Below are 57671 nucleotides of genomic sequence, written 5' to 3'. Positions count from 1 at the left end.
CTCGCCGCCTCGCGACACGGTACGCAGCGCAGCGCGCAACGCGGCTTCGGCACCGGCCCGCGCGGCGCGAATCGTGTCGAATTCGCGACGCTGGCGATCGAGATCGGCCTGCGCGGCGAACACCGTGTCGCGCTTCGCAAGCCAGTCGCCCATCGCCGCCAGCGGCATGCCGGGCACCGCGGCCGTCGTCGCAAGCGCGGCCCATGCGTCGCGATGCGCGGCGAGCTCACGTTCGCGCTCTTCCAGCGCGGCCTGCCTGCGCGTCACGCCCGCACACGCGGATTCGACCTGCTGACGCAGCGACTGCAACGTCGCCGCTGCCTGCGTCGCACCCAGCTGCGCGTCGACGAGTTCGTCCGCAAGGCGAATCGCATCGTCGAGCGCGGGCGCGCCCGTTCCGAGATCGATCGCGCCGCTGCGGATATCGCCCCATGCGCCGTCGCGCCGCGCACGCGCTGCCAGCACGTCGGCGGTCGTGACGACCTTGTGGTTCTCCGCGAAGTGCTTCTCCTGCAGTTCGAGCCGCTCGAGCTCTTCGAGCGCGCCGTCCCGTGCGTCGCGTGCGGCAGCGGCCGCGCTCGCGCGTTCGCTGTCTTCCTTCAGCAGCGCGCCGAGCCGTGCCACCGACGGCACGTCGAGCGCGCGCAGCGTGTCGACCGGCATGCGCCACCGGCCGAGCGCATCGAGTGCGCCGGACAGTGTGCGTTCCGCAGCAGCGATTTCCTGTTCGAGCGCCTGCTCGCGCTGGCCGCTGTTGCGAAAGCCCTGCGCATCGGCCAACGCCGCGCGCAGCGTTTCCGGCACATCGACGGTCGACAGGCGCGCCTGTTGTTCCTGCACCTGTGCAAGCTCGCGCGTGCGTTCGTCGAGCGATTCGCGCGCGCCGGCCAGCGCCTGGTGCAGCGCGCCGTGTTCGCGCAACAGGTTGGCCACGGTCTTCAGCGACAGCGCCGTCGGCAGCGACGCTCGCAGCGACGCTTCGTCCGTCGGCCAGTCGAGCTGGGCGGCCGCGGCGAACGCGGCGGACAGGTGCCGCTCGACGTCCGCACCCAACAGCAGCAGATCCTGCGCGTGATTCATGCACGCGCCGCGCAGCCGATCGAGCGCTTCGATGTCGGCTTCGAGCGCCAGCGTGTCAGTGTCGGCGTCGATCGCATCGCGCGCCTGCCGTTTCGCGAGCAGGTCGGCACGCCGTTCCTCGAGCACCTTCTGTTCGGCCGCGAGATCACCCTGCGCCTTCAACAGATCCGCATACGCGGTGGGCGGCAACTCGACGACCGCGCCCAGTTCCGCGAGCGCCGCGTCCTTGACCGTCAGCTCCTTGAGGTACGGCGCCAGCCGTCGCACGCGCTCGAGCTTCGAGCGCAGCGCTTCGAGCCGGCGCTGTTCCGCGCGCGCCTGCTCGATCTGCTGTTCGACCGCTTCGCGCGCATCCTTGCGTTCGACCCAGTCGCGCGTGCGCACCTGAACCGTCTTCAGTTCGGTCACGGCTTCGTTGAACGACGTTTCGGCGAGCGCAAACGCGCTGCCGCTGCGACGCGGCGCCCACAGCTCGACCGCACGCGCATCGAGCTCCTCGCGCACCGGCCCGAGACTGCCGACCCCGGCGGCCGATTCGAACAGCACCTGGCCGAGCTTGTCGGATGCGTCGAGAATGCTCCGGCCGCCATCGACCAGACGCCCGTGATCGAGCCCGAACATCTGCTCGAAGAATTCGCGCGTGGCGCCGTCGAGAACGGCGGCCAGGTAATCGTCGGGCAACTTGTCGTCGGCGGGCGTGCGCAGCGGACTGCGCCCGCGGGCGCGGTGGAACGCGAGTTCGCCCGTGCCGCTCTCCAGCACGCCGCCGATCCGCAGTTCCGGTGTGCTGTGCAGGAAATCGAGCGGCGTCTGCAGCTTCATCCCGAACAGCAGCTCCGACACGGCCGTGCGGATCGTCGACTTGCCGGCCTCGTTCGGCCCCACGATCACATGGAAATCCTCGCCGGCCGACGGAAAACGCAGCGTCTCGTCGGTGAACTTGCCGTACTTGATCAGATCGAGCTGGTTGATCCGCATCGCTTACTCCCCCCTCGCCAGCCGCGCAAGCAACGCGGGCCCGACCTGCTCGACGAGCGCCGTGAGCTCGCCCGCGCGTGCCATCGCCAACAACGGCACCTCTTCCTTCACGTCGCTGCGCACCTTGCCGACGAACGGCTTCAGGTCGCGTTCGAGCAACTCGAGGAAATCCGGATCGCGCGCGGCATCGGCCAGGATCTGCTTCAGGTCCTCGAGCGCTTCGAGCTGCTCGCTTTCGCCCGGCTGATGATCGGCCGCGGACGTCGCGAGCCGGACCTTCTCGAGCCACAGCCGCTCGTTGCCGATGATGCCGATCTGGTTCAGCACCTCCGCGCGCAACTGCGGCGCGCGGCCGAAAAAGAGGCCGTGGGCAGGCGTACGCCCCGCGACCGTCACGCGCACCGCGCGCGGCACATGGCCGTCGACGGTCAGCAGCGCTTCCAGCGACTGGCCGATCTTTCTCGACAGGTCGGCGACGGTCAGGCAATCGGACGCGTCGACCGACACGGCTTCCCAGCGCAGCACGTCGAGATACAGACGCTCCACCTGCGTGCGGCCTTGCTCGACCGTCACGAGCACCGCGCCGCGGCGGCCCGTCTCGCGGATATGGCGCCCCTGCAGGTTGCCGGGAAACACCACGGTGGACGGCCCCGACCATTGCTGGAATTCGTGCACGTGGCCGAGCGCCCAGTAGTCGTAGCCTTTCGCATGGAGTTCGGCCAGCGTGCACGGCGCATAGTTCGCGTGCGCCGCATAGCCTTCGAGCGCCGTATGCAGCACGCCGATGTTGTAGTAACCGGGCACCGGATCCGGATAGCCGATCGCGAGATTGTCGACGACGGCCTTGTCCTTGAAGCTCTGCCCGTGCAGCGCGACTTCGAATTCAGGCAGCCTGTGGGTTTCCGCCTTGCGGTGGCCGAATACGATGACGTTGTCGGGCAGCGTCAGCTTCTTCGTCATCTCGCTTTCGGCATCGTGGTTGCCGCCGAGGACGAACGCACGGATGCCGGCCTTGCGCAGGCGCCCCATCTGCTGGCCAAAGAAGATGCCCGTGTTGTGATCCTTCCAGTCGCCGTCGTACAGGTCGCCGGCGATCACGAGGAATGCAACCTCCTCTTCGATCGCACGATCCACGAGTTGCCGCAGCGCCTCGCGCGACGCGTTGCGCAACTGCGCGGCCGGCGCGTCGGGATACGCGCTCAGGCCGTGCAACGGGCTGTCAAGGTGTATGTCTGCCGCGTGGATGAACTTCACGAAGATTCCTCTGTTTCATGACGATAAAGCCGGCAATCGCCGCGCGATGCCGTGAGCCAGGCCATCAGTCGCAATCCTGGTAGCCGCCGGGTTCGCCGCAACGGATACAGCGGAATATATACGCGGTCGGTGAACCGCCCTTGTCGAGTGCGGCAAGGAAATGCTCCCACTCCGCGCCCTCGTCGAGTCCGGTCGATTCCCGAATCGACGCGACTGCCTGCGGGCCGAGCGCGCGCAGTTCTCCCGCACCCGCACGGCCGACAAACTGCGCGGCATCGTCGCAATGCGTCCACCACCGCTCCTGCTGCCAACCCTGAAAGCCCGGCGTGCGACAAGCGATTTCGCTGACGACCGCGTCGGGCACTTCGTCCCATTCGCCGCCGCCGATGCCGTACGTGTCGGTGAAGGCGGCGCCGAGCCGCGCGTGCGCCGAACCGTCGGCGATGCACCATGGGCAGATGCAATTCTCATACTTGTCGACCGCATGCACGGGCCGGCGTATACGTAACCACGTGCATCGCCGCAACACACGCAGCGCGCGTCCGAGCGGATCACACTGCCCGTTGCCGGCGGGTCGGGATGGTACCTGAAAGCGGGTAACGACATGACGCTCTCCGTGGATCCGGAAGGGAGGGAAGCACGCGATGCGATTTCGAATCGCCATCGTGCCACGGGATGACCGCGTTACCGCGGTACCTCGGCCTCGACAAACGTGCCGTTCACGAAACGATAAACGCGATGCAGCGCACCGCCATGCGCGACATATTCCCACCGGATGTCGATGGCGGCCGGATCGTCGTGCCACGCGATCGCCAGATAAGGCGATTGAGTTCCACCGTCGGTTTCGAGAGAAACGGAATCGAGACAGCTTTGGACCGGCAGCGAGAAACGTGGCACCGCACGGGTGCCGCGCAGTTCCAGCACGTAAAGCGCCCCTTCTTCGCCCGCGCCGCAATATCCGGTCGGACGGCTGCTCGAAGAGCGATTGACGACGACCAGCAGATAGTCGTTGCCGTCGATCCGCTTCGAACGGCCCGACGGAAACGCAACGCTCGATGCCTCTGCCAATGCACGACGCAGCGCGGCCGGCACGATCAGTGCCGATTTCGTGTGGCGGGCCGCATCGACCTCGAACAACCTCGGGCTCGCCCATTCGATCTCGTGACCGTTGGCGAGCCGCACCGATTCTGGCGCCGGCGTTTCGGCGAATGCAACGGCGGCATTCGAGGCCAGCAGCGCCAGCGCCGCGAGCTTCAACGCAATCGACGATCCCGTCGAGCCGATCCATGCTCGCAAGAATCGCGCAGGATCGTCGCGAGGTCCGTCGCATGCGCCGGCATACCGCTCGGGCCGCGGCGACCCAGGATCGCCGCGCGTGCATCGTTCGCCGCGACGCGCGCGGCCGATCCACGACGCAACGTCACTCGCCACGCGGCACCGGCGGCGGAGCATAGCCGTTGTCATTGCCGGGGAACGGATTCGCGTTGCGGCGCAGTGCTTCCTCTTCATTCTCCTTCTGCGCGAACAGCGCGACGCCGATCACGCCGACGTTCGCCGAATCGCCGTACTTCGAGTTCGCGACGTAGCTGTCGGGCACCGCCGCGAAGCGGAACGCGGCGACTTCGTCGCGGCTCTTGCGGAAGCCCTCGATCGTCAGCGTGCGGCCCGGATACAGCACGTAACCGCCATTCGTGTAGCTGCCCGGCCGCCCCGACAGCACGTCGAGCCCGTCGACGGTCGACACGACTTCGAACGTACGGCGCCCCTGGTTGCGCAGCACGATCATGTAGCGCGAACCTTCGACGCCCGCCATGTGCCAGCGGCCATTGCTGCGCGCGAGACGCAGCGGTGCACCCCTTTCGTCCGTAAACGACAGCGCGATGTCGCCGTTGGCGAGCGCGACGCGGGTCGGCAACCGGCGAACCTGGGACGCAGGCGGATGTCCGGGCAGCGCATCGTTGTAATAGACCGACGCGAGATCCGTCGGCTTCGCCGGATCCGCGCGTTCGAAATCGACCTGGCGGGTTTCGGATCGCACCGACTCGCCCCATGCAGTGCCGAGCCCGCGGCGTTCGCTGGCATCCGGTGCGGCGGCGGACGCGCCGGTGCTGGCGGACGGCGGAGGCGGCGCTGCGCAGGCGGCCAGCCAGAGCACGCAGGCGAGCGCGAGAAGACGGAACAGGATGGTCATGACGTGAGGCCTCGGAATGTTATCGGGCCGCGCCGGACTGGCCGGAACGGCATTTTGGTGTCGTCTGTCGTCACGATGTCGATCGGACATGCTGGCCCGTGTCGGCCGGCACCGCGATCCCGGCGGCCCGGCGACCGGGAGCCCCGCTATTTAAGCATGGCGGGCGGGCAATGGGCAGGGGGCGCGCACGCCGCCCGTTGCGGGCACGTGCCGGCGGCCCCAGGCAAAGGCACGCATACGTGTCGCGTCGCCGGATCGGTGGCGAACGTCGACGCATCCCCGTATCGAGGATGCGTTGAACGGCGCGCCGAGCGCGCCAATAGAAAAGCCCGGCCCGCATCGAAGCGGGCCGGGCCTTGACGGGAAGCGTGACGCTTACAGCGCGCCGCCTTGCGCGGACGCCGAACCCTTCACACCGACCGATGCGCCGCCCTGCACCGCGTTCGTCGCACCTTCGAGCGCCTCACCGGCCTTCGCCTTCGCGCCGCCGGCAACGTCGCCTGCCGTCGACACCGCGCCTTGCGCGTGGCTCTTCGCCTTGCCCGCGACATGCTTCACGTGAGATTTCGTCGAGTGGACGGCCGATGCGGCGGCATCCTTCGCCGTGCCCGCTGCCGAACCGACCGCATGCGTCGCACCGCCCACCGCGTTGCCGGCCGCCGAGCCCACGTCGCCGACCGTCTTGCCGACGCCGTTCAGCGCACCGCCGACGACGTTGCCCGCGCCCGAACCCGAGCCTGCCGCGTTCGCGCCGGCGCCGGCCTGCACACCCACGCCACCGCCGAGCAGCGGCGTCTGAACCTGCGCGCCGACACCCGCGGAACCCTGGGCGCCGGTTTGCGCCGTCTGTGCGAACACAGCCGAAGTCGCCACTGCCGTCAGTGCAGCACCCACCAGAATCGTACGGATCTTGTTCATGGTCATTCTCCCCAAAGACGTTGTTGCTGCGGGCCGCCTTCGTGCGGCTTGTCGCATGCCTCACCGCGACGTGCGGCAGGTGGAGCTAATGTAGCGGCGCGAACGCGCAAAACGATTGATTTGCGGGGACTGTTACTTCGGTTGCAAATGCTGACGATTGATTCACACAGTTTGACAATCGGAGGATTGCAACGGGATCGGGACGGTGTAGTCCGACGGACGGGGAGAGTCTAGAGGCGTGTCGCGCGGTGCATTCCGCGACGGAGACAAGGCCGATCGCCGCGGATCGGAACCAGACAGGCGAAACGGCCGGAAGCGACCGTAAACGGCTAGCAGGGAAACCGGCCGCTTCTATAAGCATTCCAAAGGACGCTCGTCGGCCAGCCGTCGGTACGGCCTGACAACCGGCTTCTCGCGATCAGCTCGATGTCGTCGGACACGCACGCCGCCACGCCGGCATGCCCCGATGCGCCGAACGCGAGCTTGAACGCCTTTTCCCTCAGCGCATCCACGGCCGGCCGGTCGAGCGCTGCGCCCGGATCGCCGTCGATTTCGTCGAACGACGCCATCCACTGCGCATCGAACGGCTCGGCATCGCGACTGTCCAGCGCGCGGTCGCAATCCAGGTCGGCGAGGAAATCGAAAAAGCCCGGCGCCGACAGGATGGCGTCCATTTCAAGCAGATGCGCATGCATCATTGCGGCTCCTTCACGATGCACGGCCCCGATCGCCCGTCGGCCAATACGGGCAGATCGGAACCGCACGCGTACCGCCCGATTATGGCCGGAACGTATTGCCGAGCACGACGCCTTCACGCCGCGGATCGGTGCCGCCCTGCAACGCGGGCGACTGGCCGACCGTCACGCGCATCACCGTGTTGACGCCGCTCGCCTGCGCGGACGTCGACACCTTGTGCCCGAGCGCGAGCAGCCCCGTGATCAGCGGATCGTTCGCCCCGTTGTTCGCCGTATTGACGTTCGGATGCTCGCCGCCGATCGTGGTCGTCGGGCTGTTGCTTGCGCCGAAGTCGACGAGCCCGGCGGACTGCTGCGCATCGAGACCCCAGTCGAGCGCGCCGACGAGCGTCTTGACCACGTATTGCGGAATCGTGCCGCCGCCCGGCGAACCGGTCGCCATCACGAAGTCACCGCGCGAACCGTCCGCGGCCTGACCGAACACGATCGTCGGCGCCATCGAGCTGCGCGGCCGCTTGCCCGGCTGCAGGCGGTTGGCCACCGGATTGCCCGAACTGTCGACCGGGTTCGCGGAAAAATCGGTCAACTGGTTGTTCAGCAGGAAGCCGTTGGTCATGTGGAACGAGCCCATGCTCGACTCGACCGTGGTCGTCGCGCTCAGCACGTTGCCGTCGCCGTCGACGATCGTGAACTGGTTCGTGCCGTGCTCGATCAACGTCGTGTCGACCCCGAGCGGTACCGCACCGAGATCGCCCGGCTTCGCGGTACCCATGCTCTTGGCCGGGTCGATCAGCGCCGCGCGCGATTTCAGGTAAGGCTTGTTCAGCAGCGTATTCCACGTGCCGCCCGGCAGCGGCACGAAATCCGTATCGGCCACGTATTTGTCGCGGTCGGCATACGCGAGCCGCTCGGCCTCGGTGATCAGGTGCACGCCCGCGACGGTCGGCTTGCCGCCTTCGAGATCGATCGCCGTCGGCTTCAGCGACTTCAGGTCATAGTTCTCGAGAATGCCGAGTGCCGACGCGACCGCGATGCCGCCCGACGACGGCGGCGGCATCCCGCACACCCAGTAGCTGCGATAGGTCGTGCACACCGGGTCGCGGCGCTTCGCCTGGTAGGCGGCCAGATCCGCGACAGTCGTCTTGCCCGGCGTGAGCGTCGAGCCATCAGCGCCCTTCGTCGTGGCGATCTTCGCGACGATGTCCTGTGCGATCTGCCCCGTGTACAGCGCGTTCGCACCCGACTGCGCCATCAGCGTCAGCGTGCGCGCATACGCCGGATTCTTCAGCACGGTGCCGAGTGTCTTCGGCGAACCGTCGGCGTTCAGGAAATACGCGGCGGCCTCGGGGTCGCGCTTCAGGTTCGCGGCGTTCGCCGCGATCGCGTCGGCGAGCCGGCCACCGATCGGGAAGCCGTTGGTCGCGAGCGTGATCGCATCGCCGAACAGGTTCTGCCACGGCAGCCGGCCGTGATCCTGCTGCAGCGCCTCGATGAGCCTCGGCACACCGATCGTGCCGATCGAGCGGCCGCTCGCACGCGCATTCGGCAGCGGCGCGGAGTGGTCGGTCGCATCGTCGACATAGCGCAGGTAGTTCTCCGTCGCGGCGGCCGGCGCGGTTTCCCGGCCGTCATACGCCTGCAGCGTCTTGCCGCGCGCATCGTAGTAGAGCAGCACACCGCCCGAGCCGAGGCCCGTCGCTTCGGGCACGGTCAACCCGAGCACGGCCTGCACGGCGACCGCCGCGTCGGCGGCCGTGCCGCCTTTCTTCAGCACCGCGCAACCGGCCGCGCTCGCGTAGGCGTTCGACGTGGCGACCAGATACGTTTTCGCATAGACGGGCTTCATCCCGGTGCGATAACCGGACGACGCTTCCGGCAGTGACGGGTCGCCCGGCTGGTTCGACCCGACCACGACAGTCGAGCCGCTGTTGTCGATTGCGAGACAACTCGTGTCGGCCGTGGGTGTCGTCGTGGCGCCCGTGTCGGTTTCGATGTCGTTGCCGCCGCAGGCCGTCATCATGGCGGCCGCGAGCAACGCGGACGCATACGGAAAGATCGCTGTTCTGTTCATTGTCTGCCGATGTTCTTGTCAGTCGTTGCGAGGGACACCACGCTGCCTGCGACCCCCTCGGTGCGCCGACAACGCATTCGATAGTCCCATGAACAAATTTTTTTCCGCAATAAGGGAATGAAGTAATGCCGCCGGACGTTGCACGCACAACGTCACGACCGCACGCGCACGGGTACGCGTGTTGCACTGCATCGCAGTGCGATGCGCTCGCGTGGCCGCTGTCGTTATCGCGCTGCCCGGCGGCGCTTGCCGGCCGTTCGGCCGTCACGCGCGAAACCGTCTTCCATCGCTTCGATCGCGTCGGAGAAGAACTCGAGGAACATCGTCATGGCGACAGTCGCGCTCATGTCCGCCCGTTGGTAGATGCAGCTGAACGAGCGCGCGCCCGCGTCGGCAAGCGGCGTCCACGCGAGCCGGCCGGCAGCCACGTCGTCCGCGACGTTCTCGGCGATCAGGAAGCCGACGCCCGCGCCTTCGACCGCAAGGCGCCGCACCATCGGCACCGAACCCGTCTCGACCAGCGGCCGCACGTTGCGCGGCTGTCGTGCATCGATCTGGTCGAACATCGCGCGCAGTTCCGTGTCGGGTGTCATCAGGATCAGCGGATACGCGAAGCAGTCGCGCATCCGCACCTTTCCGCCTGACGCCGCGAGCGGATGGCCGGGCGCCGTGACGACACCCAGCGGCTGGGCGAACGCCCGCACCTCGACGACGCCCGCCGACGTGCGCCGGCGCAACGCATAGCCGATGTCGGCCTCGCCCGTCCCGACCCAGCGCACGATGCTTTCGCCGTTTCCCGAGCGCACGCTGTACGTGACGCCCGGATAGCGCTGCATCGCGGCAAGGATCGCGTCGGGCACGAGCTTTTCCGCGGTCGATGCGGGCACCGCCAGGTTCACGTGGCCGCGCCGCAGCGCGCGCAGGTCCTCGACCTGCGTGAGCGCGTTGTCGAAGTCGCGCTGACCGCGCCGCACGGCCGCGATCACGATCTCGCCGGCAAGCGTCAGCTGCATGCCGCGCGGCAACCGGTCGAACAGCGGCACGCCGACCTGCTCCTCCAGATTGCGGATCTGCTGGTGCACCGCCGCGGCGGTCAGGTGCAGCGCGTCGGCCGCCTTGCGAATCGAGCCGCGTCGCGCGACTTCGTCGAAACAGCGGAATGCCTGCGATATCGAACGCATGAGTGATCCGTTAGTTTTTTCCGAACAGGCCGTCAAGAATAATCCGATTTTACTGATCGCCCGGATCGTCTAGATTGCGCTGCATCCCCGTGTCCGATTCGAATGGAGAGCGCAGTGACAACCGTCGACCAGATTACCCAGCGCCGCCGTGGCGTCGGCCTCATCGCCCACGATCCCGCACTGTCCGCGGGCGGCTATACGCTCATCGCGCCGCAGACGGCCGACGGCAACGTCTATCTCGTCGGCATCGACGGTGAAGTCGCGCATCAGTGGAAGATGCCCGTGCGCCCCGGCCGCCATGCGGTCATCCTCGCGAACGGCAACCTCGGCTACAACGGCAATCATCCGCACTCCGAATCGCGCTATGCGCCGTGGTCGATGTGGCATGGCGGCGACTTCTACGAAGTCACGCCGCAAGGCGAAACCGTGTGGCGTTACGAGGACCCCGCGCATCATCACGACGCGCAGTGGCTGCCGAACGGCAACCTGCTGTACGCCGCGTGCGAACCGGTCGACGCCGCGTTCGCGCGGCGCGTGCCGGGCGGCACGCCGCACGGCGACGACGAAGTGATGTATGCGGACGTGATCCGCGAAGTGAACCGGGCCGGGCAGATCGTGTGGGAATGGCGTGCGCGCGAACACCTGCGACCCGAGGATTTCCCGATCGCGGCCGGCTTCGGGCGCTATCACTGGCCGCTCGTCAACGGCCTCGCGGTCGACGCGAACGGCCGCGTGCTGATGAGCCTGCGCACGACGTCGGGCATCATCGGCGTGAACCGCGAAACCGGCCGTGTCGACCTGCGGATCAGGCCCGACGTCGTGTCGCACCAGCACGCGCCGGTGCCGCTCGCGAACGGCAACATCCTCGCGTTCGACAATGGCAATTTCCGCCACGGCGCGCACGTCGTGTTCTCGCGCGTCGTCGAGATCGATCCGGCGACGCAGCGCGTCGTGTGGTCGTATACGGACGACGTCGTGAACCTGTTCTACACGCCGTTCATGGGCAACGCGCAGCGCTTGCCGAACGGCAACACGCACGTCACCGAATCGTCGACAGGCCGCCTGTTCGAAGTGACGCCCGCCGGCGAGGTCGTCTGGGAATACGTGATTCCGTGGTTCGCCGAATACCCGGACGAAGCCGCGCGCAAGACCGGGCCGGGCCAGCTCAACAGCGTGTTCCAGACGTTCCGCTACAGCGCCGCGCAACTGCCCTGGCTGCGGGCCTGACCTTGCCGTTCACCGCCGGTTTCCGGCGCTCGTCGCCGTTCGCTTCCGAGGGGCCTGCCGTGTCGCACGATCCGATCCCAACGCCCGTCGACGCACGGCTGCCCGCCTGGCAGCTCGCGCTGTTCGGGCTGCAGCACGTGCTGTCAATGGCCGCGTCCCCGATCACGGCCGTGTTCCTGATCGCAAAAGTGCTCGCGCTGCCGGCGGACCTGACGGTCCAGCTGATCGGCGCGACGTTCTTCGCCTGCGGGATCGGCACGCTGCTGCAATCGCTCGGCGCCGGCCCGATCGGCGCGCGCATGCCGTTCGTGATGGTGCCCGGCGGCGCACCGACGATGCTGTTCGCCGGCATTGCCGCGCAATCGGGCCTGCCGACCGCCGCCGGCGCGGCGCTGCTCGCCAGCGCGTTCTATTGGGTGCTGCTGCCCGTCTTCACGCGTTGCCTGCGGCTCTTTCCGCGCATCGTCGTCGGCGCGATGCTGCTGCTCGTGTCGATCAACCTGATCCGGATCTACGCGACGATCGTCGTCGGCCAGCCCGGTTCGGCCGACTTCGCGCAGCCGCGCGCGCTCGGTCTCGCGCTGGCGACGATCGTCGCCACGGTCATCGTCGCGGGTGCGTTCCGCGGCACGCTCGGGCGCCTCGCGGTGCTGATCGGCCTGATGGCCGGCGCAACGCTCGGCTGGGCGCTCGATGCGATGCCGGCGCTCGCCGACGTGTGGCGCGGCCCGCTGTTCACGCATCCGGTATGGCTGCCGTTCGGGATGCCGCGCTTCGACGTGCTGGCCGCGCTGCCGCTGCTGATCTTCACCGCGATCTCGATGGCCGAGGCCACCGCGCAGACGGTCGCCGTCGGCGAAACGTGCGGCAAGCCGATCTCGCTGTCGCGCGACGTGCCGAAGACGATACGCGGCGATGGGCTGGCGTCGCTCGCCGGCGCGCTGTTCGGCACGCCGCTGATCGTGACCAGCGCCGAGAATATCGGCGTCGTGCAGACAACCGGCGTGCGCTCGCGCTACGTGACGGCCGCGGCCGGCGCGATCCTGATCGTCATCGCGCTGTTCGCGCCGCTCGCGCGGCTCGCGTATGCGATTCCGGCCGCGGTGGTCGGCGGCACCGCGCTGGTCGTGTTCGCGATGATCGGCGTGATGGGGATCCGGCTGCTCGCCGGCGTCGACCTGCACGCGCGCGCCAACCAGTACACGCTCGCGGCCGCACTCGTCGTCGGCCTTGCACCGATCCTGGTGCCGAACCTGTATCGCCATTTCGGCTCACCCGTGCAGATCGTGCTCGGCAACGGCATGGCAGCCGGCACCCTCGCGGCCATCGCGACGCAACTGGCGTTCGCCGCATTTGCGCGGCTCAGTGGACAAGCAAGCGCGACACCGGTTGCGGCTTCTTCGCCTTCGCGCGACGGTTGATGGTGGCGGCTGGTGACGTTGCGCGGTGCCGCGTGCCAGCGACATCGCACGCCGAGCAGCCGGTTCGTTTGCGATTGCCGGCCCGACACCCAGCCTCCTCACACGACGGGCCTGGCTCATGTCGGTCAGCCACGGATGATCCGGATGCGGACCCCGACACGATGGAACTGGGTGCCGGACGCACTCCGTTTCTTCAACACGCTGCTGCTCGCTTGCCTGGCCCGGCACAACGACTGCATCGTCGACGCACGTCCCGCGCACTGACGCACCGGTTGCGTCGGACTGGCCATCTGACCGATTGCCGGAGCCTCCGCGTTCCGGCTATAAATCGTGCATGGACACGAATCGCTGGACCCACGACCCCGTCGGCGCCTTCCGGGCATGGCAGGAAACCGCCGCGACCGGTGCCGACCGCCGGCCGTTCGCGCCGCGTTCGGTCGTGCAGCACGTCGCGATGTTCGAACGGTTCCTGCGTCATCTGATCGCGCACCGCGTGTCGCTGGCCACGTTCGGGCCCGACCACGTCGCGGCCTTCCTGGCGGAACTCGAGCGCACCTGTGCGCCCGGCACGTCGACTCGCGTGCGCTACGCGAAGCTGATCGACCGGCTGGGCCGGCATCTGGTCGAGGCCGGCGTGCGCACGATTCATCCGGCCGGCCGGACGACGCGTGATCTCGCATGGCCGGACGGCGAGCCCGAGCCGTGCTACCTGCCGCCCGATGCCGACGCGGCGCTTCAGCACCACGTGCAACCTCGACCGGACGACACACCGGCCGATTGCCGGAATCGCGCGATCGTCGCGCTGCTGCTCGGGAGCGGCATCACTTCGGCGGAGATACGTGCGACGACGCACGACGCGCTCGATCTCGACGCGCGGCCGCCGGCACTATCCGTGCCGCGCGATCGGGCGCGGCCGGCGCGCCGGATCAGGCTCGCCGAATTTTCACTGGCGCCGCTCGCCGCATGGCGCGCGCGCTCGTCAGACGCGCCGGCATCCGCGTTGCTGTTTCCCGCGCCGCGCGGCGGTGGCGCGATGAACGACATGTTCCTGCTGCTCGTGGTGCGCGACGCGCTGAGCGCGATCGGCTTCCATGCGGCGGACATCAGCCCGCGCGTGCTGCGCAATACGGTTGCGCGCCGCCAGTTGCTTGCGGGCCATGCACATGCCGACGTCAGTACGATGCTCGGTCTCGTCAGTACGCGAACGGTCACGCGCCTCCGGCAGACGCTGCCACCCGATGCGGCAGCGGATCGCGCCGCACACGAGCGCTGATCCCGCGTCCGGCGCAGGCTCCGGGTCGTCCGGCTCCCTATTCACCCGGCTTCGACTGGACCAGCCGCAGAATCCGGGTGTCGTACGGTGATTGCATCACTTCGGCAATGCGGGCCTCGGAAGCAGCCGGATGCAGTGGATTCAGCAGGAAGTTGTGCGCGTGCGGCACGACGACGCTCGGCACGCGCAGCAGCGCGCTCGGCTGCGTGTGCAGCCACTCGGTACCGGCGCTGCGGGTCCAGTCGACGTTGGATCGCCAGTCGTCCGGCGCGTCGCCCTCCGCGATTTCGGCGATATCGACCGAATCGGCCACCTCGATGCGAAGCAACTGGTACCCGCTCGGCAATTGCGCGACCGTGGCGATCTCGAAATGAACGAGCGTCTCGAGCAGCGCGAGCGCCGGATGCTCGGCAAGATACACGACGGGCTGCCCGGCGAAATGCCAGCGCCCGCCGGCGCGCAACCCGCCGATGCCTTTCAGGTCGGCGAAATTGCTGATCCGCCACAGCGTCGTCAAGCGAAATACCCCTCGTCGATCTGCGTGAGGGCTTCCTCGACGAGCCGCGCGCCATGCTCGGTGCTCGCCATGTCGAGCGACGTGCGGCCGCCGAAGCGCTGGAGCCCGTTGCGCAACCACGCCATCGCCTTGTCCTGGTCGCCGAACGTGGCCGTCGCCTGCGCGACGATGCGCGCGAGACGGATCGCCTTGTCGGATTCCTCGGGCGACAGGCGTTCGTGCGCCTGGCGACGATGGCTCAGCGTGCGGCGCGGAATGATGAAGGCCAGTTCGTCCGATTTCAGCCCGCGCTCGGACAGCCGGTCGATCACCGAGACGTCGACGCGCGCGCTCGCCAGCTCGGCAAGATCGGCCCCCGATCGGACTCGGATCGCCAGCAGTTGTTCGAGAATCGTGAATTCGGCCTGACGCGGATGCGCGACGCCCGAAGGATGAAAAGCAATGGTGCTCATGACTTCTCCCGGCAATTTGCCCAATCATTATAGGCGTTTTGCCAGGAACTGGCGGAAGGTGGATGGAGAGTGTGGCTGTGGTGGAGATCAGGGTGTCCGCAAAGGCGGGGGCAAGCATGACCCACCTGCCTGGAGGCGCGTTACTGGGGGGCGAATCAAAGATTCGCCAGGGTGATGGAAGGCACTTGTTCAGTATATAAAGTCGGGGAAATATCACGTGGTTGTCACGTAACAACATCTTTACTGATTTCATCCGCTCCCAATCCGCCGCCCATTCTTCCTGACAAGGCCGAGAGGTTCGCCAAGGACACGGAAATTTCGTCAAGTGCGGCCCCCGGTCCCCGGCACTCGGAACGCCGTTCCTGGCAACTCACCGTTCGTCACGACGGAAACACATCGCAGCGCCTCGCGCCGGATGCGTTCCCATATCGCACGTTTCTCGTCGTCGGTCATGAACACCCAGTGCGAGACCTCATTGGCCATTCGGCCTCCCCTCGCAGACATAGTCGAACAGTGTCTAGCACACACCGACACCGGGGCTGTCGGATATGTAGTGAGGTGTGGGCGCCATCGAAACACTCGTATGGGTCGAAAATCCGGCAGCGCAACGAATCACGCCCCCATACACGGCTACCTTTCCGCTGGTGATGCAGCGATGTCGTGTCGCCGTACCGCCCGGCTTGCTTCGACGACACCCCAAGCCGCACCCATGTCGCCGTAATGTCCACGCCATATGTCGATCCGGCCTTCACACAGTTGCCGCCTTGTCGTGGAGGATGTTCTGCGACTCTCCCCGAAGATCCAACGCGTGGTGCTGTCCAACAAAGTCGGCCGCACCAAGTACACCGGTGAACGTCGGAAAACGCGCAACCGCCTGCCGATTGCCGTGAAGGTTTTCGCCCTTGTGTATCGGCTAATGCCATGCGCCACAGCACACGCCGTACGCACCGGCATCATTCGCACGCGTGCGCTGCTCCGGAATCACTTCGCGATCAGCCAGACGTCCTGCGACGGCGCGGGGCCGCGCGGGCCGACCGTCTGGATGTTGACGTTATCTTCGACCGGCGCGCCGTTCGCTCCGATCAGCTTTCGATCGTTCGACTGGTCCAACATGATCGCATTCCTGAATATATGCGAATCGCGATTCGTGTTCCGCGCACGATCTCCGTTCAGCAGCAGAGGTCGTACGCCATACCGCGAACAATCAGCCCGCCCACGCGGACGACCGGATCACGCTGCAGAAGTTGCCGGCGTGGAAATGCGGATCCTTGTCGCCGAGCACGTCGGCCTTAACGTTGCCGAATGTCGTGTCGGGCTTGTGCCTGATCCCGTCGTAGAACGCCTGGATGATGTCTTCCTTGAAGTGCGGCGTACGCGGATGCGCACGGACGACGGCCTCGCGTTCGACGTCGCTGTATTCCGGATATTTCAAGCCCAGCACATCCATCTCGACACCCGCGGTCACGAGCGCGATCACCGGATGCATGTGCTGCGGGATGCCCGGCGTGGTATGCAGTGCGATCGAAGTCCATACCACATCGATATCCTGCTGCGAGATGCCCTTGCCCTTCAGGAAATCGCGGGCGGCGTTGGCGCCGTCCACCTCGAACCGCTCGCACGCGCTGCTGTGTTTGTGCGTGAGCCCCATGTCATGGAACATGCAGCCGCAGTAGAGCAACTCGGGATCGTATTTCAGACCGCGCCGCTGGCCCGCGAGCGCAGCGAAATAGAAGACGCGGCTGGAATGATGGAACAGCAACGGCGACGCGGTATCGCGAACGAGTTCGGTGATCTCGCGCGTCAGTTGGCTATCGGGAATGGTGATGCCTGCAACGTTCTCAGTCATGATCGATCTCCATTGAAAACACCCTTGATTCTCCGGATCCCGATAGCTGTCTCCAATAGACGTATTACGTCAAATCCTGCCATTTTGCGCGACAGACGGACACGGTGCCCGCACGGCAAGAAGAACGTCGGAAACAGGCTCCGCCGCGCGCTCCGTGCATCGCCGGCCCCTCTATACTGCTACCCGTCACGTTCGAAACAACACGCAATCGATCATGCCGAAGGTCGTGGGAATCTTCGCCGTTCCGGGCGTTCAACTGCTCGATGTCTCCGCACCGCTCGACGTCTTCGCGCAAGCGAACGCCGAATGCGGGAAACCGTTCTATACGTTGCGGATCATTGCCGGCGAGTCCGGCCCGATCCGCAGTTCGTCCGGCGCGCAGCTGCTGCCCGACTGGATCGTTCCCGACATTCCCGAGCGCATCGACACGCTGCTGGTCGCCGGCGCGCCGAGTGCCGGCCGGATCGCACTGCGCACCGACGTGCTCGCGTGGCTGCGAGCGGCGGCCGTGCAGAGCAAGCGCTACGGCTCGATCTGCACCGGCGCGTTCATTCTCGCGGCCACCGGCCTGCTGAAAGGGCGTCACCTGACCACGCACTGGGCTGCCGCGGACGCGCTTGCCGAAGCCTATCCGTCGCTCGCCGTCGACGCGGATGCACTGTACGTGCGCGACGGCAAGCTGCGCACCGGCGCCGGCGTGACGGCCGGGCTTGATCTCGCGCTCGCGCTGGTCGAGGAAGATCTCGGCCGCGAGATCGCGCGGCGCGTCGCCGCGCAACTGGTCATGTTCTTCAAGCGACCGGGCGGGCAACTCCAGTTCAGCCGCAAGGGCGAGGCGCGCCCCGCCGGGCGTTCGGTACTGCAGGAGGTCCAGCGCTGGATCGCGGCCAATCCGGAACTCGAGCACTCGGTGGCGGAGATGGCGAAGCATGCGGGCATGAGCCCGCGCCACTTCGCTCGGCTGTTCCGCGCGGAAGTCGGCATGACGCCTGCCGCATGGGTCGAGACGACCCGGATTTCGGCAGCCCGCCACCTGCTCGAGAACGGCCACGACACGCCGAAACAGGTCGCCGCGAAATGCGGCTTCGCGAACGTCGATACGCTCAGGCGGTCTTTCACCCGGCACGTCGGCATCACACCTGCCGAATACCGGAAACGGCAGGCAGTCCTGGCCGAGTGACGCGGCGGTACGCAGGCGATACGACACGAACGATGATGTCGTCAGCCCCACTCGAACACTTCGGAATACGATTTATTCATCGTTGTCCGGCCACTTGCCGATCGACGACATCGCTCCATTGACGGCCTCGCCCCTGGTCCAGATCAAGCGCCGGACAAGCCCGCAATCGTCAGACGAAATACTCGCCCGTTCAGATCGTTTACCCAGTTGCAATAATTATTCGCTGGAACGCGTATTTCCGACCGGTAACGCGATCGCTACGATGCAATCAACCGCTGAACGCAACAAGCGAAGCGCGAAATCAATGAAACCGGAGGTCGTCATGAAGTCGTTCATCTACGCTGTCGTCGCCGCAACCGCCCTGTCCGCCTCGTACGGCGCATTCGCACAGTCTAATCCGTCGGGCCAACTGACGCGCGCCCAGGTGCGCGCGGAACTCGTCCAGCTCGAACAGGCCGGCTACAAGCCCGAAGTCTCCGATCAGTATTACCCGCGCGCGCTGCAGACCGCACAGGCCCGCGTGACGAACGCCGATGAAGCCGGCTACGGCGCGCAAGCCGCCGCTGGTGTGCGTGCCGGCCGCGCGATCGCGGTCAAGCAGGACGGCCGCGACTCCGTGTATTTCGGCCAGTAAGCGCCCGTCACGCGCCGGCGTATTCCGACACGCGCGGCACACCGCACAACACCCCGCTCCCGTTCAAACGGGGCGGGGTGTTGCTTTTCGGCCATCCGTTCCGGGAACGAATCGCCCCCTCATCGCACGCGGTCTTGCGAACGCCGTGCCGTTCACGCAGGCAGCCTGTGTTTGCGCATAGAATGGCCGCGTGGTCGGCGCCGGCCGAAACGAACGCGAGCGGAAACCACGACGCCCGGCTTGCCCGATCGTCGCCGCGCCGCAGGCCGGCCCCGATGCCGCACTCATCGCATTTTTCGAAAAGGAGCGGTTTCATGTCTCAAACATCCGGTTCCATGATCACGTTTCGACGCCCGGACGGCCAGGAACTGCAGGGCTATCTCGCCACGCCGGCAAAAACCGAAGGCGCGCCCGCGGTCGTCGTCATCCAGGAATGGTGGGGGCTGAACGACCAGATCCGCGGCGTCGCGGATCGCCTCGCGCGCTGCGGCTACTTCGCGCTCGTGCCCGACCTGTACCGCGGCAAGTCGACGGTCGAGGAAGAAGAAGCGCACCACCTGATGACCGGGCTCGATTTCGGCGACGCGGCCTCGCAGGACATTCCGGGCGCCGTGACCTATCTGAAGACGCTTGCGTCGCGTGTCGCCGTAACGGGTTACTGCATGGGCGGCGCACTCACGCTGCTGTCGCTGCAGTTCGCCGATGCGGACGCGGGCGTCACGTGGTACGGTTTCCCGCCGCTCGACTACCTCGATCCGGCGAAGCTCAAGGTGCCGCTGATGGGCCACTGGGGCACGCAGGATGCGTTCTTCGCGATCGACCAGGTCGATGCGCTCGAGAAGAAGCTGACCGACGCGAAGGTCGGTTTCGAATTCCATCGCTATCTCGCGCATCATGCGTTCGCGAACGAAACGGCCGTCGGCCCCGGCCGTATCGCCGGCACGCAGTTCGATCCGGTGTGGTCGCAAATGGCATGGGATCGCACGCTGACGTTCTTCGGCCGCACGCTTTGGACAAAGCAGGCGTAGCGCAACATCGCTTCGGATGTGAGCAGCCGAGCAATAAGGAAACGCCACGGACTTTCGTCCGTGGCGTTTTTGTTTTTGCATCTCGCCGGTTCGGCAGGCAGAAGCAGTTGCCCGCTCCTGCCCCGCCTTTCACTTACCCGTTCGTCGCCGCCGACGACGCAAGCGCCGGAGCGGCCGCCTTGTCGTAGTCGACCGGCGCATCCGGCGCGCGCGGCGTCTCGCCGGCCCGCTGGATCCAGCCGCCGCCCAATGCGCGGTACAGCGTGACCAGGTTCGTCCAGCGCGCCAGACGTGCGTTGATCAGCGTCTGCTGTGCCGAGTACAGATCCGTCTGCGCGGTCAGCACCGACAGGTAGCTGTCGACACCGTTCTTGTAACGCAGATCCGACAGGTCGAAACGTCGCTGCTGCGCGTGCTCGTTGCGCTCGAGCGCCGCGATCTGCTGGTCGTACGTGCCGCGTGCGGCAAGACCGTCCGCCACTTCGCGGAATGCCGACTGGATCGCCTTCTCGTAGTTCGCGATCTCGATGCGTTTCTGCACGTTCGCGAGGTTCAGGTTCGCGATGTTCTGCCCGCCTTCGAAGATCGGCATCGTGATCTGCGGCGCGAACGACCACGCCGCTGTGCCGGCCTTGAACAGGCCGCCCAGCGTCGGGCTGCCGGTACCGAACGCGCCCGTCAGCGAGATGCGCGGGAAGAATGCCGCGCGTGCTGCGCCGATGTTCGCATTCGCGGCCAGCAGCGTCTGCTCGGCCTGCATCACGTCCGGACGACGCGTCAGCAGATCCGACGGCAACCCGGCCGGCACGTCCGTCAGCAGGTTCTGCGCGTCGAGCGGCATGCCTGCCGGCAGGTCGTCCGGAAGCGGCTCGCCGATCAGTTGCACCAGCATGTTCAGTGCCTGCGCACGCGCACGCGCCTGCGCCTGCTGGTTCGACAGCGCCTGCTCGACCACTGTCTGCGCCTGACGCAGCTCGAGCTCGGAGCCCGTGCCGTTGTCGAACCGCAGCTTGGTCAGGTCGTATTGCGCCTGAGCGGACTTCAGCGTGTTCTCCGTGACCTTCAGCAAATCGTCGGTCGACAGCAGCGTCAGGTACTGGTCCGCCACCTGCGACACCAGCGAGATCTCCGACGCCTGCCGTGCGTACGACGTCGACAGGTACTGCGCGAGTGCCTGGTCCTTCAGGCTCTGCACGCGGCCGAACAGGTCGAGTTCCCACGACGCGGACAGCCCGACGTTGTAGTTGCGCGAGATCAGCGGCGCATTGGTCGTCGACAAGCCCTGCGGAATGCGCTGGATGCTGCCCGTCCCCGTACCGTCAAGCGTCGGGAATAGCTCCGCGCGCGTGATCTGGTACTGCGCGCGCGCCGCCTCGATGTTCAGCACCGACACGCGCAGGTCGCGGTTGTTTTTCAGCGCGATCTCGATCAGCCGCTGCAGGCGCGGATCGACGAAGAATTCGCGCCAGCCGATGGCGGTCGCCGCCTGGCCGTTCGCGCTGCGCGCGCCGGCCGCACCCGGCTGCGTCGCATAGACGCCGCCGGCCGGGTACGCCTGTGCGACGGGCGCGTCGGGCCGCTTGTAATGCGGCGCCATCGTGCAGCCCGCAGCGAACAACGCGGCAGCCATTGCGACCGCACTTGCAGTCAAAGCATGTTTTTGCATCGTTACTGCCCCTTCGAATCGTGTGCGTCGCCGTGACCGCGCTGCAGGTCGCCCTGCACGAGACGCCAGGCATCGTCGACGTTTTCCGTCTCGCCGCTGAAGATCGCGCGAACCCGCACGAAGAACATCGGGATCATGAAAATCGCGAGGAACGTCGCCGTGATCATCCCGCCGATCACGCCCGTGCCGATCGCATGCTGGCTCGCCGAGCCCGCGCCGTTGCTGATCGCAAGGGGCAGCACGCCGAGCATGAATGCGAGCGACGTCATCAGGATCGGACGCAGCCGCAGGCGCGCCGCCTCGATCGCCGCGCGCACCGGCCCCATGTTCTCGTTCGCCTGCAACTCGCGTGCGAACTCCACGATCAGGATCGCGTTCTTCGCGGACAGGCCCACGGTCGTCAGCAGGCCGACCTGGAAGAACACGTCGTTCTCGAGGCCGCGCAGCATCGTCGCGAGCAGCGCGCCGACCACGCCGAGCGGCACCACCATGATCACCGAGAACGGGATCGACCAGCTTTCATACAGTGCCGCGAGACACAGGAACACGACGAGGATCGAGATCGCGTACAGGATCGGCGCCTGCGAGCCGGACTGGATTTCCTGGAACGACAGGCCCGTCCACGAGTAGCCGATACCTTCCGGCAGCTTGCTCGCGAGCGCTTCCATCGCGGCCATCGCCTGGCCGGTCGACTTGCCCTCCGCAGCCTGCCCCTGGATCTCGATCGACGATACGCCGTTGTAGCGTTCGAGCTTCGGCGACCCATAGCTCCAGTGGCCGGTCGAGAACGCGCTGAACGGCACCATGCCACCGGTGCTGTTGCGCACGTACCAGATGTTCATGTCTTCCGGGGTCATCCGGAACGGCGCGTCCGCCTGCACGTACACCTTCTTGATCCGGCCATCCGTATCCAGGAAGTTGTTCACGTACTGCGACGCCCACGCGATCGAGAACGTCTGGTCGATCGCCGCAGCCGTCACGCCGAGCGCGTTCGCCTTCTCGCGGTCGATGTCGACCGTGTACTGCGGCGTATCGTTCAGGCCGTTCGGGCGCACGAGCGCCAGCGTGGGATCCTTCGCGGCCATTCCGAGCAACTGGCCGCGCGCGGCCATCAGCGCCTCGTGGCCGAGACCGGCGTTGTCCGTCAGCTCGAAGTCGAAGCCGGCAGCCGTACCGAGTTCGGGAATCGACGGCGGGTTGAACGGGATCACCATCGCGTCCTTGTACTGCGAGTAGTGCGCGAAGGTCCGGCCGATCAGCGCCTGCACCTTCTGGTCGGAGCGCTGGCGATGCTCGTACGGTTTCAGCTTCACGAACACGAGGCCCGCGTTCTGGCCGCGGCCCGCGAAGCTGAAGCCGTTGACCGTGAACACCGAGTCGACCACATCCTTCTCGGTCGTGGTCAGGTACGTGTTGATGTTGTCGAGCGTCTTGCCGGTCGTTTCCTGCGTGGAACCGGACGGCGTCTGCACGATCATGAACATGTAGCCCTGGTCTTCATCCGGCAGGAACGACTTCGGCAGGCGCACGAACATCACGCCGACCGCGATGAACACGGCCAGGTAGATCACGAGCCAGCGCCCCGAGCGCCGGATCACGTGGTTCACGCCGCCCGTATAACGATCTCGGCTGCGGTCGAAGGTACGGTTGAACCAGCCGAAGAAGCCCTTCTTCTCTTCGTGATGCTCTTGCGGGACCGGCTTGAGGATCGTCGCGCACAGTGCCGGCGTCAGGATCAACGCGACGAGCACCGACAGCACCATCGCCGACACGATCGTCAGCGAGAACTGGCGATAAATTGCGCCGACCGAACCGCCCGAGAACGCCACCGGCACGAACACCGCCGACAGCACCAGCGCCACGCCGACGAGTGCGCCGGTGATCTGGCCCATCGCCTTGCGGGTCGCCTCCTTCGGCGACAGGCCCTCCTCCGCCATCACGCGCTCGACGTTCTCCACCACCACGATCGCATCGTCGACCAGCAGGCCGATCGCCAGCACGAGGCCGAACATCGACAGCGTGTTGATCGAGAAGCCGGCGAGGCCCATGATCGCGAAAGTGCCGAGCAGCACGACCGGCACCGCGATCGTCGGGATGATCGTTGCCCGCAGGTTCTGCAGGAACAGGTACATCACGAGGAACACGAGCACGATGCCTTCGAGCAGCGTCTTGACCACTTCCTCGATCGACAGGCGCACGAACGGCGTCGTGTCGTACGGATAGTGGACGACGAGGCCGTGCGGGAAGTACTTCGACAGCTCCTGGACCTTGGCCCGCAGCGCCGTCGCGGTCGCGAGCGCATTCGCGCCCGTCGCGAGCTGAATGCCGAGGCCGGCCGTCGGCTGCCCCATGTACTTCGTGTCGAACGTGTAGTTCTCCGAGCCGAGCGCCGCGCGGCCGACGTCCTTCAGGCGGACCTGCGAACCATCCTGGTTGACCTTCAGCAGGATGTTGCCGAACTGCTCGGGCGTGCGCAGCAGCGTCGATTCGGTGATCGTCGCCTGCAGCATCGTGCCCGGCTTCGCCGGCGTGCCGCCGATCTGGCCGCCCGCGATCTGCACGTTCTGCTGCGTGATCGCTGCCGACACGTCGGTCGGCGTGAGGCTGTAGTTGGTCAGCTTGACGGGATCGAGCCAGATGCGCATCGAGAACTGCGAACCGAGCAGCAGCGTCTGACCGACGCCGTTCACGCGGCTGAGCGGATCGAGCACGTGCGACGCCACATAGTTCGTCAGGTCCTCCTTCGACATGCTGCCGTCCTCGGAGTTGAACGCGAACCACATCAGCCAGTTGCTGCTCGACTTCGTGACCTGCATGCCGAGTTGCTGCACGACCTGCGGCAGGTTCGGTGTCGCGAGCGACAGCTTGTTCTGCACCTGCACCTGCGCGACGTCCGGATTCGTGCCCGGCGAGAAGGTCAGCGTGATCGTCGCGTTGCCCGAGTCGTCACTGGTCGACGACATGTACAGGAAGTTGTCGAGACCGCTCATCTGCTGTTCGATCACCTGCGTCACCGTGTCTTCCACCGTCTTCGCGGAAGCGCCCGGATAGTTCGCCTGGATCTGGATCGTCGGCGGTGCGATCGTCGGATACTGCGCGATCGGCATCTTGAAGATCGATGCGACGCCGGCCAGCATCAGCACGATCGCGATCACCCACGCGAAGATCGGGCGATCGATAAAAAACTTGGCCATGAAACGGACTCCTTGTTATTGCGCGGACGACGCAGCGGTCGAACTCGCGGCAGCATTGGCGACGGTGCTTGCCGGCGCGGCGCCGGACGCATTCGCGGCGCTTGCCGGTGTGCCGGACGCGGCGTCCGGCGCCGGTGCGAGCTGCGCCGCGACGGTCTTCACGGTCGCACCCGGGCGCACCTTGTCGGCGCCCTGCACGATCACGTGATCACCCGCTTGCAGACCACCTTCGACCACCCAGTTCGGGCCCTGCATGCCCGTCGTCTTCAGCGGACGCGGCTCGACCTTGTTGCTGGCGTTCACCACCATCGCGATCGCCTGACCCTTCTGGTCATGCGTGACGCCGATCTGCGGCACCAGGAACGCGTTCTCGTTCACGCCTTCCTCGATCCGTGCACGCACGAACATGCCCGGCAGCAGCACCTTGCCCGGGTTCGGGAAGACCGCGCGGATCGTCACCGAGCCGGTGGTCTGGTCGACCGTCACGTCCGAGAACTGCAGCTTGCCCGGCTCCGAATAGGTCTTGCCGTCTTCCAGGATCAGCGACACCTTCGCCGCGCCCGGGCCGGACGTCTTCAGGCGCCCGCTCTGTACGTCCTGGCGCAGCTTCAGCCCTTCGAGGCTCGACTGCGTGAGGTCCACATACACCGGATCGAGCTGCTGCACCGTCGACATCAGCGTCGCCTGGCTCGCCTGCACGTACGCGCCCGGCGTCACCTGCGAGATGCCGACGCGGCCGGTGATCGGCGACACGACATCGGTATAGCCGAGGTTGATCTGCGCGGTATCGACCGCCGCCTTGCCGGCCGCGACGTCAGCCGCGGCCTGGCCTTGCGTGGCCACCGCGTTGTCGTAGTCCTGCTTGCTGACCGCGTTCGCGGCCACCAGCACCTTGTAGCGTGCGACCAGCGCGTTCTGCGTGACGAGGTTCGCCTGCGCCTTCGCGAGCGTTGCCTTTGCACTGTTCAGCGCCGCGATGTAAGGCGCCGGGTCGATCTTGTAGAGGCGCTGACCGGCCTTGACGTCGGTGCCTTCGGTGAATTCACGGCGCAGCACGATGCCGTCGACCCGCGCGCGAACCTGCGCGACGAGGAACGCGCTGGTGCGGCCCGGCAGGTCGGTGAAGACCGGTACGGCTTGCGGCTGGACGGTGACGACGCCGACTTCCGGCGTTTGCGGCGGCAGTGCCGATTCTTTTTTCCCGCACGCGGCCAGGAAAACGGCAGCCGTTGCGGCAGTGATTAAGCGGTATGGAACCCGTTCGACGCGCATGGAGCAACCTCTCGCAAATAGACGACCTTCAATTGGAATCACCAGATCTCCTCGTAACCTGCACGCGCGGCCGGAATGCTGTCGCTTCCTGTTTGCCGCGGATGCGGTTGCGTATGTCGGGCGTTCGTTGCGCCCTGCGGAGCGTTCGTTCGTCGAACTGCTTCCGTGGAAAAAGCGTCATGAGCCCGGCACTGGCGGGCAGGCGTTGCCGCGGCGACCAACCGGGCCGCTAACTCGCGGGCCGGAACGCGGTGCCGGCGAATTCGATGAATGCCCGTGCAGCGGCCGGCAGATGCGCGGTACGCGCATGCGCGAGCTTCAGCGTGACGGGCGCAAGCGAGTGAACCGGTGCAACGCGCACCAGCGCACCGTCCGCCAGATCGGCGTCGACGAGATACGCGGGCAGCACCGCGGCGCCCATGCCGGCCACGGCCAGCCGCCGTGCCATCTCGAGATGGCCGACGCCCTGACTGCCGCCGGGCGTCGCGTCGGGCCGGAACGCAGCCGCATCGTCGCCACCGGCGGCCGGCAGATCGAGCCGCACGGCCGCAAGATCGGGCCAGTCGCCCGACGCAGCCGCGCCGCCGTGTGCGGCGACATAACCCGGTGCCGCGACGCGCACGGATTCGTAAGAGGCCAGCGTGTGCAACGCGTGCGCACCTGTCACCGGCATGCCGTCGGTCAGGAACGCAACGTCGATGTCTTCGGACGTCAGATCGACATGGGCGTCGGTCAACGTCACGGTCGGCCGCACGGCCGGGAACCGGCTCACGAAACGATCGAGCAACGCGCTCAACTGGCTGAGCCCGAACGCGACCGGCGCGGCAATGCGCAGCGCGCCTTCCGGCTTGCTGCCCATCGCGACGAAACGACCGTCGATCTCGTCGATCGCCCCGAGAATCCGTTCGACGCGCGTGAGATACAACTCGCCGATTTCCGTCAGCGACTGGTGGCAGGTGCTGCGTTGAAGCAGGCGTGCACCAAGGCGCGTCTCGAGCGCATCGACCAGCCGGCTCGCCATCGCCGTCGACACGCGCAGCCGCGTCGCCGCCCGGCGAAAACCGCCTTCCCTTGCCACCGTCACGAATGCCCGAATCGATTGAAGTTGGTCCATTTGTCCGGATTCCCCTGCGCGGTCGGCCGCCTGGACGCGCACACCCGCTGCCACGTCCCGACCGACATGGGACGGCCCGGCCAATGCGGCGGCACCGACGCCGGCCACGCCGGATCGGTCGGTGCGCTCGCGCCGGACGCGCACCGGCATGCAACGGACGCAAGCCGGCCTCGGCTGGCCCGATGCACGAATATTCGAATAGCAGTCCTGAGTCTCTTGCAGCGATTCACAGCGGCAACGCCGGCGGCATCCGTCGGCCTGGCGACGCTCATACCTGCATCACCCGAGCGCACTGGAACACGTTTCTTTCAGCAGGTGCAATGGTATGAAAACCGCCGGAAATTGGCTTGCCTGATCCTGCGATTGTTTTGCCTTAATTTCCGAATTTGTGCGCTGCACACTGCGCAACGACGGGCAATGCGGCCGCCGGCCGTGCAGATCCGGATGATTGGGCTGATTTCCGACAGATTTAGGCAATCACGTGCGCGCGACTCGCCGTACGATGTGACCGCCACGCCAGCCACCTGCCGAGACACCGACGGGGAATCGCAGTCGCGCACCTTGCACCGCCCCCTCGGTCATCCGCTCACGCAATATGGAAATCGACGCCCGAACGACGCCGCTACAGCGCACCACACCCGATCACGACCCTCAGTCGCCCACAGCCCGGCTCGCTGCGCTGATCGCCGCCTATGCACCGCACGACGGCACGTTCGAGCTCCCGGTGCGTGGCTTGCGCATCGCACGCGTGTCCGCGTCGCCGCCACACTGGAACCATGGCGTGCACCACGCGTGCCTGAGCATCGTCGGACAAGGCGCGAAATCGACACGGGTCGGCGACGCCGCCTACGTGATCGACGAATCGCGGATGCTGGTTACGACTGCCGACCTGCCCGTCACCGGCCGCGTGACGCGCGCGAGCCTGGCCGAGCCGTTCCTTTACGCACAACTGGAACTCGACCCGGCCCGCATCGCGGCGCTCACACCACGCGTGTTTCCGCGCGGGCTGCCGAAGGCCGTCGACTGCGGCGCACTCGACACGCACGATGCGCCGCCCGAAATCGTCGACGCCGTCGTGCGGCTGATGCAACTGATCGCACAAACCGACGACATCGACCTGCTCGCGCCGCTGATCGTCGACGAAATCCTCATCCGGCTGCTGCGCGGCCCGTCGGGTGCGCGCGTCGCGCAGGTCGGCCAGGGCGACTCGACGACGCAGCGCATCTCGCGCGCGGTCGCCTGGATCCGCGACCACTACCTCGATCCGATGACGGTCGAATCGCTCGCGCGACAGGTGGACATGAGCCCGTCGACGTTCCATCACCACTTCCGCGCGATCACGTCGATGAGCCCGTTGCAATGTCAGAAGATGCTGCGGCTGCAGGAGGCACGCCGCCTGATGTGCCTGTCGGCAATGGATGCGCAGCAGGCGTGCCGCAGTGTCGGCTATGTGAGCGCGTCGCAGTTCAGCCGCGAATACGCACGCCTCTTCGGCGATGCGCCGGGCCGCGATGTCGTAAAGCTGCGCGACCAGGCGGTTCCGCTATCCCGCGTCGCACCGTAGGCCACGCACGTCACGTGCGCGGCACCCATGCACCGAACCAACGATGTTCGATATCGAAAGCAAGCACTTTCACAAAGGCCGGCCGGTTGCCCGCGCATCCTTGGTCGAGCCGGTCGTGCAGATGAATTCGATACCCGGCTCAAATACAGGACTGCATATTATTGGTTCGATTGACGCGCAGCGTCATCCTCACACGCCGACGGCGCGACTTCAGGACGTGCAGGAAGCGTTCAGCGCAGCCTCGTCGGTGGACAGCATTTCGGGTACGCATTCACGCAGAAAATCGACGAACGTGCGGATTTTCGCATCGAGATACTGGCGCGATGCGTACAGCGTGTAGACGGTCAGCTTCTGCAAGCGGTAGTCGGGCAGCACGCGCACCAGCGCGCCGCTCGCCAGCGCGGGCAGTGCCGACGACATCGGCAACGAACCGATGCCGAGGCCGGCGCGCAATGCGGCGCCGAGCGCATCGGCGATGTTCACCTGGAAATCTGGCAACGGCAGGTCGAACGTCTCGGGGCCGTCGGGGCCGTCGAGATGCCAGCGATCGCGCGGAAATACGGGCGTGACGATCTGCAGGCACGCGTGGCCGTCGAGCTCGCGCACCGTACGCGGCGTACCGCGCTCCTTCAGATACGCGGGCGACGCGCACAGCACGCTGTGCACCTCGCCGAGCCGCTGCGACACGAGCCCCGAATCGGGAAGCTCCGTCGCACTCAACTGCAGCGACACGTCGTAGCCTTCGTCGATGATGTCGGGCACGTGCTGCGACAGCGTGAGCTCGACCGCGACCGACGGATAACGCTGCCGGTAACGCACGACGGCGGGCACCACGTAGGCCTGGCCGAAGCTCGTCGTCGCATGAACGTGCAGCCGCCCGGACGGCTTCGCCTGTGCATCGGCCGCCTCGGCTTCCGCTTCGTCGATATAGCCGAGGATGCGCTGGCAGCGGTCGAGATAACGCTGCCCGGCATCGGTCAGTGCGATGCGGCGCGTGCTGCGGTTGAGCAGGCGCGTGCGCAGATGCGTCTCGAGCTGCGCGACCGACCGCGATGCATAGGCCGTCGTGATGTCCAGGCGCTGGGCCGCGCTCGTGAAGCTGCCCTCCTCCGCAACCCGGACGAAAATGCGCATCATCTGTAACGTGTCCATCGACCTGTCCCCGGGATTGAGATCACGTCGCGCCACCGTGCGCCCATGGTGCCGGCGGTTCCGGCGCGGGCCGGTCTGGCGCGAATTGTGCGGAACAGTACAGCAGCGGTGCAGACGTGTCCAGTTCGCCGTACGCGGCATGATCCGGATGCCGAATCGTGTCGCCGAGCCGCCATGCACGCGTCGTCCGGTTCGTGTGCATGACGTCCGGACGCGCCGGCAAGCTAACCGCGCCGAATCGGCAAAAACTACCCGGCGACCACGGTGTCGCCGCACGATTCACGTCATGTATGACGGATCAGGCCGTGGCGGCCGCATCGAACGGATTGCGCAACACGATCGTGTCGTCGCGCTCCGCGCCGGTCGTGATCATCGATACCGGTGCGCCCGCGACCGCTTCGACGCGCGCGATGAAATCCTGCGCAGCGCGCGGCAACGCCGCGCGTTCGCGTACCCCTTTCACAGTGCCGCGCCAGCCGTCGAACCGCTCGTACACGGGTTTCGCACGCGACTGCGCATCGAGGCTTGCAGGCAGATGATCGACCCGCACGCCATCGAGTTCGTAGCCGACGCACAGCTCGATCGACTCGAAACCGTCGAGCACGTCGAGCTTGGTGAGCGCCAGCGAATCGATGCCCGAAATCCTGACCGCCTGACGCAACTGCGCGGCATCGAGCCATCCGCAGCGGCGCGGCCGGCCGGTATTCACGCCGAACTCCTGCCCGCGCGCGCGCAGCGTTTCGCCAGTCGCGTCGGACAGCTCGGTGAGGAACGGGCCGCCGCCGACCCGTGTCGCATACGCCTTGGTGACGCCCAGCACGTGGCCGAGCTTCGACGCGCCGAGCCCCGTGCCGGCCGCCGCCGCCGATGCAACGGTTCCGGACGACGTCACGAACGGATACGTGCCCCAGTCGATATCCAGCATCACGGCTTGAGACCCCTCGAACAGGATGCGCTCGCCACGGTCGGTCGCGTCGTTGAGATCGGCCCAGACGGGGCGGACGAACGGCAGGATTCGCGGCGCGAGGTCGGCGAGCGTTGCCAGCATCGCATCGCGCGAATGCTCGTCGAGCCCCAGGCCGCGGAACCACGCGTTGTGATGGTCGACGAGCACATCCAGTTTGGCGGCAAGCCGGCCCGGTTCCGCGAGATCGCCGACGCGCAGCCCGCGACGCCCGACCTTGTCCTCGTAGGCCGGCCCGATCCCGCGCAGCGTGGTGCCGATGGGCTCGCGGCGCAGACGCTCCTGAGCCTGGTCGATCGCGCGGTGGATCGGCAGCACCAGCGTCGCGTTCTCGGCGATCGACAGGTTGTCCGGCGTCACCGACAGCCCGAGTTCGGCCATCCGCGCGATTTCCGCGAGCAAGGCTTCCGGATCGAGCGCCACGCCGTTGCCGATCACGCCGCGCTTGCCGCGCACGATGCCGCTCGGCAGGAGCGCAAGCTTGTATGTCTTGCCGCCGACGACCAGCGTATGACCCGCGTTGTGGCCGCCGTTGTAGCGCGCGACGAGATCGGCCTGTGCCGCCAGCCAGTCCACGACGCGTCCCTTACCTTCGTCGCCCCATTGGGCGCCCACGACCACCACGTTCGGCATGCTCCGCACTCCATGTGAGAAATTCAGACAATCGTTCGGCCGAGCCGGCCGTTTGTGTGCCATATTGGCGAAGCTTGAGCACCCGATCAAACGATTAAACCTGAACCATCGTGTGAGTAAATATCACGCGAAACGATGCAATGGCCCGACGCCTCCCTCCGTTGAATTCGCTGCGCGCGTTCGAAGCCGCCGCGCGCCACGGCAGCTTCACGCTGGCCGCCGACGAACTGTGCGTGACCCACGGCGCGATCAGCCGGCACGTTCAGCAACTGGAGGCGTGGCTCGGACGGCCGCTGTTCGAACGCCATAACCGGCGGGTCGAGCTGACCGACGCGGGCCGCGCGTATCTCGCCGAGGTTGGTGCGTCGTTCGACCGAATAGCGCTGGCCACCACGCAGCATTTCGGCCATGCGCAGCAGCGCGTGCTGCGCGTCAGTGCACCTGCTACGTTTTCGTTGCGCTGGCTGGTGCCGAAGCTGTCGTCGTTTCAGGTCGCCCATCCAGCCATCGAGGTACGGCTGTCGACGTCGAACGAGCCGATCGACAAGCTGCGCGACAAGGTCGACCTGATTGTGCGCGGCGGCCCGCAGGCCATCGACGGCTACGTTGCCGAGGAATTCCTGTCGGAAGTCCGGCTACCGGTATGTGCACCGAAGCTGCTGGAAGGGCGACCATTGCATACGCCCGCCGATCTTGCCGGCTTCACGCTGCTGCACGCGGCTACTTATCCCGGCATGTGGCCTGAATGGCTCGCGGCAGCCGGACATCCGAATCTCGTGCCGCGCCACTCGCTCACGCTCGAGCATTTCTACCTGACGCTCCAGGGCGCGCTCGACGGGCTCGGCGTCGCGATGGGACCGATCGCGCTCGTCGCGGACGACATCGCCGAAGGTCGGCTCGTGCAGCCGTTCGGCGAACCGGCGCTGCCGCCGTGGCGTTACTTCACGTACGTCGCCTCCGCACGTGCGAACGACGACGCCGTACGAGCGTTCAAGGACTGGCTGAGGGTGACGGGAAATGCGGCTGCGCCGGGCGGGCGGAACTGACCGCGTCGGTGTGCGAATGGCACGCGCCGTGAAATGCAGGAATACGAATCAAATAACGCGAGCGACTGGATTGCGTATTGTCTATCGTCGATAGCGGGTTTGCTGCGTTCGATGTGCGCCGTGGAACGACGACGCATGCGGCAAGCCGCGGATCGATCCGTGGCTTGCCGCCGGACGACGCTTACTGGCTTGCGCCGATGCCGGCTTTTTTCTCCGCGTTCTGCAGGTTCTGCGGATAGTTCGGATCATTGGCCGCCGGCTTGTAACCGGCATCTTCGAGTTTCTTCAGCTCGGCGTTGTTCTTCGCACGCGCAGCCTTGTGTTCTGCCTTGCGTTGGGCCCTGGCCGCCTTGCGTGCCTGGCTCTTCGCTGCCTTGGCGTCCTGTGCAGCGGACGCGCTGGCGTCGGTCTGCGCAAACGCGGGAACTGCCGAGCCGAACAGGAACGCGGCTGCGGTAGCAGCCAACGTGAGTTTTCTGATCTGGATTCGCATCGCTGAACTCTCTTTTCTGGTTTATCACGGATTGAAAGACCATCGAGATACCGCCCCTGCCCCGGTCGGTTGTCGTGCCGCATCCGGGACCTGTGCATCATAACCGCGTCGTGAAAAATATGGCGTCAACGTGCAACGGAGTTCGGGGATACACGTATGGGAGAAAACGTGGACGGCACTCGACCGGGACGGTCACTGACAGGACGGGAATTGTGGATCGCCCCATTGCGGAAGCCGGACACCCGCGAAGTACCTGCGCCCCGAAGACGCGGACGAGTGATGTATGGAGGTGTGATGCGAAATACCCATGACTGTTTCATAGGCGGGGTTGCCGGCACGCTCACCCTGGACGTGATCGTCATTCGGCCAATCACGATCACCGCGGTCGCAGCAGTCGAACTGTGTGTCACGTTGCCGGCCGACGTGGCTCAAGCGACGGTTCCTCCCATAAATGACCACGATTCGGTGTTACGGAGATCAAGGCAAGCACGATTGCATCGTACACAGCGTGTGCAGTTCGATCAGGCAACCCATCGCTGAACTGTGATCCCAGGGGCTGCCTTAGTGGGCAAATACGGTCGCCGTGTGGTCCGTATGACGAAAGGCGTGGACGTTGCCAACGGTGATGACATCGGCCGGGACCGCTTCACGATTGACTGCGCTGACGGCATAGCGCGGATGTGACCACGGTCGTCGGGCGAACGTGGTCCGTGGAAATGATGTCGCCATGACGTGTGATCCGGCCGATTCAGCGCAGGAACGCATCGGACGGCGTGCCCGAAACACAGATTTTTTATTCCGCGACCTTGGCCGCAGCGCATCGTGGCGAGCATTGCCGCCCGCACAGCATGCCGATACCTGCGGCCTCGTCAGGCCGGTGGACTTTTACGAGATCCAAAAGTGTCGGAAGGTGAGAATGTTCGGGATCATCGCTCGAATTCGACTTTGGTGAGCTTCGTGATCCCTCCATCTTCACGTTGGCCCGCGACGCATACTGGATCGACCCAGAACCCGGCGACACGTGCAAATGATGCCGCCCCCTACTTGATCTCAGGGAAGCCGTTCCAGGGTCTCTCGTTGTGGGCGAAAGGCACAGCATTGATTTTCGGTTGATGGAGCGAAAGGTAGAAAGTTGGACGCCCCCGGCCGCGGCGAAGCGAGTCGCGTCGATTTCCTCTGTGCACAGCCGACAGGCTAGGTTTGGCCAGAAGAGCAAGCCGACGATCGGAGAACTTTCTTCACAGACAAGGAGGCCTGAGTGCAAAAATTCCTTCGCCGGCCGTAGCGGATGATTTCAAACTGCTGTGAACGAAACCGAAGAGATCTATGTTTCCGGTCGCCGATCGACTTTGCCGGTCGATAACGTTCATTCGCGAGGCTGCGGGGCCGGTTTTTCGATCCCATAAACGGGAACCTGTACCTGGAAACGGGCAGTTTCCCCCCGTTTTTCTCCCATAAGTTTCTACGTTTCAGCCGATGTGAGTATGTACTCACCTCTTCTGGAAGCCTTGTTGGGCCTGGAACCTTTGCGGAAAGAGGAGCCAGGCCACTGTTTCCCAGGCCTGAATCGAAGCTTTGAGGTGCCTGCAACACCATAGACGGCTACTCAATGGTAGCGGTTTATGGGGTTCGTCTTTCTGTGGACGCGCACGTGTGTTTACATCTTTTGTTAACGACGTTTACTTCTTTAACTACTTTTAGACGGCTCACAGCCTTATCCCACAAGGGTTTGACAGGTGTTCGGTACCCATTTATGGGAGCACAGGTGTAAGGGTCTGGGGTTTCAGGTCTGTGGATTTGGGGTTTGGGGTACCGGGTTGTGGGGAGTCAGGGTTGTGGATATGGGGCAAGCGTACCCGGTTATGGGAAATCGGCCACCGAACACGTTGGGTAGTCGTCTATGGGAACGCATGTAGGTAGCCTTTTATGGGGCATTTTTTTGATCCCTAGACGCCTGAATGCACAGTGATTTTTCTTGGGTAGCCGGTTATGGGGCGCTTCAAAGGTACCCGGTTATGGGTACCATCCGGGGCTGCCCGACTGCCTTTTTCCAGGTTTTCCAGTGGTTGGTTCCCATGGACAGGATCGATGGCACGGACAGGTAACCTTTTATGGGGAAAACAGAGGGTTGCCGTTTATGGGAGCGGTATGTGGCATCCATGCAATCAAGACCGGTTGAAAGGTACCCTCCTGTGGGAATCGATGAAGGTAGCAAGTTATGGGAGGAAAACGAGACTGTGCTGCACGGCACCATGAATGTGCCCAACGATCTCGGTTCTGCACATCTGTTTCCCATGGATGGTTACCTTGGCGAGGGCAAATCCCGTGCCGGGTTTCCGTGACCGGGTATGAAAGGTAGCAGCTTGTGGGAAGCATTTCGATCGAAAGGTAGATGGATATGGGGCCCCGCAAAGATCGTCTGATCGAAGATTTTCCTTTCGTATCTGAAGGTTAGCCGAGATAGTGCAAGTAAAGCAGGAACAAGGGCGTTGCCCCTCGCCGCGAAAAGGTATAAAGTCCGCTCTCAACAAGGTGACCTTATCCGGACATTACGATGCCGCGCAAGCCCGCAAGCAAAGGCTCAGACAAACAGGTTTCGCTGTTTCAGACACCCGAGCCTCCCGACTTGCTGCGCAAGGCGGTCCAGGCGATTCATATCGCGCCCAAGTCCGGGAAGATCGGGCTGCAGCAGCGCAAGATGTTCAGCTCGCTGATCAAGAACGCGCTTCGGCAGGAGGCGTTCGAGCCGGGCCGGACGAGCTTCTCGATCTCGATCGCGTCGCTCTCGCACGAGAGCGGGTTGAACAGCAACAACACGAAATACGTGAAGGACACGGTCAACTCGCTGATCAGTACAGTCGTCAACTGGGACTATCTGGCCGCGGATCGATCGACCGTCTGGAAAGCGTCAGGCCTCCTCGCTGGCGCGGAGCTCGAGCAATCGGTGCTGAAGTACAGCTTCTCCGACCAGATTCGCAGCGAGTTGCTCAACCCCGAGATCTACGCATTGATCGATATGCGGATCGCTCGCGAGTTCCGGCGGTCGCACTCGCTCGCGTTGTGGGAAAACACGGTGCGCTACGAAGGAATCGGCATCACCGCGAAGATCCCGCTGCCGAAATTTCGTGACCTCATTCTCGGCCAGGACAAGGCGTCGCAGTCGTACAAGGAATACAAGCTGTTCAAGAGCAAGGTCCTGGTGCCGTGCATTCAGGAGGTGAACGAAGTTTCGGATCACACGCTCGAGCTGATCGAACACAAGTCCGGCCGGAGCGTGGAAGCCGTCCAGTTCAAGGTGACGCGCAAGCAGAGCGCCGATACGGTGGAGGACGGCGACGTCAAGAACGAAGCGCTGGTCGAGGAGGTCGCCAAGTTCGGCATTCCACGTTCGGAAGCGCGCCGGCTGATCACGCAATACGGCGTGCAGCGCATCAAGGCTGCAATTGCCTACACGCTCAATCGGACTACGAAGAAGAATGCGGCGCCGGTCGACAACGTGGCCGCGTACTTCCGCAAGGCGTTGACGCACGGCTATACGCTGGCCGACGGGCAGGGAACGGAGGCGGCCGCACCGGCGAAGGAATCCGCGCAGAGCAAGCAGGAACAGATTCGCGACAAATATCTGGCGGCGAAGGTCGAGGAAGCAGGCGCGTATTTCCGCGAACTGGAGATCGACGACCAGACCAAGCTGATCGAGCGTTACAACGAGACGGTGGCAGGCTCGAAGGATTTGACGCTGTCGCCGAAGAAGAAGGCGAGCAAACTCGCGCAGACCAGTTTCTTCCGATGGCTCGCGCTGGATACGTGGGGCGAACCGACCTCGGACGACTTGCTGGAATTCTTGCTGAAAAGCAGTCTCGCAGGCAACTGAACGAGGCCTCGCAGCCGGGTGCGCGTCGCGTGCCGGACGTCGTCGTCCGGCTTCGCGATGAAACGCGGATGCGAGGCCTTCTGCTTTTCGCGCGTTACTTTTGCGTAGCCGTTGCCAGCTCGGCAACGTACGCGTCGATGACGGTCTTCAGCTTGTCGGCGAGCGCCTCCTGGTGCGATGCGTCGACGCCCTTGAGCTGCAGATCCAGGCGGCCGTCCGGATAGGTCTTCAACTGACCGATCGCTTGCGATTCGAGCGCGAAGTCGTGCCGGACGCTGTAACGGGTGCGTCCGGCCTTCTTGCTGCCGTCGCTCTGCGTACGCAGGAAATTCTCGAGATCACGAACCGACTTTTTCCGGTCGATCACGGCCGTCAGCAGCCGGTCGGCCGTCGGCTCGCCCAGGCGTTCGAAGATCAGCTTCAGGAAATACGCCGCCTGCAGGCCGACCACGTCGTTCGCGCTCGCCATCCGTTCAAGGAGTGTGTTCGGGAGTGCGTTGAGCGACAGCGTCTTGCTGATCGATGCCTTGTCCTTGCCGATCTTTTCCGCCAGCGTGTTCTGGTCGGAAAAGACCTTCTCGTCGAGGAGACGCTTCCACGCGACCGCATCGTCGAAGATCGTCTGGCGTTCGTGGTCGTGGTTCGCGCGATACGCGATCGTGTAGAGCTGCTCGGGCGTGTGATCGGTGCGGAACGTGGCGTTGATGGTTTCGTCGCCGTTGATGCTCGTCGCGCGAAGCCGGCGTTGCCCGTCGATCACGACGAGCTTGCCGGGAAACTCCGGCAGCCGCGTCACCTTGATCGGCTCGATCTGCCCTTCCCGTTTCAGCGTAAGGGCGAGCTCGTGCAGGCTCGACTCCGAGTAGAACACGCGCGGATTGAACGGGTTCGGAATGCAATCCTTGACCAGCACCTTTTGTGGCGCGCCAAGATCGGCCGTACCAGCGGGTGCGGCCGCGGCCGGGGCGCTGGCGGGCGCCGATTCGCCGATGGTGTTCGGTTCGGACGCCGGTTCGGGCAGCCGCGTTTCGAGTGCCGCATTTTCCTGCGCGAGCCCGCGCAGCAGGCCGGCTGCGAGATGCAGGTTGCCGGTCGGCTTCTTGTCTTTCGAGGTGTCCTTAGCCATGGGCGGCTCCGGTAGCGCGCGTTGACGCGATGTATTGGGCCATTTCCGTGACCAGCTTTTCGATTTCCGCTCGGGCTTCTTTCAGGCCCTTCAGGTACCGATTGTGATGATGGATCGTGGTGCCGAGTGCAAACGTCTGACGGTAGACCTCGCGTTGCGCGATCTGGCTGTCGAGCAGATGCTCCCCTATTTCTTCTGCTCTTAGAATTTTTAAAATTTCTTCACGCATTTTAGTTTTTCCATTAACACTATTCAGCATTAATGCGGAAGACAGATTTGGGTTACGGACGGATCGCATCGATTCGATCATGCGGATCATCGCGACGGTGCTGTAGAGATCGGCAGGCGACGGCGACAGCGGCACAAGGCAGAAATCGGCAACTTCGAGTACCGATGCGATTCGCGGATCTTCGAGGTTGCCGGGGCAGTCGACGACGATCACATCGAAGTTCGCGTCTTGTTTTTTGATTTCACCGCCAATGCCGCGGCCGGCAGGGGCCAGCGAAAGCACCGTCATCGGCAGCGTGTTCTCGCCGCTCGTTACCCACCGGACGGACGTGCCTTGAGGGTCGGCATCGATCAGGGCGACCTTATTGCCGCCTGCTTCGAACGCAGCCGCGATATTGACGGAGATGGTTGTCTTCCCAGTCCCACCTTTTTGATTACTGACGGCGATCTTGAAAGCCATTAAATTCCTCCACGGAGTTTTGTGTAATATATGCAGTTATTATCTAAATGTCCAGAAAAAGCCGTCGATGCGATGTATGTCTTAGTGACCGATTGGGTTGTCACGTGACAAGTAGCCGAATGGCTAACGAGTCAGCGATGGGCGATGATCGAGTAAAAATAAAATCGACGATCTTGCTCGAAATGCACGTACAAAGATCGCGGGAAAGTTCGACGAGCTTTAACGGTGGGGACGGATTGACGCCTTGGAGGCTGGCCGCTTGATCTTGCGGAGCTCGCGGCAAAACTCTTAGTGACTCCGGTAGGTCGGCTTAGAGAATGTCGTCGGGAAGCTCAGTTGTCACGTGACAAGACGTAGAAATTTGGCGCTTTTCGATGCGCTCCGACACCGAGAAATCTTTGGATAGATCGCGGTTACGACCTCGGTGAGATCATTTCAATGTTCGATCGGTGGTTTCGCACGATTACCTCGCAGCGAGGTGAGTTGTCACGTGACAATCGACCCAGAACGTCTGGCGACGACCGCTCTGAGTCGTTTTTGATCCCTGTTGCGACCAAACCCCGCTGATTGAACAGATAGATCGGTAAAGGGATGATTCGTCACTGTTGGCTCGTCGCGAAAGGCCATTCTCCGGGGCGGTTGTTTGCTGAGTTGTTACGTGACAACTGGAGTGTTGTTTGAAGAGCGTGTGTGTCGAATGCCACGTTGCCCTGCACGTCGGTCGGCACACACTGTATCGAAGAGCTTGATGCATCGTTTGATCGCAGTTTCCGCCCCATCGTCGTCGGCAATCCGTATTCATACCCCCGAAAAACGGTGGGGCCCGCTTACTGGAACAGCACCCCGAACGTATGCCATAAGCATCGATGATATGTCCCCATTTTCTGGGAAGCGCTCAGTTGCATCTTCATCGAACGTTAGCCAGCAGGGGAGGGCGAGGCTTTGTCGTGCCTACCCCGTTCCCGCCGGCGCAGTATCAGCGTTTGCGCGACAGCCGTGTGTGCGAGGCTCCGATTTGCGACAAACCTCAGATTGAAGGTCGCGTGATAACTCAAACGGGCCAGATCGTGAAACAATTCCAAGAAATTCGATGCTCGTGGAAGTCCTTATCCAGCAACGAGTTGTGCAATATTCTTCATGTTGTTTCACGCAATATCGACAAGATTGCGCCTTTAAATGGGGGCGCATGATCATTTCGTGCCCCGCGTCCGGCAGCGCGCATAAAGACGCGTCGATTTGTATTTATTGATACGTATTATGTAGTGTTTGAGATTTATGTAGCCCGCCCAGGTAGCTGAGACAAATCGAATTTCGCGGATCACATACACCACGACACGCTGTCGAGTCTCTGATCGGATGTCCGCGCCAATAATCGGCGTGAGTTGTCACGTGACAACGCGCATTGGTTGCTCAACTTGTTGGATTACAGAGTGACGCGAGAATCCCGGCGCCAAAGAATTTGTGGCCGAGCGCTGGGAAGGCCGCCAAGGGACTTTGTCGTTGAAGAGGGGGGGCGAAGTCATCACTGGCTCATGAGAGCGGCATGGAACGAACTGCTTGTATCTGCACTTTGCTCGCGAGTTGGGGGAAACATCCGACTTCGAGGGGCAGTCACGCATCACTCGATACTCAATTACAAGTCGCCAGGCGGCCGCCGAGCCGTCAGTCCTGAGTCGGCAAGAAATCGAGAGGCGCGCGTCCCGCTGCAAGCGTGTGACTCGCCCGGACCAAGCGTGGAACCGATCCAACCATTCTGCGGATACCGCCAAAATCGGTATCCTGCATCTTCGGTACGACTCCGGCGATCAGTAAGTTGCCGCCACCGACAGAACGACATCCGTTCCGCTGCGCAGGTTATCGATATCTCTTCGCGGAGAATTGCCGAACAACCGACTGTATTCGCGGTTGAACTGGGTCGGGCTCGCATATCCAACCCGGAACGATGCCGACGTGGCGTCGAGTCGCTCGGACAGCATCAGCCGACGTGCTTCGTTGAGTCGTATCCATTTCTGGTACTGCAGCGGACTCATGCCAGTGAGCAGGCGGAAGTGATGATGGAAAGTCGAACTGCTCATCTGAACCTGCGTCGCCAGATCGTCGACTCGCAGCGACTCGTCATAATGGGTTCGCAACCACTGGATCGCCCGCGACACGCGGTTGCCCTGACTGCCGGCGGACGCAATCTGACGCAGGCGGCCACCCTGGTCGCTCGTCAGCAGCCGGTAGTAGATTTCCCGCTCCACGTACGGAGCGAGAACTGCAATGGCGTTGGGATCATCGAGCAACGCTAGCAACCGGTTGACTGCGTCGTAGAGCGGTTCGGTCATATCGCCGACGACGAGGCCGCGACCTGCGGGGGCATCCTCGTGATCCGGTGCGACCTGCGCCATCAGTTCGGCCATGACGCGAAAATCAAGCTTGAGCCCGATCCCGAGAAACGGCGTTTCTCGGCTGGCCTCGATGACCTGCGTTGAACCAGGCAAGTCGAGCGACGTGATCAGAAAACGGTTGGCATCGCATAGATACACATCGCCGCTTTGAATGATCCGCTTCGTACCCTGGACGACGAGCCCGAAGCTTGGCTCGACCATGCAGTCCATCGGCTGCGTCGGTGTCTCCCTTCGATGGAGGCTCAGGTTCGGAATGGCCGTGGTGAGGTGGTCAACACCGTCCGTCCACCTCGCGACGCGCTCTGCGAGTGTCAGCCGCAGGTCGCTCTCCCGGCTCTGGCGGGTCGATCGAGGAGAGACGGGGTTGAATGCAGCAATGGTGGAGGCGTCGACCTGTTGGCCGGGGGAGTATGGGGCAGGTGCCGGATGCATGACTTCTCTACTCGGGTAATCGGGTCTACAGGCGGGCCCATCGACGTGCAGGTACGCCGGAAACGAGCTTCCCGGAGGCTCGGCGTTGCCGCGCTCCCGGGAAAATGCGCAATGTCCGGTGTACCTACTTCGTCGCTTGCGACGTGCAAAGTGGCCAGCGGCGTGATTTCGTGGCAACGGATGGCGCGCGCTCGTCCACAGTGCGCCACCACCGCTCGCCGCGATGCGGCTCGTCCAGAGCGAGGCGCTCGCCCATCCTGGGCGTCGACAGTTCGACGCCACGCACGATCGCCAGCGCCGTGACGCGCTCGAACGGTTCTTGCCAGCGGTGCATCGCGAGATCGAACGTGCCGTTGTGGATCGGGACCAGCCAGCGTCCGCGCAAATCGATGTGCGCCTGCACGGTTTCTTCCGGCTGCATGTGGACGTACGGCCATTGCGCATCGTATGCGCCTGTTTCGATCAGCGTGACGTCGAACGGCCCGAGGCGCTCGCCGATCGTCCGGAAACCATCGAAGTAGCCCGTGTCGCCGCTGAAGAACACGCGCAAGTCGTCGTCGACGATGACCCAGGATGCCCACAGCGTGCTGTTGCCATCAAACAGGCTGCGCCCGGAAAAATGCTGGGCAGGCGTGGCGGTCAGCGTCAAGCCGGCTTCGTCGACACTCTGCCACCAGTCGAGCTGACGGACTTTCTTCGCGTCGATTCCCCACTCGATCAGGCGGTCGCCGACACCCAGCGTTGTCACGAACACACCGGTGGTTGCCGCGAGCGCGAGCACCGTGTCGCGGTCGAGGTGATCGTAGTGATCGTGCGACAGGATCACGCCGCGCAGCGGCGGAAGATCTTCGAGTGCGATCGGAGGCGCATGGAAACGCTTTGGGCCGACGCGACGAAACGGCGACGCGCGCTCGGCAAAGACGGGATCGGTTAGCCAGAATTCGCCGCGCAGCTTGAGCAGCAGCGTTGAATGGCCGAGCCGGTACAGGCTGCGATCGGGGGCCGCGTCGAGTTCCGCGCGGGTCAGCGAATCGACGGGCAGCATCCCTGCGGGCACGGTATTGCGCGGCTTGTTGAACAGCATGTTCCACGCGATGCCGAGTGTCTTGCCCAACCCCTCGGCCGGCCGGGGGGCGACATTGCTGAAGCGCTCGCCATTGTGCTGCGGCGAGCCGCCAGACAGCGTGCGGCCGCGTCGGGCGGCCGCAAAACCCAGAATGCGATGAATCAAAACGAGAGGCGATGCCATGTAGGTTCGTCCGGAGAATAAAGTACACTAAACAGTGTAGTTTATTTTTTGGGTAAGTAAACTACGCGGTGTAAAATTTCCGAATGGATACCAGCACTCCCCCTCAGCGCCTGACCGATCGAAAGCGCGCGGCTATCGTCGACGCGGCCATCGAGGAATTTCTCGCGTCGGGTTACGACGCGACCAGCATGGATCGAATCGCCGCGCGCGCGGACGTGTCGAAACGCACGGTCTACAACCACTTTCCGGGCAAGGAAACGCTGTTCGCCGCGATCCTGCAAAAATTGTGGGATGCGACTCGAACCGGCAGCTCGCCAACCTATCGTTCCGACGTGCCGCTGCGCGAGCAATTGCTCGCGTTGCTGGAGCGCAAAATGCGCCTGCTCGGCGACGAGGCATTTCTCGCGCTCGCACGTGTCGCGATCGGTGCGGCCATCCATTCGCCGGAACGCGCGCGCGACATGGTCGAGCGTCTCGGCGAGCGCGAGGAAGACATGACGGTCTGGGTGCGAACGGCCGCGGCGGCCGGACGCCTGTCGGTCACCGATCCGGTGTTTGCCGCGCATCAGCTGCACGGTGTCGTGAAGGCATTCGCGTTCTGGCCGCAGATCACGATGGGCCAGCCGCCACTCGCGGCGCCGGAGCAACTAAAAGTCGCGGAATCCGCCGCAGACATGTTTCTCGCGTACTACGCGCGACCGGAAGACTCCGACGCATCACGCGCCGCAGCGGACTGATCGTGCATCCGGTCGATCATGCGCGAAGCGAGGCCGGCGCAATGCGCATGTTCGACGCGCGCCCTGGCCCGACGAGCCGGCAAACCGGCAGATCCACGGATGCGGAACCGCCTCATATGATCGCTGGCCATCCAGCGGAACCCGGAGATGCTGCCGGCATACCTGAAGCCGAACGCGAGTGACGACGCATGAAGACACTGTTGATCGTCTATCACACGATGACCGGAGGCACGCAACAGATGGCCGAAGCGGCTGCCGGCGCGGCGCGTGAGCAATCCGGCGTCGACGTCCGGCTGCAGCGCGCGGACGCGACGAGCGCAGACGATGTGCTGGACGCCGATGCCTATCTGTTTGCGACACCTGAGAATCTCGCGGCGATGTCCGGGCTGATGAAGGATTTCTTCGACCGCTGCTACTACGCGGCGCTCGATCGCGTGAACGGCCGCCCGTATGCGGTGATGATCTGCGCGGGAAGCGATGGAGAGAACGCCTTGCGCCAGATCGACCGGATCGCGACAGGCTGGCGGCTGAAGAGCGTGGCGCCGGGCCTGATCGTCTGTACGCATGCGCAGACGCCGGAACGCATCCTCGCGGCCAAGACGATCGACGGCGACGATCTCGCGCGCTGCGCCGAATTGGGCGCAGGTCTTGCAGCGGGACTTGCACTGGGCGTTTTCTGATCACTCAGGCCGCCGACAGCGTCGGCCGGTCGGCGTGAGGCCGGACCGAAGTACGTTCGTGCACATGACGCGTGCACACCGGTGCGGTACCGATCCTGCGGTGCGGGCACTGGACTGGCGCGACTGCCTGGCGCTTAGCTGCATTTTGTTTGCGCCGAAGGCCGGTGGTATTCGGGCCAAAGGCGTTTCACCAGATCGCGCGATGCGCCATATGCATGGCAACTGTCGATCTTGAGCGGCTTTCCGTCGCTGTCGAGTTCCTCGAGCGATGACTTCCGCATGCCGACCATTGTCTGATAGGCCGTGGTGGCGATCGGGCCGAGCAATTCCTTCAGGTGCGTGCACGTATCGCACGACGGCAGGCGCTTGCGAACCTCGCTGTTCCAGCCGGCGCCGATGCGTAATCCGACGAGCGCCTGCAGCGAGTCGCCGCCACCCGGACACTGCGCATACGGATGTGACCGGAGGAACGTGGATACGGCGCGGACGATCATGTCGGCGTCGAAGACCAATGTCACGCCGAGGTCGTGGATCGGCGACAGCGCAGCGACCGTCCGGGTGCCGCCCGGCGGTGTGAAATCGAAAGTCTTGCGATCCGCGAGGCAGGCTGTTACTTCGAACTGGCCGTCGCTGCGCCGATAGCCGCGCATGTCGATCTGCCGGTGGTGTATTTCCTCGCGCGTGATGCCGTCGTGCGGGATGTCGTGTGGGGGAACCATGTATCTGCTCCGTTTCGTGCGACCGGTTCTTTTTGCCGGCAAGCGAGATGTCGACGGCTGGCCCGGTGCGCAGCGAAACGGGTCGAGGGATACCTCCGCCGCCATCGATCCGGCCATACTACGCACTTTTCGGCATCTTCGTACGCGACGGGATCGATGCGGACGCAACGAGTCGAGTATGGATATCGATGCGATCGACGGAGGCATTAGCATGTCGCGATACACGCGCCGATCCGTCGCCGGGCGCTTCACATTGGCGCAATCGTCGATTTACACGCAACCGACGGCGCCGCCCGGGATCGCGAATGGCGACCGAGGTTCGCGGCGCATCGATGCGGCACGATCGCGGCGGCGCCCCAAGGCGGAATACCTTTCGTGGGGCGTCGGTCAGTGCCGCCGCCGGGGCAATCGGGGCGCGCAAGATGGCCCCGATTTCCGCCGACGAGGGTGAACGACGTGACTTCCGGAGACGTATCCATATAATGCGCAACACGACCGTACGGATGCATTTCCGGTACCCCGAATCGGGTCAATGCAGACCAGTGAGTCAACCGGCCGTCGCGCGTACCGGTATACTTCCACTCCTGCCTTGTCCGGCATCGTGGCCGGGTGCCTGAAAACAGAGTGGCGTGCGCGATGCGGCCCCGTAGTGTTCCGCCTCGGCGGCAGACGGGTCGCACGCATGGCGGCGAAGCGGGTGCGCCGCGCGGTGTGACCGCACGAACCACACCTTATATTCCTGGTGGATTGAATTTATGGGTTTTGAACAACTTGCCGAATTGCGGGCGCAGCTCGCAGCGAAGGCCAAGCAGGAGCGCAACGCGAAGCGGCCGGCAGCGCCGGCGGACAGCGGCGCGAAGCCGAAGTCCGGCGACCAGCCGCAGCGTGGCGCCAAGCCGGCTGCGGCCGGCGGCAAAGCACCGCATCGCGCGAAGCCTGCATCGGCGAAGCCGTCGGCGCCGGTCGATCCGGTCATCGTTGCGATCGGCAAACTGCAGCGTAAGTTTCCGCGTGCGTTCCCGAAGAATCCGGCCCCCAAAGTGCCGCTCAAGGTCGGCATCTGGGACGACCTCGCGCGCGAAGCACAGGCCGTCGGGCTCAACGAAGCCGAACTGCGCGAAGCGATGTCGACGTGGTGCCGCGGCAACCGCTACTGGTCGTGCCTCGTCGAAGATGCCGTGCGGGTCGACCTGCAGGGCAACGAAGCAGGGCGCGTCACGCATGACGACGCAGCGCGGGCGCGCCGGCTGAAGGCTCGCCGCCCCGGCAAGGGCGCGGCGCAATCGGCCAAGGGCGCGCAGCAGCAGCCGAAGGCCGAGCAGCAGGCCGAGGCGGCTGCCGAGCCGCAACCGGCGAACGTGGAAGCGCAAGCCGACGCAGTGCCGCAGGTCGAGCAGCAAACGGCCGGAAACGAGTAACCGGCAGCGCGCGGCTGTATGCCGCGCGGCGCTGACCCGCATGCACATCGCCTGCGGCAAACGACACGACTGACTGACCTACCTCGACAGAGGCAGGTCAGGACTCCTCCCACCGGCGCCTGACGCGCCGGGTTCTTATCTATCCCGCCTCGAACAGACCCTGCAACCGGACGAAGAAAGTTCGTCGATCGGTGCTGCACGCGCGATGTCTCGACTGTGTCGTTTGCGCGTGGACGGTACGCATGTCCGGAACGCGACGACGCTTCATCCAGTTAATTCGGTTTCCTAAAATGGCGTAATGCCGGAAGCATCGACATGGCATGTGAGCGCTCGTGCCCGGTCGTCCTGACACGTTGACGCGCGATAATCTCGCCGGGGCACGTCGGTTCGTTCGCAAGTTGACGGGTGAGATGCAGCTTGCATTCAGAAAGGTACTGAACGCCAACTGCGACACAACCCGAAGCCGCTACCGGCGCCATTCAACGTCAATCCAGTCCGATCATGCACTCGAGACATTCCGCGATTCTCGTCGCGCTCACCGCTGCCGCGCTGTTCGGCGCCGCGACACCGCTTGCCAAGGCGCTGATCGGCGCGATGTCGCCGTTCATGGTCGCCGGTCTGTTCTATCTCGGCAGCGGCGTCGGGCTCGGTATCGGTATCCTGCTCCGCCGCCTGCACAACCGTCACGCACCGGCCGCAGACGCCGCGCCGCTGCAGCGCGCCGACCTGCCGTGGCTGGCCGGCGCGATCGCGGCGGGCGGGGTGGCCGGACCGGCCTTGCTGATGCTCGGGCTATCGAGCACGCCAGCGGCGACGAGCGCGTTGCTGCTCAATCTCGAAGGCGTGCTGACGGCCGTCATCGCATGGGTGGTGTTTCGCGAGAACGTGGATACGCAAGTGTTCCTCGGGATGGTCGCGATCGTCGCCGGCGGCACGCTGCTGTCGTGGACGCCAGGTCGGGCCGGTGTGCCGGTCGGCGCGTTGCTGATCGTCGGCGCGTGCCTGTGTTGGGCGATCGACAACAACCTGACCCGCAAGGTGGCCGCGAACGATGCGATGGTCATCGCTTGCGTGAAGGGGCTGATTGCAGGGCCCGTGAACATCGGCATCGCGCTGGCGACCGGCGCGACGCTGCCGGCTCTCCCGGTCACGGCCGCCGCGATGCTGACGGGGCTCGGCGGCTACGGGATCAGCCTCGTGCTGTTCGTCGTCGCGCTGCGTCATCTCGGCAGCGCGCGCACGGGCGCGTATTTCTCGATCGCGCCGTTGTTCGGCGTCGTGCTGTCGCTGCTGATCTGGCCCGCGCTGCCGCCCGCGACGTTCTGGATCGCTGCCGCGCTGATGGCGCTCGGTATCTGGCTGCACGTTCGCGAGCGGCATGAACACACGCATACGCACGAGCGGCTCGAGCACACGCACCCCCATCGGCACGACGAACATCACCAGCATGCGCACGACTTTACGTATGACGGCAACGAACCGCACACGCATCCGCACGTGCATCTGCCGATCACGCACAGCCATGCGCATTTTCCGGACATTCATCACCGGCACCGGCATTGACCGTACCACAAGCGGCGGACGAAGCGGCGCGTAAGGTAACCGTTTATGGGGCGTGCGCTGCATCGCGCTCGCATCTGTTGGCGGCGCTGCCGGGTCGTGGTCGCAACAACGGGGGCGAGCCTGGTCTTCGCTCTGGATCAACCGGGGCGGCAATCTGTCCGGATCGATCGGTGAGCCGACTCTGCCGCCCCAGGCTCTGTGCGTGGGCCGGTGCGCGCGCGGTCAACCGGTCGTTTGTTCGGGAATGCCGGCTGCGAGCACGTCGTCGAAGAGCGTGCGGAAGTTCGCGAGCCGGAAGCGGCGACTGAACCAACTCGTCGCCGCATTGAATTTGCGATGCGGATGGAATTCCGGCAACGGGTCGCGGTGCTCGATGCGTATCCAGCCGCGGTCGTGCCAGGTTTCAGCGAATCCCGGTTTTTCGTAGAAGCGGAAGGCGGCTTCGAAACCGCACGCCGGCAGGCTGGGTGGCCGCAATGCCGGCCAACGCGGCTTCTTCGAATGGCGATGCGACGAATCGAATCGGCAGCACGGGCTACCGTGGCGACTATCGCGCTTGAGGAAAGCAGGAGCCGAAATCCTCGCAGCCCGGGCACCCTGGCGCCGGGCCCGGCGGCACATCGAGCGATGCCGCCACTTCCTGCGCGAAAAATTTCTTCCAGCGCAGGTGAGCGACGTTGCGTGCGGCAAGCGCGGGGAAATAGCGATCGAGCATCGCGGATACAGCGTCGCGCCCGTCGAGCCCGAGATCGCGCCACAGATGATCGGGGCGCAGGCAGGCGTGCGCGATGATCGACGCGAGACAGCCGGCGTCGTCGCGGTCGACGGCGGGATTCGCGTCGTCCATCAGCCGTGCGTGCAGCGTCGCGACGAACGCAGCGTGGGTGGATGGCAGCAACGCTGTCGCGGCCGTTGGCACGAGAGCCGCGGCGTCGGCCGCAGGCAGGCGCGGAAACTGCCGCGCCAGCACGGCGGCCAGTTGCGGATGAGACAGGCCGAGCAGCCCGAGTTCGTTGCGGCGCGCGCGTGCCGCAACGAGCGTGCCGAACAGGCGTGCGTCGGGCGTGTCGGCGTTTGCGGCTGCGGACAGCAGCGACTGCAGCGCCCGTTGTCGAGCGTCATCGAACGCGGCGGTCATCGTAGGCATCGGCGCGACAGCCGCACGGTACGATCCGCATGATCCGCACGAATGCGCGATGCCAAACGGATCGCCATCGCCATCACGATCGTCACGCGTTCACTCGACGCCGACGATCACGCTCGATGCCTTGAAGATCGCGGACGCAGCCGTACCGCTCGCGAGGCCGAGGCGATCGACGCTGTCGTTGGTGACGATCGCGACGATCTCGGCGCCGCCCGCGGCCTTGACCACGACTTCCGAATTGACCGCGCCTTTCGTGACCGACGATACGGTGCCCGCGACGCAGTTGCGGGCCGACACCTTGCTGCTGTCGACGTCGACCATCACGATGACCGAAGACGCCTTCACGAGCGCGAACGCCTTCGAGCCGGCCGCGAGGCCCAGCGAAGCCGCGCTGCCGTGGGTGATCACGGCGACGATGTCGAGTCCGTCCTGCGTCCGGAGCGTGATTTCGTCGTTGACGGCACCGGTCTTGACGGCGCTGACCTGGCCGGCGAAATGGTTGCGGGCGCTGGTTCGCATGATGGATCTCCGGAAAATGAACCGCCCGGCGGGCGGCGAGTAAGAGACGGAAAAGTGCGGACGAGTTTACCTTCAATGCCGGCCCAATGCGGCTCGGGTTTGCGATGCCCGGCATTCCGGTTGCGCACGGTCGCGCGGTCGCACGGCTGCCCGGGGTGCCATGCGTCGAACGCTTCCGGCGAGCCCAGGCTGGCCGCGAGCGCGTCAAACGCGCTCCCCGTTCTTCACCGGCAGGTTACTCGGCTGCGGTCACGGCGGCCGAGGCCGCCGACGCACCGCTTGCGGGTGCCGGCTTCGGCGTCTGTTTCGATATCTGTTTCGACGCGTCGGATGCCGCATCGTCATCCCATCCGCCGCCGAGCGCGAGGAAGAGCCGCACCTGGTCGGCCGCGACCTGGCCTTCGGCTGCCGCCACCTGCGCCTGCACGCTCGTCAGCGTGCGCGTCGCGTCGAGGTCGGAGATGAACGACTCGCGGCCGGCCACATAGAGACGATGCGTTTCGTCGGCGGAACTGCGTGCCGATTCATAAGCCGTGCGCAGTGCTTCCGTGCGCTGCACGTCGGCCGCGTAGGTCGCGAGGCTCGACTGCGTCTCGCGCAGCGCGTTCAGCACGACACCGTCGAAGTGCGCGAGCGCGCCGCCCGTCGCGGCTTCCGCTTCGCGCACTCGCGCACGCTGGCCGTTGACTGGGAACGACCAGCTGATCAGCGGGCCGAACGACCAGCGATTCGTGTTGGACGAGAACAGGTCGGCGGCGACACCGACCGAGCCGGCCGACGCACCGATGCTGATCGACGGGTACAGCGCGGCGGTTGCCACCCCGATGCGCGCGGTCGCGGCGGCGAGTTGCCGCTCGGCTTCGCGCACGTCGGGGCGGCGGCGCAGCAGCGCGGCGCCGTCGCCGATCGGAATCGGCTGGCGCAGCTTCGGCAGGCGCTCGCATTCGGCGACGGCCTTCGGCAGGTCGGCCGGCGAGCGCGCGAGCAGCGCGGCGAGCTGGTATTGCGCGACCTTGCGGCGGCCTTCGAAGCGCGGGATATCGGCGGAGAGGGTGCGCACCTGCGTCACGCCGCGCGTCACGTCGGTCTGGTTGCCGCGCCCGGCATCGCGCAGCCGCTGCGACAGCGCGACGCGCTGCTTCTGCAGCGCGAGCGACTGCTTCGCGATGGCCAGCTCGTCGCCGGCCGAGCACGATTCGACGTACGCGCGCACGACGTCGGCGACGACCGTGATGCGCGCCAGATCGCCGGCGGCCCTGACGGCCTCGCTGTCCGCGCGCGCGGCTTCGACGCCGCGCCGCAGCTTGCCGAACAGGTCGATCTCGTACGACACATTGATGCCGACCGCGCCTTCGTTGACGACCGGCAGCTTGTTCTCGAGCAGGTATTGCTCGGCCGATTCCTGCGCGCGCTGCACGGCGGCTTCCGCGCCGCCCGAGAAGCCGCCCTGCTGGCTCGCGACTTCCAGCGCCGCGCGCGAGCGCGCGAGGTTGGCCGCGGCGACGCGCAGGTCGGTGTTCGACTTCAGTGCATCGCGCACGAGCGCGTTGAGCACGGGATCGTCGTAGAGCTGCCACCAGTTGCCGGGCACGGCGTCGCGCGACACGAGCGTGCCGTTCGCGTCGTCGAGCGCGTGGTTCGCGAGCGGCGCATTCACGTACGCCTGCTGCGGCAGCGTGTAATCGGGGCCGACGGACTTGCACGCGCCGAGTGCCAGCGCAAGCGGTGCGAGCGTCGCGGCGAGGCGCAGTCCATGCCGCTTCATTGCGATGCTCCCGTTGCGCTGGCGGCCGTGGCGGAAGCCGTCGAACCCGGCGCGACGGCCGACGCCGTGCCGGCGCCTGCCGGCTTCGCGTTGTCGTTGCGGCGCGTGTCGGCTTCGCGCATCGAGACGGTCGCGGTGCGGCCCGCGATCATGCGGAAATCGTCGGGCACTTCGTCGAGCACGACGCGCACCGGCACGCGTTGCGCGAGACGCACCCAGCTGAATGCCGGGTTCACGTTCGGCAGCAGGTTCGCACCCTGCGTGCGGTCGCGATCCTCGATCGCGGCGACGATGCTCTGCACGTGGCCGCGCAGCGTATGCGGTTCGCCCATCACGATGATGTCGACCGGCTGGCCGATATGGATGCCGCGCAGCTTGGTTTCCTCGAAGTAGCCGTCGACGCGGAACGAATTGCGGTCGACGATCGACAGCACCGCGCGGCCGGCCGGTACGTATTCGCCGATGCGCGGCGCGCGGTCGTTCAGGTAGCCGTCTACGGGACTGACGATCGTCGTGCGCTGGAGGTTCAGCTTCGCGGTGTCGAGCGACACCTGCGCATCGGCGACGGCGGCTTCACCCTGTTCGACGCGCGTGCGGCTTTCCTCGACCTGTTCGCTCGCGACCAGGTTGCCGAGCTGCAGGTTGCGCGCGTATTCGCGCTTCGCCTGGGCGAGCGTCGCACGGCGCTGGGCGAGCGTGGCTTCGGCGAGGCGTTCCGCGAGCGTGTAGCGGGCCTGGTCGATCACGAACAGCACCTGGCCGCGCTTGACCTCCTGGTTGTCGGCGACCTGCACCGACGTGATGAGGCCCGCCACGTCCGGCGCGACCTGGATCACGTCGGCGCGCACGTGACCGTCGCGGGTCCACGGCGAGAACATGTAGTAGTTGACGATGCGCCACAGCACGACGGCCGCCACGACGACGACGATCAGGGTAAGCAGGATTTGCCCTGCCGAGAGCCAGGTTTTTTTCACGGTTAGCTAGCCACGAGATGGTGGGAAACGATCACGACGGCGGCAAACACGAACACGTAGATGCCGAGGTCGAAGATCGAACGGTGCCAGACGAGGCGGTAGAAGCCGACGCGCTCGAGCACGGCGCGCACGACGATGTTGATCAGGTAGGCGATCAGCATCAGCACGAGCGGGGCCGGCACGAATACGCCGAAGATGTCGATTTCGCCGATCATGGTCGCGGTCGGAAAGACGGATGGGAAAGCGGGATCATGCGCGTGCTCCGTCGGGCGCCTGCGGCGGCTGTCCCGCCGCGGCCGGATACAGCGACAGGCGCAGGCCGACGAGCGCGTGCAGCGTGTCGCGCAGCCGGCGATGCGTGGCGGGCGTGGCCGACGCAGCGGGCGCGGCGTCGTGTTCCGCCGGCGTGGCGCCCGGCAGGTTGCGGCCCGCGACGCGCTGCAACGCGTCGTCGATGGTCGCGAGCAGCGCGGGCGGTGCCGGCTGGCGCGCGTTCGCGGCCGCGCAGCGTGCGTAGTGGTCGGTGACGCCGGCCAGCACGCGGTCGATCGCGTCGGGCACGTCGCCCGACAGCCGGCGGCGCGAGCGACGCAGGTCGAGCGCATTCAGTGCGATGCGCAGGTCGCGGAAGCTTTCGATCGACGGATGACGGTGATCGTCGGACGCGCCGAGACGCGGCAGCAGCTGCGTGACGCGGTCGAGCATCCGTGACGCGTGGTTGCGCTGGTCGTCGAGCGGCTGCGTCGACGCGGAGCGCGCGACGTCTTCCCAGCCCGAGCGCAGCAGGCGCCGCACCGCGAGCTCGGCGCCGAACGGCCGCGTCGCACGCGTCCACACATACGCGAACAGCAGCCCGGCGACGCCCGCGAGGTTGCTGTTCAGGAACACGAAGAAATCGGCGTCGTACGCACCCTGGATGCTGATGAAGGTGGCCGTGTTCACGGCGACGAGCATCGTCACCATGTTGAACTGCGGGCGCGGCAGCAGCGTGCCGATCAGGATGAACGGGCCCGCGAACATCACGACGAGCATCGCGAAATCGTGCACGTGCGGCAGCACGACGAACAGGTACAGGCCCGCGAACACCACGCTCGCGGTCGTCGCGAGGAAGAACTTGAACACCAGCGGCGCCGGCTCGTCGAGCGCGGCGAAGAAGCTGCACGACACGGCCACGAGCGTGACGGCCGCGGCGCCGTCGTGCCATCCGGACGCGATCCACAGCCAGCTCGCGAACACGATCGCGGCGGCGACGGTCAGCGTCGAGAACAGCATCATCCCGCGATCGAAGAAGCGCTCGGTGCCGCCGAGCCGCCAGTGCCGGTAGCGCGGCTGCCAGACGCCCGATTCGTTGCCGATCAGCGCGCGCAGCGAGCGGCAGTCCTGCCAGATGTCGATGACCTGGCGCAGCCGCCACAGCGCGTTCGACAGCAGCGCGCCGTCCCAGCTCGCGAGCGCGTCGTCGGCCGGCTGCAGCGCGGCAATGCGTTCGCGCAGGCGCTCCGCGACCGGGTCGTCGGTCATGTCGCCGTCGTTGCCGGCCTTGACCGCCGGCAACGGTGCGTCGAACCATTTCGCGGCATCGGCGAGCAGGTCGTCCAGCCCGGCCGGCCGGATATGCAGGTCGCGCATCAGCGCAATCAACGGATCGGCGAGCGACGACATCAGCGGCAGGAACAGCTGCATCCGGCCCGCGAGCGCCTGCGCACGCGCGAGGATGCGCGGATGCGCATGGTCGTAGCTCAGCTGGCTCAGCAGGAATTCGAGGCCCGTGATGGTTGCCGCGAGCCGTTGCCGGCACGCGGACAGCGCCTTGCCGGCAATGTGCCCGGACAGCGTCTCGCGGCCGTAGAACGCGGCGTCCTTGAACCATGCATCGGTGCGCTCGATCAGCGTCGGCGCGAGTCGGTTCGGGAAGATGGCGCTGCCGACCACGCTCGCGCAGACGATGCCGAGCACGATCTCCTCGGTACGCGCGATCGCGACGTCGAACACGGTGGACGGATCAGTCACGGTCGGCAAAGCGACGAGCGGCATCGTATAGCCGGCGAGCATGAACACGTAGCTGCGCGCGGTGCGGTCGGAGATCGCGAGGTAGAGCAGCGTGCCGCACCAGGTGGCGACGATGATCGCGAACAGCAGCGGCGTCTCGACGAACGGCGGCACGAAGAAGATCGCGGCAGCCGCGCCGAGCGCGGTGCCGAGCGCGCGATACAGCGCCTTCGAGCGTGTCGCGCCGACGAACGGGTTCGACACGATGTAGACGCTCGCCATCGCCCAGTACGGGCGCGGCAACTGGAAATACAGGCCGAGGTACAGCGCCAGCATCGACGCGGCGAACGTCTTGCCCGAGAACAGCCAGTCGCGAAGGCTCGGATAGGTCATGACGTGGTGTTGCCGGTGCGGGGTGCGCGCGCGGCGGGTGGGGGCGATTCGGATGCATTGAATGCGTCGAGCACGCGCAGCGTCGCTTCGAGATCGGCGCGCGTGACACCCTTGAGCACCTGCGCACGCAGCACGCGCAGGTCTTCCTCCATCTTCGCGGTGACCGCGCGGCCGGCGGCCGTCAGCGAGATCGTCTTCGCGCGGCGATCGTGCGGATCCTCGTCGCGGCGCGCAAGGCCGGCCGCGCACAGCTGGTCGAGCAGGCGCACGAGCGACGGCCCTTCGATGCCGACGTGTTCGGCGAGCGTGCCTTGCCGCACGCCTTCGCCGAGGCGCCCGGCGATCAGCAGCGGCGTCGCGCAGGCCTCGGACACGTTGTACGCGTTCAGTACGCCGTCACTGGTGCGGCGCCACTTGCGCGCGGACAGCACGAGCAGGCTGCTGACGGCGAGGCGGAGGTCGTGCAGATTGGTCATGGGCGAGATGATAGGGGCAAAATAATTCGATAGCAAACTATCGTTTTTGTCACCCGCATGACACGTCGCGGCCGGCCCGTCTGAAGCAATTTAGGCGGCGTGCCGGCGGTGGTCAAGCCGCAAGGATGTCGGCCCGGCCCGCGCACGGCGACCGCGATCGAATGGTCAGACGAAAACCGTCCGGCGCGGCCACGTGGCGGGGGAGGCGGGTTCGAAGCCGGGAATCGGGAAGCGATTCGGGAAATCCGGCTTCGCGAAACGGCGCGCGGCGTGCATATTGAAGCCGTTGCAAGCCTCCCGGAGATTCCGCACGTGTCCACCCCATCCTCGCAGCCGTCCGCCCCGGTGTCGCTCGACGCGTGGCTCGGCAAGACCGAAACGCTCGGCGACGACATCACCGCGTTCCCGCTGAACGCGCTGGCCGCCACGCTCGACCGCCCGTCGCCCGGCGACGTCGTGCCGCCGATGTGGCACTGGCTCTATTTCCTGCCCGTCGCGCCGCTGGCCGAACTCGGCCCCGACGGCCACCCGAAGCGCGGCGCCTTCCTGCCGCCCGTGCCGCTGCCGCGCCGCATGTGGGCCGGCGGCCGCCTGACGTTCCATGCGCCGCTGCGCACGGGACGGCGCGCGATACGCGAATCGACGATCGTGAACCTCGAGGACAAGACGGGCCGCAGCGGCCGCCTCGTCTTCGTGACGGTGCAGCACCGGATCGAGTGCGACGGCGTGCCGTGCGTCGAGGAGGAGCACGACATCGTCTATCGCGATGCGCCGCAGCCGGGCGCACCCGCGCCGAAGCCGATCGCGGCGCCGGCAGGCGAGGCGTGGTCGCGCACGGTCACGGCCGACGCAATAATGCTGTTCCGCTATTCGGCGCTGACCTTCAATGGCCACCGCATCCACTACGACCGCAGCTACGTGACGCAGGAGGAAGGCTATCCGGGGCTCGTCGTGCACGGCCCGCTGATCGCGACGCTGCTCGTCGATCTCGTGCGGCGCGAACGGCCCGATGCCGCGCTCGCGAGCTTTGCGTTCCGCGCGGTGCGCCCGACGTTCGACGGGGAGCCGTTCACGCTGTGCGGCAAGCCGTCGGACGACGGCAAGACGATCGAGCTGTGGGCGAAGGATCGCGACGGCTGGCTGACGATGCAGGCCACCGCGACCGTTGCGTGACGGGCGCCGTTCCGTTCGTCCGCGTCGCGGCAGGATCCGTACGCGGACGACCGGTGGTGCCCGCCGCAGCTGCTCGGGCGAGCATGCGGGCGGGCCCCGGCGCTCGTCGCGAAACCGCTGTAAGCTGCGAGCAGGCCGCGTGCCGTCCTGCCCGACGGTGCGGCGCGCGGCCGGCCTTTCCACCTTCCACGCATCGCATCAGGAGCACGTATCTTGGCCACCTACATTGTGTTTACACGTGAAAGCACGCAGGACCAGCACGAACTCGACGTCTACCAGAGCAAGGTCGGCGCGACGCTCGCCGGGCATCCGGTCAAGGTGCTCGCCGCCTATGGCCCGCAGGAAACACTGGAGGGCGAAGGCCCGGAAGGTGTCGTGATCGTCGAGTTTCCGTCGAAGGAAGCCGCGCACGCGTGGTATCACGGCCCCGAATACCAGGACGTCGTCCAGCATCGTTTCAAGGGCGCGCGCTATCGCGCCGTGCTGGTCGAAGGCGTCTGAACGACCCGCATCGGGCGCTTCCGGCGGCGCGCTGCGACGCCGGACGCCCGGCACGCCCATGAACACATCGACCCCCGCCACTGCGACCGTCCGACCGCCGATGGGCCGCGCCACGACCGTGCTGCTCGCGATCAGCGTCGTGCTCTATCTGGTCGCCATGTTCACCGTGCCGTTCCGCACGGGCGCACCCGATCCGCATCCATGGGCCGACGGCTGGCAGGTGCTGCTGACCGGCTGGATGGGCCTTTTCTTCGGCATCTTCGCGTGGCTCGCGAACCCGCTCGTGTTCGCGGCCTGGTGGCTGATCGCGAAGCGCCGGCGCACGCAGGCGGTCACCCTGGCCGTGCTCGCGCTGCTGTTCGGGTCGAGCTTCCTGACGCAGCATCGGATCGTCGTCAATGAAGCCGGCGGGGTCGAGCCGGTTCATCTCGATGCAATCGGCTACTGGTGCTGGCTCGCGAGTTTCGGCATGGCCGCAATCGGCGCCGCGCTCCTGCCGGGGCGAACCGGAACGCGTGCGGCAGGCTGATGTGGGCGGCCCGCATCAGCCTGCCGCCACCGCTTATCGCACGTGCGGCTGCAATGCGCGCAACCAGTACGACACCGCCACCGCACCGCCATCCGGCGTGCCGATCGCGCGCTCGCCGAGATAACTCGCGCGCCCCGCGCGCGGCGTCATCTGCGCGGTTTCCTGTGCACCGTGCTCGGCGGCTTCGACCGCCGCCGCCCATGCGCCCGCGTGATCGCGATCGTTGTCGAGCGCCCGTTCGAATGCCGCGACGGCCGGCACCAGCGCATCGAGCATCGTCCGGTCGCCGGC

General features: G+C 65.5%; 50 protein-coding genes and 2 pseudogenes (2 of these 52 running past the window's edge). 16 read left to right on the top strand and 36 right to left on the bottom strand.

All coding sequences use genetic code 11. The features are described 5' to 3' along the window. The 9 genes and pseudogenes from ABIC51_RS26335 to ABIC51_RS26295 form a co-directional block, all read right to left on the bottom strand. Positions 1-2058: the 5' portion of an ATP-binding protein gene (locus ABIC51_RS26335; RefSeq protein WP_175901397.1), read on the bottom strand. The gene continues 1413 nt to the left of window position 1, outside the view; only the first 2058 of its 3471 coding nucleotides appear in the window; the start codon lies at positions 2056-2058; its stop codon lies off the left edge, out of view. A 3-nt stretch (positions 2059-2061) separates the two neighbouring features. Then, entirely contained in the window at positions 2062-3312 is a 1251-nt protein-coding gene (locus ABIC51_RS26330; protein WP_146255048.1) for a metallophosphoesterase family protein, read from the bottom strand. 64 nt (positions 3313-3376) lie between these two features. Then, positions 3377-3918: pseudogene (locus ABIC51_RS26325) on the bottom strand (CbrC family protein). Between the two features lie 78 nt (positions 3919-3996). Continuing rightward, entirely contained in the window at positions 3997-4608 is a 612-nt protein-coding gene (locus ABIC51_RS26320) for a hypothetical protein (protein ID WP_175901395.1), read from the bottom strand. 124 nt (positions 4609-4732) lie between these two features. Further along, complete coding sequence (locus ABIC51_RS26315) at positions 4733-5503, bottom strand: hypothetical protein (RefSeq protein WP_060311745.1); 771 nt, start codon at positions 5501-5503, stop codon at positions 4733-4735. A gap of 375 nt (positions 5504-5878) precedes the next feature. After that, the gene (locus ABIC51_RS26310; RefSeq protein WP_175855672.1) at positions 5879-6421 is read right to left on the bottom strand and encodes a hypothetical protein; all 543 of its coding nucleotides are present in this window, start codon (positions 6419-6421) and stop codon (positions 5879-5881) included. Between the two features lie 329 nt (positions 6422-6750). Further along, positions 6751-7119 (bottom strand): immunity protein PIM1 family protein, encoded by a 369-nt coding sequence (locus ABIC51_RS26305; protein ID WP_059491936.1) that lies wholly within the window; start codon positions 7117-7119, stop codon positions 6751-6753. A gap of 79 nt (positions 7120-7198) precedes the next feature. Continuing rightward, complete coding sequence (locus ABIC51_RS26300; RefSeq protein WP_027792222.1) at positions 7199-9187, bottom strand: gamma-glutamyltransferase family protein; 1989 nt, start codon at positions 9185-9187, stop codon at positions 7199-7201. A 224-nt stretch (positions 9188-9411) separates the two neighbouring features. After that, entirely contained in the window at positions 9412-10368 is a 957-nt protein-coding gene (locus ABIC51_RS26295) for a LysR family transcriptional regulator (protein ID WP_354006698.1), read from the bottom strand. Between the two features lie 102 nt (positions 10369-10470). Between ABIC51_RS26295 and ABIC51_RS26290 the strand changes: the two genes are divergently transcribed. From ABIC51_RS26290 to ABIC51_RS26280, 3 genes are all read left to right on the top strand, one after another. Continuing rightward, a complete protein-coding gene (locus ABIC51_RS26290) occupies positions 10471-11595 on the top strand; it encodes an aryl-sulfate sulfotransferase (RefSeq protein ID WP_175901391.1) in 1125 nt (374 codons plus the stop codon). 59 nt (positions 11596-11654) lie between these two features. Continuing rightward, on the top strand, positions 11655-13016 hold the full coding sequence (locus tag ABIC51_RS26285; RefSeq protein ID WP_175901389.1) for a uracil-xanthine permease family protein: 1362 nt from the start codon (positions 11655-11657) through the stop codon (positions 13014-13016). A gap of 334 nt (positions 13017-13350) precedes the next feature. Continuing rightward, positions 13351-14289 (top strand): tyrosine-type recombinase/integrase, encoded by a 939-nt coding sequence (locus ABIC51_RS26280; protein WP_175862903.1) that lies wholly within the window; start codon positions 13351-13353, stop codon positions 14287-14289. Positions 14290-14326: 37 nt separating this feature from the next. Here the strand turns inward: ABIC51_RS26280 and ABIC51_RS26275 are convergent, their stop codons facing one another. The 5 genes and pseudogenes from ABIC51_RS26275 to ABIC51_RS26255 form a co-directional block, all read right to left on the bottom strand. Beyond that, positions 14327-14806, bottom strand: coding sequence for an RES family NAD+ phosphorylase (locus ABIC51_RS26275; protein WP_027792217.1), 480 nt, complete (start codon positions 14804-14806; stop codon positions 14327-14329). Further along, the gene (locus tag ABIC51_RS26270) at positions 14803-15258 is read right to left on the bottom strand and encodes an Xre family toxin-antitoxin system antitoxin (RefSeq protein ID WP_006480981.1); all 456 of its coding nucleotides are present in this window, start codon (positions 15256-15258) and stop codon (positions 14803-14805) included. The genes ABIC51_RS26275 and ABIC51_RS26270 overlap by 4 nt, the downstream gene beginning before the upstream one ends. A gap of 370 nt (positions 15259-15628) precedes the next feature. Beyond that, positions 15629-15829: pseudogene (locus ABIC51_RS26265) on the bottom strand (DUF1289 domain-containing protein). A gap of 410 nt (positions 15830-16239) precedes the next feature. Further along, positions 16240-16371 carry a hypothetical protein gene (locus tag ABIC51_RS26260; RefSeq protein WP_264165611.1) on the bottom strand — a complete coding sequence of 44 codons (132 nt, stop codon included), beginning with the start codon at positions 16369-16371 and terminating at the stop codon, positions 16240-16242. 91 nt (positions 16372-16462) lie between these two features. Further along, entirely contained in the window at positions 16463-17104 is a 642-nt protein-coding gene (locus ABIC51_RS26255) for an HD domain-containing protein (RefSeq protein WP_027792216.1), read from the bottom strand. Positions 17105-17318: 214 nt separating this feature from the next. Here ABIC51_RS26255 and ABIC51_RS26250 point away from each other — a divergent pair, with 214 nt between their 5' ends. Beyond that, positions 17319-18284: a GlxA family transcriptional regulator gene (locus ABIC51_RS26250; protein ID WP_175855665.1), complete on the top strand. Its 966-nt coding sequence runs from the start codon at positions 17319-17321 to the stop codon at positions 18282-18284. A 322-nt stretch (positions 18285-18606) separates the two neighbouring features. After that, positions 18607-18918 carry a DUF4148 domain-containing protein gene (locus ABIC51_RS26245; protein WP_027792214.1) on the top strand — a complete coding sequence of 104 codons (312 nt, stop codon included), beginning with the start codon at positions 18607-18609 and terminating at the stop codon, positions 18916-18918. 7 nt (positions 18919-18925) lie between these two features. Here ABIC51_RS26245 and ABIC51_RS26240 read toward each other — a convergent pair whose 3' ends face one another. Beyond that, on the bottom strand, positions 18926-19234 hold the full coding sequence (locus ABIC51_RS26240) for a hypothetical protein (RefSeq protein ID WP_060173744.1): 309 nt from the start codon (positions 19232-19234) through the stop codon (positions 18926-18928). Between ABIC51_RS26240 and ABIC51_RS26235 the strand changes: the two genes are divergently transcribed. Beyond that, positions 19233-19946 carry a dienelactone hydrolase family protein gene (locus tag ABIC51_RS26235; RefSeq protein ID WP_059700023.1) on the top strand — a complete coding sequence of 238 codons (714 nt, stop codon included), beginning with the start codon at positions 19233-19235 and terminating at the stop codon, positions 19944-19946. The genes ABIC51_RS26240 and ABIC51_RS26235 overlap by 2 nt on opposite strands. A 133-nt stretch (positions 19947-20079) precedes the next feature. Here the strand turns inward: ABIC51_RS26235 and ABIC51_RS26230 are convergent, their stop codons facing one another. From ABIC51_RS26230 to ABIC51_RS26215, 4 genes are all read right to left on the bottom strand, one after another. Further along, positions 20080-21612 (bottom strand): efflux transporter outer membrane subunit, encoded by a 1533-nt coding sequence (locus ABIC51_RS26230; RefSeq protein WP_146255039.1) that lies wholly within the window; start codon positions 21610-21612, stop codon positions 20080-20082. Positions 21613-21614: 2 nt separating this feature from the next. Beyond that, positions 21615-24806, bottom strand: coding sequence for an efflux RND transporter permease subunit (locus ABIC51_RS26225; protein WP_175862899.1), 3192 nt, complete (start codon positions 24804-24806; stop codon positions 21615-21617). 15 nt (positions 24807-24821) lie between these two features. Further along, positions 24822-26078, bottom strand: a complete 1257-nt coding sequence (locus ABIC51_RS26220) for an efflux RND transporter periplasmic adaptor subunit (RefSeq protein ID WP_175901381.1) — start codon at positions 26076-26078, stop codon at positions 24822-24824. A 229-nt stretch (positions 26079-26307) separates the two neighbouring features. Then, positions 26308-27192 (bottom strand): LysR family transcriptional regulator, encoded by an 885-nt coding sequence (locus ABIC51_RS26215; RefSeq protein WP_226129304.1) that lies wholly within the window; start codon positions 27190-27192, stop codon positions 26308-26310. 595 nt (positions 27193-27787) lie between these two features. Here ABIC51_RS26215 and ABIC51_RS26210 point away from each other — a divergent pair. Further along, positions 27788-28756, top strand: coding sequence for an AraC family transcriptional regulator (locus tag ABIC51_RS26210; RefSeq protein ID WP_226129301.1), 969 nt, complete (start codon positions 27788-27790; stop codon positions 28754-28756). A gap of 210 nt (positions 28757-28966) precedes the next feature. On the opposite strand, the gene ABIC51_RS26205 is transcribed toward ABIC51_RS26210, so the two are convergent. Beyond that, complete coding sequence (locus ABIC51_RS26205; RefSeq protein ID WP_027792207.1) at positions 28967-29908, bottom strand: LysR family transcriptional regulator; 942 nt, start codon at positions 29906-29908, stop codon at positions 28967-28969. Between the two features lie 298 nt (positions 29909-30206). Continuing rightward, positions 30207-31505: an adenylosuccinate synthase gene (locus ABIC51_RS26200; protein ID WP_059551834.1), complete on the bottom strand. Its 1299-nt coding sequence runs from the start codon at positions 31503-31505 to the stop codon at positions 30207-30209. A gap of 140 nt (positions 31506-31645) precedes the next feature. Between ABIC51_RS26200 and gcvA the strand changes: the two genes are divergently transcribed. Further along, entirely contained in the window at positions 31646-32551 is a 906-nt protein-coding gene (gene gcvA, locus ABIC51_RS26195) for a transcriptional regulator GcvA (protein WP_146254978.1), read from the top strand. A 181-nt stretch (positions 32552-32732) separates the two neighbouring features. Here gcvA and ABIC51_RS26190 read toward each other — a convergent pair whose 3' ends face one another. Further along, positions 32733-33044: a hypothetical protein gene (locus tag ABIC51_RS26190; protein ID WP_021163674.1), complete on the bottom strand. Its 312-nt coding sequence runs from the start codon at positions 33042-33044 to the stop codon at positions 32733-32735. A 2554-nt stretch (positions 33045-35598) separates the two neighbouring features. Between ABIC51_RS26190 and ABIC51_RS26185 the strand changes: the two genes are divergently transcribed. Beyond that, positions 35599-36915 carry a replication initiation protein gene (locus ABIC51_RS26185; protein WP_021163671.1) on the top strand — a complete coding sequence of 439 codons (1317 nt, stop codon included), beginning with the start codon at positions 35599-35601 and terminating at the stop codon, positions 36913-36915. Between the two features lie 94 nt (positions 36916-37009). Here ABIC51_RS26185 and ABIC51_RS26180 read toward each other — a convergent pair whose 3' ends face one another. The 4 genes from ABIC51_RS26180 to ABIC51_RS26165 all read right to left on the bottom strand — a co-directional run bounded on the left by ABIC51_RS26180 (position 37010) and on the right by ABIC51_RS26165 (position 42800). Next, positions 37010-38041 carry a ParB/RepB/Spo0J family partition protein gene (locus tag ABIC51_RS26180; protein WP_175855653.1) on the bottom strand — a complete coding sequence of 344 codons (1032 nt, stop codon included), beginning with the start codon at positions 38039-38041 and terminating at the stop codon, positions 37010-37012. Next, the gene (locus ABIC51_RS26175; protein ID WP_011350423.1) at positions 38034-38729 is read right to left on the bottom strand and encodes an AAA family ATPase; all 696 of its coding nucleotides are present in this window, start codon (positions 38727-38729) and stop codon (positions 38034-38036) included. Before ABIC51_RS26175 ends, ABIC51_RS26180 begins: the two co-directional genes overlap by 8 nt. A gap of 1805 nt (positions 38730-40534) precedes the next feature. Further along, positions 40535-41551 (bottom strand): AraC family transcriptional regulator, encoded by a 1017-nt coding sequence (locus ABIC51_RS26170; protein WP_027792200.1) that lies wholly within the window; start codon positions 41549-41551, stop codon positions 40535-40537. Between the two features lie 124 nt (positions 41552-41675). Continuing rightward, positions 41676-42800 carry an MBL fold metallo-hydrolase gene (locus ABIC51_RS26165; RefSeq protein ID WP_027792199.1) on the bottom strand — a complete coding sequence of 375 codons (1125 nt, stop codon included), beginning with the start codon at positions 42798-42800 and terminating at the stop codon, positions 41676-41678. Positions 42801-42883: 83 nt separating this feature from the next. Here ABIC51_RS26165 and ABIC51_RS26160 point away from each other — a divergent pair, with 83 nt between their 5' ends. Together ABIC51_RS26160 and ABIC51_RS26155 are read left to right on the top strand one after the other, a co-directional pair. Continuing rightward, on the top strand, positions 42884-43537 hold the full coding sequence (locus tag ABIC51_RS26160) for a TetR/AcrR family transcriptional regulator (protein WP_059693701.1): 654 nt from the start codon (positions 42884-42886) through the stop codon (positions 43535-43537). 188 nt (positions 43538-43725) lie between these two features. Next, on the top strand, positions 43726-44217 hold the full coding sequence (locus ABIC51_RS26155; RefSeq protein ID WP_175855651.1) for a flavodoxin family protein: 492 nt from the start codon (positions 43726-43728) through the stop codon (positions 44215-44217). 134 nt (positions 44218-44351) lie between these two features. Here the strand turns inward: ABIC51_RS26155 and ABIC51_RS26150 are convergent, their stop codons facing one another. Further along, the gene (locus tag ABIC51_RS26150; protein ID WP_175855696.1) at positions 44352-44936 is read right to left on the bottom strand and encodes a DUF2889 domain-containing protein; all 585 of its coding nucleotides are present in this window, start codon (positions 44934-44936) and stop codon (positions 44352-44354) included. Positions 44937-45691: 755 nt separating this feature from the next. Between ABIC51_RS26150 and ABIC51_RS26145 the strand changes: the two genes are divergently transcribed. Together ABIC51_RS26145 and ABIC51_RS26140 are read left to right on the top strand one after the other, a co-directional pair. Further along, positions 45692-46354 carry a ProQ/FinO family protein gene (locus tag ABIC51_RS26145; RefSeq protein ID WP_146254983.1) on the top strand — a complete coding sequence of 221 codons (663 nt, stop codon included), beginning with the start codon at positions 45692-45694 and terminating at the stop codon, positions 46352-46354. 501 nt (positions 46355-46855) lie between these two features. Then, positions 46856-47917: a DMT family transporter gene (locus tag ABIC51_RS26140; RefSeq protein ID WP_060311411.1), complete on the top strand. Its 1062-nt coding sequence runs from the start codon at positions 46856-46858 to the stop codon at positions 47915-47917. A gap of 222 nt (positions 47918-48139) precedes the next feature. Here ABIC51_RS26140 and ABIC51_RS26135 read toward each other — a convergent pair whose 3' ends face one another. The 8 genes from ABIC51_RS26135 to ABIC51_RS26100 form a co-directional block, all read right to left on the bottom strand. Next, positions 48140-48394 (bottom strand): VOC family protein, encoded by a 255-nt coding sequence (locus ABIC51_RS26135; RefSeq protein WP_319001569.1) that lies wholly within the window; start codon positions 48392-48394, stop codon positions 48140-48142. 70 nt (positions 48395-48464) lie between these two features. Beyond that, positions 48465-49055, bottom strand: a complete 591-nt coding sequence (locus ABIC51_RS26130) for a nitrogen fixation protein NifQ (protein ID WP_146254996.1) — start codon at positions 49053-49055, stop codon at positions 48465-48467. A gap of 99 nt (positions 49056-49154) precedes the next feature. Further along, positions 49155-49580 carry a TOBE domain-containing protein gene (locus tag ABIC51_RS26125; protein WP_027792193.1) on the bottom strand — a complete coding sequence of 142 codons (426 nt, stop codon included), beginning with the start codon at positions 49578-49580 and terminating at the stop codon, positions 49155-49157. Positions 49581-49815: 235 nt separating this feature from the next. Next, positions 49816-51345 (bottom strand): efflux transporter outer membrane subunit, encoded by a 1530-nt coding sequence (locus ABIC51_RS26120; RefSeq protein ID WP_175901377.1) that lies wholly within the window; start codon positions 51343-51345, stop codon positions 49816-49818. Continuing rightward, a complete protein-coding gene (locus ABIC51_RS26115) occupies positions 51342-52319 on the bottom strand; it encodes an efflux RND transporter periplasmic adaptor subunit (RefSeq protein WP_027792191.1) in 978 nt (325 codons plus the stop codon). Before ABIC51_RS26115 ends, ABIC51_RS26120 begins: the two co-directional genes overlap by 4 nt. 2 nt (positions 52320-52321) lie before the next feature. Then, positions 52322-52534, bottom strand: coding sequence for a DUF1656 domain-containing protein (locus ABIC51_RS26110; protein ID WP_027792190.1), 213 nt, complete (start codon positions 52532-52534; stop codon positions 52322-52324). A 34-nt stretch (positions 52535-52568) separates the two neighbouring features. Then, complete coding sequence (locus ABIC51_RS26105) at positions 52569-54701, bottom strand: FUSC family protein (RefSeq protein ID WP_175901375.1); 2133 nt, start codon at positions 54699-54701, stop codon at positions 52569-52571. Beyond that, complete coding sequence (locus ABIC51_RS26100) at positions 54698-55177, bottom strand: MarR family winged helix-turn-helix transcriptional regulator (RefSeq protein WP_060311417.1); 480 nt, start codon at positions 55175-55177, stop codon at positions 54698-54700. The genes ABIC51_RS26105 and ABIC51_RS26100 overlap by 4 nt, the downstream gene beginning before the upstream one ends. Positions 55178-55489: 312 nt before the next feature. Between ABIC51_RS26100 and ABIC51_RS26095 the strand changes: the two genes are divergently transcribed. The 3 genes from ABIC51_RS26095 (at position 55490) to ABIC51_RS26085 (ending at position 57380) form a co-directional block, all read left to right on the top strand. Then, a complete protein-coding gene (locus tag ABIC51_RS26095; RefSeq protein WP_175901372.1) occupies positions 55490-56350 on the top strand; it encodes an HTD2 family dehydratase in 861 nt (286 codons plus the stop codon). A gap of 213 nt (positions 56351-56563) precedes the next feature. Then, a complete protein-coding gene (locus ABIC51_RS26090; RefSeq protein ID WP_021160733.1) occupies positions 56564-56851 on the top strand; it encodes a DUF1330 domain-containing protein in 288 nt (95 codons plus the stop codon). 58 nt (positions 56852-56909) lie between these two features. Then, positions 56910-57380, top strand: coding sequence for a hypothetical protein (locus ABIC51_RS26085; protein WP_124546877.1), 471 nt, complete (start codon positions 56910-56912; stop codon positions 57378-57380). Between the two features lie 33 nt (positions 57381-57413). Here ABIC51_RS26085 and ABIC51_RS26080 read toward each other — a convergent pair whose 3' ends face one another. Then, positions 57414-57671: the end of a dihydroxyacetone kinase family protein gene (locus tag ABIC51_RS26080; protein WP_226129299.1), read on the bottom strand. Its footprint extends 1443 nt past the window's final position; 258 of the gene's 1701 nt are visible here — the last part of the coding sequence; its start codon lies off the right edge, out of view; its stop codon occupies positions 57414-57416.

The sequence above is a fragment of the Burkholderia sp. 572 genome (genome assembly GCF_040545135.1).
Taxonomy (GTDB): Bacteria; Pseudomonadota; Gammaproteobacteria; order Burkholderiales; family Burkholderiaceae; genus Burkholderia; species Burkholderia cepacia.
This window is presented reverse-complemented; position numbering and strand designations above follow the sequence as displayed.

Coding starts and splice junctions, on each gene's coding strand:
- ABIC51_RS26315 (WP_060311745.1), bottom strand. CDS start 5,503: ATGACCATCCTGTTCCGTCTTCTCGCGCTCGCCTGCGTGCTCTGGCTG.
- ABIC51_RS26310 (WP_175855672.1), bottom strand. CDS start 6,421: ATGAACAAGATCCGTACGATTCTGGTGGGTGCTGCACTGACGGCAGTG.
- ABIC51_RS26305 (WP_059491936.1), bottom strand. CDS start 7,119: ATGATGCATGCGCATCTGCTTGAAATGGACGCCATCCTGTCGGCGCCG.
- ABIC51_RS26300 (WP_027792222.1), bottom strand. CDS start 9,187: ATGAACAGAACAGCGATCTTTCCGTATGCGTCCGCGTTGCTCGCGGCC.
- ABIC51_RS26295 (WP_354006698.1), bottom strand. CDS start 10,368: ATGCGTTCGATATCGCAGGCATTCCGCTGTTTCGACGAAGTCGCGCGA.
- ABIC51_RS26290 (WP_175901391.1), top strand. CDS start 10,471: ATGGAGAGCGCAGTGACAACCGTCGACCAGATTACCCAGCGCCGCCGT.
- ABIC51_RS26280 (WP_175862903.1), top strand. CDS start 13,351: ATGGACACGAATCGCTGGACCCACGACCCCGTCGGCGCCTTCCGGGCA.
- ABIC51_RS26270 (WP_006480981.1), bottom strand. CDS start 15,258: ATGAGCACCATTGCTTTTCATCCTTCGGGCGTCGCGCATCCGCGTCAG.
- ABIC51_RS26260 (WP_264165611.1), bottom strand. CDS start 16,371: ATGTTGGACCAGTCGAACGATCGAAAGCTGATCGGAGCGAACGGCGCG.
- ABIC51_RS26255 (WP_027792216.1), bottom strand. CDS start 17,104: ATGACTGAGAACGTTGCAGGCATCACCATTCCCGATAGCCAACTGACG.
- ABIC51_RS26250 (WP_175855665.1), top strand. CDS start 17,319: ATGCCGAAGGTCGTGGGAATCTTCGCCGTTCCGGGCGTTCAACTGCTC.
- ABIC51_RS26245 (WP_027792214.1), top strand. CDS start 18,607: ATGAAGTCGTTCATCTACGCTGTCGTCGCCGCAACCGCCCTGTCCGCC.
- ABIC51_RS26235 (WP_059700023.1), top strand. CDS start 19,233: ATGTCTCAAACATCCGGTTCCATGATCACGTTTCGACGCCCGGACGGC.
- ABIC51_RS26240 (WP_060173744.1), bottom strand. CDS start 19,234: ATGAAACCGCTCCTTTTCGAAAAATGCGATGAGTGCGGCATCGGGGCC.
- ABIC51_RS26230 (WP_146255039.1), bottom strand. CDS start 21,612: ATGCAAAAACATGCTTTGACTGCAAGTGCGGTCGCAATGGCTGCCGCG.
- ABIC51_RS26225 (WP_175862899.1), bottom strand. CDS start 24,806: ATGGCCAAGTTTTTTATCGATCGCCCGATCTTCGCGTGGGTGATCGCG.
- ABIC51_RS26220 (WP_175901381.1), bottom strand. CDS start 26,078: ATGCGCGTCGAACGGGTTCCATACCGCTTAATCACTGCCGCAACGGCT.
- ABIC51_RS26215 (WP_226129304.1), bottom strand. CDS start 27,192: ATGGACCAACTTCAATCGATTCGGGCATTCGTGACGGTGGCAAGGGAA.
- ABIC51_RS26210 (WP_226129301.1), top strand. CDS start 27,788: ATGGAAATCGACGCCCGAACGACGCCGCTACAGCGCACCACACCCGAT.
- ABIC51_RS26205 (WP_027792207.1), bottom strand. CDS start 29,908: ATGGACACGTTACAGATGATGCGCATTTTCGTCCGGGTTGCGGAGGAG.
- ABIC51_RS26200 (WP_059551834.1), bottom strand. CDS start 31,505: ATGCCGAACGTGGTGGTCGTGGGCGCCCAATGGGGCGACGAAGGTAAG.
- gcvA (WP_146254978.1), top strand. CDS start 31,646: ATGGCCCGACGCCTCCCTCCGTTGAATTCGCTGCGCGCGTTCGAAGCC.
- ABIC51_RS26190 (WP_021163674.1), bottom strand. CDS start 33,044: ATGCGAATCCAGATCAGAAAACTCACGTTGGCTGCTACCGCAGCCGCG.
- ABIC51_RS26185 (WP_021163671.1), top strand. CDS start 35,599: ATGCCGCGCAAGCCCGCAAGCAAAGGCTCAGACAAACAGGTTTCGCTG.
- ABIC51_RS26180 (WP_175855653.1), bottom strand. CDS start 38,041: ATGGCTAAGGACACCTCGAAAGACAAGAAGCCGACCGGCAACCTGCAT.
- ABIC51_RS26175 (WP_011350423.1), bottom strand. CDS start 38,729: ATGGCTTTCAAGATCGCCGTCAGTAATCAAAAAGGTGGGACTGGGAAG.
- ABIC51_RS26170 (WP_027792200.1), bottom strand. CDS start 41,551: ATGCATCCGGCACCTGCCCCATACTCCCCCGGCCAACAGGTCGACGCC.
- ABIC51_RS26165 (WP_027792199.1), bottom strand. CDS start 42,800: ATGGCATCGCCTCTCGTTTTGATTCATCGCATTCTGGGTTTTGCGGCC.
- ABIC51_RS26160 (WP_059693701.1), top strand. CDS start 42,884: ATGGATACCAGCACTCCCCCTCAGCGCCTGACCGATCGAAAGCGCGCG.
- ABIC51_RS26155 (WP_175855651.1), top strand. CDS start 43,726: ATGAAGACACTGTTGATCGTCTATCACACGATGACCGGAGGCACGCAA.
- ABIC51_RS26150 (WP_175855696.1), bottom strand. CDS start 44,936: ATGGTTCCCCCACACGACATCCCGCACGACGGCATCACGCGCGAGGAA.
- ABIC51_RS26145 (WP_146254983.1), top strand. CDS start 45,692: ATGGGTTTTGAACAACTTGCCGAATTGCGGGCGCAGCTCGCAGCGAAG.
- ABIC51_RS26140 (WP_060311411.1), top strand. CDS start 46,856: ATGCACTCGAGACATTCCGCGATTCTCGTCGCGCTCACCGCTGCCGCG.
- ABIC51_RS26130 (WP_146254996.1), bottom strand. CDS start 49,055: ATGACCGCCGCGTTCGATGACGCTCGACAACGGGCGCTGCAGTCGCTG.
- ABIC51_RS26125 (WP_027792193.1), bottom strand. CDS start 49,580: ATGCGAACCAGCGCCCGCAACCATTTCGCCGGCCAGGTCAGCGCCGTC.
- ABIC51_RS26120 (WP_175901377.1), bottom strand. CDS start 51,345: ATGAAGCGGCATGGACTGCGCCTCGCCGCGACGCTCGCACCGCTTGCG.
- ABIC51_RS26110 (WP_027792190.1), bottom strand. CDS start 52,534: ATGATCGGCGAAATCGACATCTTCGGCGTATTCGTGCCGGCCCCGCTC.
- ABIC51_RS26105 (WP_175901375.1), bottom strand. CDS start 54,701: ATGACCTATCCGAGCCTTCGCGACTGGCTGTTCTCGGGCAAGACGTTC.
- ABIC51_RS26100 (WP_060311417.1), bottom strand. CDS start 55,177: ATGACCAATCTGCACGACCTCCGCCTCGCCGTCAGCAGCCTGCTCGTG.
- ABIC51_RS26085 (WP_124546877.1), top strand. CDS start 56,910: ATGAACACATCGACCCCCGCCACTGCGACCGTCCGACCGCCGATGGGC.